The sequence below is a fragment of the Pseudomonas sp. W15Feb9B genome (assembly GCF_000828175.1).
Taxonomy (GTDB): Bacteria; Pseudomonadota; Gammaproteobacteria; order Pseudomonadales; family Pseudomonadaceae; genus Aquipseudomonas; species Aquipseudomonas parakoreensis.
Window position 1 is genome coordinate 1 of the sequence record NZ_JTKF01000037.1, and the last position, 56,473, is coordinate 56,473.

Sequence of the window (56,473 nt, forward strand, 5' to 3'; positions counted from 1 at the left end):
AGCGAAACCAGCACCCTGGCCGACGAGATCGATACCGTTCGTTCGTCGATCAACTGGACACTGGGTGCCAATCTGGAAAACCTGGTGCTGACCGGCACCGACGATCTCAAAGGTATCGGCAACAGCCTGGACAACATTCTCATAGGCAACAGCGGCAATAACTCCCTCGAAGGAGGCGCTGGCAACGACATCCTCGACGGCGGCCTGGGTAGCGACTTGATGAGAGGGGGGGCCGGCTCCGACACATACTATGTCGACGATATCTTCGACTTCGTCTTCGACATGGGCGCCATGCCAAACGACGTCGATCTGGTGATCTCGTCCATCGACTACACCCTCGATGCCTCCATTGAGAACCTTACCCTTGCAGGTGTCGATAATCTCAATGGCACGGGCAGCGAAAAGAACAACGTTCTGGTCGGCAACACCGGCAACAACATCCTCGATGGTGGTGCCGGCATCGACACCATGATCGGTGGCGCCGGTAATGACATCTACATCGTGGACAACTATCAGGATGTGGTGACCGAGCAGGTGGGCGAAGGCCATGATCTGATCAGAACCAGTATCAGCTACACCCTTTCGGCCAACGTCGAAGACTTGACGATGCTCGGCAATGATTCCTCGACACTGACTGGCAATGCCTTGAACAACGTGATCAGGGGCAACTCCGCAACCAACTACATCGACGGCGGACTCGGTGCGGACACTATGATCGGCGGCGATGGCCACGACGCCTACACCGTGGACAACATCAACGATGTGGTGATTGAACTCGCCAACGAAGGTATCGACACCGTCAACACCAGTATTGACTACACACTGGCGGACAACGTCGAAGACGGCCAGATGATTGGCAATGCCGACCTGAACATGACCGGCAACGCCCTGGATAACGTCTTGCACGGCAACGAGGGCAACAACATCCTGGCGGGCGGCCTCGGCGCTGATCGCATGATTGGCGAGGGCGGCGACGATATCTTTATTGTGGATAACGTCAATGACCTCGTCTTCGAGTTCCAGAATGGCGGCCACGACCTGATCCGTACTTCGGTCGACTACAACCTTTCGGATAACGTCGAGGACGGCACCCTGCTCGGCAGCGCAGACCTGACAATGTGGGGCAACAACCTCGACAACATTCTGACGGGTAACGCCGGCAACAACGTACTCGGCGGCAATGGCGGAACCGATAAACTGTTCGGTGGGGACGGTAACGACACACTATACGGTGGATGGGGACACAGCACATTGACGGGTGGCAGCGGGGCTGACACCTTTGCCATCACTAATATGATCAATCTCGGAATTGAATTCGGCAAAGGCTCTTCGCAAAATGTCATTGCCGATTTCAACGCACTGGAAGGAGACAAGATCGATTTCTCCAAATTCGACATTGACCCGATAACCCTCGGCTACCAACACTTGACGTTCATTGGCTCCAATGAATTTACCGGACTGGGGCAACTGCGGTTTGCAGATAACGTCCTGTCGGGCAACCTGAGCGCAGACGCTGGGGGTCACTTCGAAGTGCAAGTGGTGGGTGTCAGCTCGCTCAGTGCGAACGACGTCATCGTCTGATCCCATTGCTGTCTGAAACAAAGCTGAAAAATGAAAACACCCCGCCAAGGCGGGGTGTTTTTTTCCGCTAGGCCAGCAAGCCCAGCTCTTTGGCGCGCGCCACTGCCTGAGTCCGCCGCTCAACCCCCAGTTTGCTGTTGATGTGGCTGGCGTGAGTTTTGACGGTGTGCAGCGAAATGAACAACTGTTCGCTGATTTCCTGGTTCGAACACCCCTGAGCGATCAAGCGCAGTACCGCCAGTTCGCGACTGCTGAGCTGTTCGGTGACGGTGGACTCCAGCATCTGCCGGGCAGCCGGCGGGGGCAAAAGCTCAAGCAACTGCCGGCCTGCCAGTCCGGTCGAAGCCACAAGTTGTGCACGCAACCAGTCCGAGTGCTCCTTGGCCAATCCATCGAATGGCTGCAACACGCCACCAGCCGCGAGCTCCAGCGCCTGACTCAATGTCTTGCGTGCTTCCGGCTCGCGCCCGCCCGCCAGCAGCAATGCAATCTTCTGCGTCAACGCCATCACACTGAGTAACTGCCGGCCGGTTTGCTGGCCGTTTTCGTGCAGCACGTCCAGCCGCGCTTCAGCAAGCATTGGCTGGCATCGCGTCATGTCGAGCAACGCCTGTTGCAGCTCCACATGCAATGGCAACTGTGGATGAAACTCCGGCGGCGCCGCTGCACGCTCGCCGGTGTAGGTCTGACCAAGACGCGCCAGCCAGGCCTCGGCCAGATCGGTTCGGCCCTGCGCCAGCCACAGTTCGCATTTGACCAGGGTGATCATTGCCAGATAGTAGATCGGCGGGACGTCCCAGATGTGCATCAGGCGCTCGGCTTCGGCGAGTTCGGCAAAGGCCTTGGCAAACTCACCTGAGCTGCCGTCCAGACGGGCGATCACGCAATGTCCGATCAACACACTGATATCGCGACAGGCCCGCGCTTCCGCCACACCGCTCAGCAACCGCGCCCGGGCCTGCTGGGGTTGCAAGCGCATGGACAACAGAAAACCTTCGTACAGCGTCAGCCGCGCACGTACCGCATACAGACGTTGCGGGGACAGTCCCCGCAACCGTTCCAGGCCCTGATGCACCTCATCCAGCGCGCGCAATATTTCCCCGCGCGACTGCAGTACCCGTGCCCGGTCGTAATGCGCCAAGGCTTCGAACAACGGATTGCCAACCCGCTGCGCCAGCTCGAGGGATTCGCGGTTCAGGCCCCGGGCGCGCCACAGGTCGCCGTCGGCGATCGCCAGATTGGACAAGGTCGACAGGCACATCAGACGTTGCCCGTAACGTTTTACCGGCAGACTTTCCAGCGCTTCGCTGCAATAGCGGTGAGTCAGTTCACGCTGGCCACGGCCCCGGGCGATGATCCCGCTGAGCGCCAGCCATTGTGCAAGCATCGACTTCTGCGCAGAGGCCGAAGGCGCCGGCAGGAAGCGACTCAAATGACTGGCCAGCTCTTCAGCGGCATCCAACTGACAGGCCAGCCCCAGCGCCCAGCTGTACAGCACGATCAAGCGTGGCGTGCTGATCAGCAGGCTGTCGGGCAAGTCCATCTTCCAGCGCAGCAGCATGCCCACGTTCTGCTCGGCCAGCAGTTGTTCCTCGGACAGGTTCTGCACCAGATTCGCCGCCACATCCAGGTGGCCGGCGCGCAAGGCTTGCTCCACCGCTTCGTCGAGCAGCCCTTGAGCATTGAACCAGCGGCAGGCGCGCAGATGCAGGGTCGCCGCCGGCACCAGCGTCTGGGTCACGGGCCGGCTGCGCAGCAGATCGGAAAACAAATGGTGATAGCGATACCAGTGACCGTGCTCGTCCAGTGGTACCAGGAACACCTGATGCGCCAGCAGAAACCGCAGGATTTCGGCGCTGTCGTGGGCTTCACGCACCGCGTCGCACAGCTCGCTGCAGAAGCGTTCCTGAGGCGCGGTGTCGTAGAGAAATGCCTGTACCTCGGCGGGCAGGCAATCGATGACTTCCTCCAGCAGATAGTCGCGAATCAGCCCCTCCCCGCCGTTCAGCGCTTGCGGTAAGGCGGCCTCGCTGCCGGCTTCAGATGCCGCCAGCAACCAGAAACGCAGCCCGGCCACCCAGCCTTCGCTGCGCTGGATCAGATTTTCCAGGGCTTCACCGCGCAATGAACTGCTGTGTCGATCAAGCAGGGTCAGTGCTTCGTCATGGGTCAGACGCAGATCCTGCTCGTGCAGTTCCAGCAGTTGTCGCGACAGGCGCAGGCGCGCCAGATGCCAGTCCGGACGCTGCCGACTGGTGACCATGACCAGCAAGCCATCGGGCAAGTGATTGAGGAAAAACTGCAGGCAGCGGTCGAGCACCGGGCCTTGGGCGAGATGGTAATCATCGAGCACCAGCAGCAGTGGCGCCGTTGGCTGCAGTTGCAGCGCCAGCTCATCGAGCAAGCCGTCGAGCCATTCTTCGAAGGCAAACGGCTGATGGCGCTGGCGCATCTTCAACAGGCCCAGCGCGCGACTGCCCAGATTCGGAAAGTAGTCCTGCAGTCCTTCCAGCAAGCGCTCGAGAAAACGTCCCGGATCGTTATCCCGCGGGCTCAGGCCCAACCAGAGACTTCGCCAGTGCGCTGGCAGGCTCTGACAGAACTCCACCGCCAGCGAGCTCTTGCCGAAGCCTGCCGGCGCACAGACCAGCAACAGGCGCCCCGCAAGCCCCGCACTCAGGCGCTCACACAGACGCGGTCGCGACACATGGCCGTCGGGCAACGGCGGGCGAAAAAAACGCCCGTCCAGCGTCGCAACGGCAGCGCTTGCAGGATCCGGAAGCGGGGACAGATCAGTCATGGCCGGCTCTTGTTTGAATGGCGGTTGGCGGCGTAGCAGATGTCCGCAGACTAGCGGTAAACGTAGAGGGTTTGAAGGTTATTGCTACAAATGGCTACAAAAAGACTACGAGCCAGCAGACGCTCGTTCACAAAAGCGCGACGCAAAAAAACGCCCCGAACCAGTCGGGGCGTTTTTTCGAGGATGCGGCCTCGGGTCAAAGCTTAGCGGATACCGTCCTGGCCCAGGTTGCCCGGCTGGAATTCGCTCTTGGTGGCAGAGAAGCCGAAGTCATACGCTGATTTCTCTTCGTTCTTCATGCCCAGTGCCAGGTAACGGCCCGATTGCAGGTCGTACAGGGCTTCCAGCGCGTACCACGGCACTTGCTTGTCGTAGTAATCCTCGGCATGCGCCTCGGCCACACGCCACAGCTGACCGCGACCGTCGTAATGGTCGATGACCGCTGCCTGCCAGGTGTCTTCGTCGATGTAGAAGTCACGTTTGGCGTAGATATGGCGCTGCCCCGGTTTCAGGGTCGCCACCACGTGCCAGACCCGACGCAGCTCGTAACGGGTCAGATCCTGATTGATGTGACCGGCCTTGATGATGTCGGCGTACTTGAGGGTCGGCGAGTCGATCTTGTAACTGTTGGAGGCGATGTACATCTCTTTCTTGCCTTCCAGCGCCCAGTCGTAGCGATCCGGCGCACCGTTGTACATGTCGAGGTTGTCGGAAGTGCGCAGGCCATCCGCGGCAGTACCCGGCCCGTCATAGGACACTTGCGGTGCCTGACGCACACGGCGCTGGCCAGTGGCGTAGACCCACGCCTTGCGCGGTTCCTTCACCTGGTCGAGGGTTTCGTGCACCAGCAGCACGGTACCGGCCAGACGTGCCGGCGCGGTCACTTTCTGCTTGAAGTAGAACAGGATGTTGCCCGGGTTGGCCGGATCGTAATCCTTCATCTTGTCGCGGAACACGAACTGGTCCTGGAAATACACCAGGCTGAACGAGCCGTTGGTTTGCGGCGTGGCCTGGGTGACCAGACGGGTCACGCTGCCACCGCGATAGCGGGTGATGTGGTTCCAGATCACCTCCAGACCGCTTTTCGGAATCGGGAACGGCACGGCGGTGTCGAAGTTTTCCAGACCGTTACCGCCGGCAACCAGATTGGTGGTGGTGGCGTTCTTCCTGATCGCGGCAAACACGTCATCCGGCACGGTCGAACCGCGATGGGACGGGTACACCGGCATCTTGAAGGTATCCGGGTAGCGCTTGAACATCGCGTACTGGCCCGGAGCAAGCTTGGCCTTGTACTGCTCGACGTTCTGCGCGGTGATGGTGAACAGCGGTTTTTCACTGCCGAACGGGTCGGACAGGAAACCCTTGCTGTCGACGGTACCGGCATTTTTCGGCAGCGGTTTCCAGGCCGGGATCGAACCGTCGGCGTTACCGGCCATTTCAGCGCCCATCGGCGTCAGGCTCTTGCCAAGTTTGTCGGCTTCGGCGGCGGGAACGGCCGCCATGACGCTGGTCGCCAGCAGCGACAGCCCCAGAACACCGGCTTGGAACAGACTCTTTGTTATTTTCATATGTGTGTTCGTCCTGAAAAAACTGTGCTTAGAAGTTCACGCCAACACTGAGGGCAACGAAGTCACGATCGTCCACGGTCGTGTAGTCGCCGCCAAAGAAGTTGGTGTAGGCCAGGCTCGCCGTGTAGGTGTTCTGGTATTCGGCATCCAGACCAAGACTGATCGCCTTGCGACCTTCCTCGAAGTTGCCGCCAGGGCCTGGCGAGTAGCCTTTCACGTCATGCGACCAGGCCACGTTCGGCTTGAGGTTCACACCGGCGAACACGTCGCTGTAATCCCAGATCGCACGAGCGCGATAGCCCCACGAGGTCGAGGTGGTGAAACCGTCGTTGTTGCAGTTGCTGGACACGTTATCGCGCGACGCCCCCGGACCGGCACCGTTGATGGTCGAGGTGTTGAGGATCTGCGAGCAGGTGTTCAGACCGCCAGTGGCAGGCAACTCACCCGGGCCGAACACCGGGTCGCGGCCGTAACGGGCTTCGGACTTGCTTTCCAGACCACCGACGTGGGTCACGCCGACTTCACCCACCAGGGTCAGACGGTTGGCGCCCATCACCTGATCGAAGAAGTGCGTCAGGGTGGTTTGCAGTTGGGTGATCTCTTTGCGGTTGTAACCGTGCAGATCCTGGCCCGGCACGCCGTTAAGGACCGACGCATTGGTCAACGCGCCACCCAGCGGACGCACACCGGCGAACAGAATGTCGGTGGAGTTCAATTGCACCGGTGCGTTCGGCCGGTAGCTGACCTCACCGCTCCACGCCGTACCGGTAGGCAGGGTGGTGGAGAAGCTCAGACCGTAGAGGCGAATGTCTTCAGGGTATTCGATGAAGTATTCCGAGTTGCCTGCCACGACCAGCGGGCCCAATGCCTGGAACGGCCCTGGCAATGCCTTGACGCCGTTATAGATCGACTGTGGCGCGCCGGTGGCGCTGAAGATCGGCGCGCGGCTGTGATAGTTCATGAAATAGGCACCGAATTCGGTGGCCAGCGGGTCGAACATGTACTTGGCGGAAACGCCCCACTGTCCGCTGTCACGCGCATTGCGGTTAGGCGCACGGCGTACCAGCACGCCTTCTTCGTTGACGTCGACACCGGCGTTGGCCAACGGCCCGAGGGCAATTCCCGGGATGGTCGAGCGCTTGTTCAATACCCGCAGGTTGTCGTCGCAACCGGTGGTGACGATGTCCGGCTGCGAGAAGAACGTGCCGCAGTTGTCGGTGACGGTCTTCTGCCAGTCGATCTGATAGAAACCTTCGGCAGAAAGGTTTTCGGTGAGGCTCTGCGACACGTAGAACATGTTGACCGGGATCAGACCTTCCTTGATCTCGGCACCCGGACGACGGAACGCGGACACGTCGATCGGGTTGATCGAGTTGATGCCACCGCCGATGAAGGTACTTTCGCCCCAGTTCACCACCTGCTTGCCCAGGCGCACCGAACCTGGCTCATCGGCAATCGAGTAGTTGTGGTAAACGAAGGCGTCGAGGATCTGCCCGCCGGAAGAGCGCGCCGCGACGTCGCGGTTGTGGTTGCTGACGTCCTTGTATTCCAGGTCCTGATTCTGCAGCGCGAAGTCGTACCAGTATTTGCCCCGGACGAAGACCCCGGTGTCGCCGTATTTCAGTTCCAGATCATGGATGCCCTTGAAGATCTTCGAGAAGGCTTGCCCGCTCTTGAAGTTCAGGTGGCCGTTGTCGGAGGTCTGGGACAGGCCCTTGCCGCCGTTGTTGACACCAATAAGGTCCTTGTTCGGCTGCTGAGTCGAGATACTCATGCCCAGGGAGAGCGAAGAGTCGAACTGACCTTCGATTTCACCGACGTTGAAACTGACGCCGAATGCGGGCCCGGCGAGCGTAGAGGCAAGACTGACGGCCAGAGGCAGTTTAGCCCGGCGCCAGAACTGGTTTACTGATGTCATCGACGCTACTCCATGTGCATTATTGTTATGGCATTGAGTACTTTTAAAAACGCCTGGAAGACCGGGAGCCAGTAGCCGCCCGACGTCACTCCAAAGTTGCATCGCCCCGTGTCGTGCGTGTGCCCCGTTCTTAAAAATCCTTGAGCGGACTATAGCCAGCAGGCGGGTATCGCTTGATCCCTCTAAAGTGTGATTTGCAGCTGCCGACCACTCTGGAACAGTCCTTTCGCCAGTCCGACAGATGTCGGCTCGGCAAGGATGGCTGATTTTTTCGATTTAACAAGCCAAGCGCTTGCTTGGTGGGTCTGGCGCGCCGTTTTCGGCGCGCCAGCAGACACTCAAAGTGTCGAGAGGAAGGTGCTGTTGTTGGCCTGCCATTCGGTGATGTCGAGGCGGATGCGCTTCTTGTCGAGCTTGCCGACGCTGGTCTTGGGAATTTCCGTAACAAGGGCGATCTGGCTCGGGATCGCCCACTTGCTCAAGTGCCCCAGTTCCACGAACGGCTTGAGGTGTTCCTTGAGCTCGCGCGCACCGATCTCGTGCCCTTCGCGGATCACCAGCAGCGCAAAAGGCCGCTCGCCCCATTGCGGATCGGCGATGCCCACCACTGCTACTTCACGTACCGCCACATGACGGCTGATCAGGTCTTCGAGGTCCAGCGAAGAGATCCACTCGCCGCCAGTCTTGATCACATCCTTGATGCGGTCGCGGATGTCGATCACGCCCATGCTGTCGAGCGTTGCCACATCGCCGGTGTGCAGCCACCCACCGGCCCACAGTTCGGCGCCCTTCTGCGGTTCGTTGAAATAGCCTTCGGTGAGCCACGGCGCACGCAGCACCAGTTCGCCCTGGGTTTCGCCGTCGGCGGGGAGGAAGTTGCCCTCGGCGTCGACGATCGCCGCTTCCACCAACGGCCCCGGCACACCGGCCTTGATCCGGTAAGTGGTGCGCTCATCTTCAGTGCCGGCCATCAATTCATCGTTGAGGTGCGCACACGAGACCAGCGGCCCGGTCTCCGACATGCCGTACGCCGCCGTCAACTGAATGCCCCGGGCCTTGGCGGTTTCATACAGCGTGCGATTGAGCGCACTGCCGCCGATGACGATTTTCCAGCCGCCGAAATCGGTGCCCTGCGCGCCTTTGGCGTTGAGCAGCATTTGCAGGATGGTCGGCACACAGTGGGAGAACGTGACCTTCTCCTTGCGCCACAGCTCGACCAGGAACTCCGGGTCGTAACGTCCCGGATAAACCTGCTTGAGCCCGAGCATCGTCGCCACGTACGGCAGGCCCCAGGCATGCACATGGAACATCGGCGTGATCGGCATGTACACGTCGTTGGTGCCGAGCAGGCGCACGCTGTCGATCGCGCCCATGATCGTCGACACGCCCATGGTGTGCAGCACCAGTTGCCGATGGGTGAAATACACGCCCTTCGGATTGCCGGTGGTGCCGGTGGTGTAGAACGTGGTGGCGACGGAGTTCTCGTCGAAATCCTGAAAGTCGTAGTGCGCACTGGCGGCGGCCAGCAGTTGCTCGTACTCGCCGACCAGGTTCGGCAGCTCGGCGGTTTTGTCCGGCAGGTCGGTCAGCAGCAGGGTTTTGTCGACGGTGGTCAGGTGCGGCGCGATGGCCTGATACAGTCCGACGAACTCGCTGTTGACCAGCACAAAGCGGTCCTCGGCGTGGTTCATGGTGTAGAGGATCTGCTCCGGCGACAGCCGTACGTTGATGGTGTGAATCACCGCGCCGATCATCGGAATGGCGAACATGCATTCCAGGTAGCGATGGCTGTCCCAGTCCATCACCGCCACGGTGTCACCCGCCTTCACCCCGGCCGCCGTCAACACATTGGCCAGCCGCGCAACCCGCTCGATCAGGGTCGGATAGCTGTAGCGCAACTGGTCTCGGTAGATGATCTCGCGGGTTTTCTCGTAACGGGCGCCGGACATCAGCAACCGCTTGATCAGCAATGGATACTGGTAGGCCCCATCGGCCGGGGGAATGACGCGAGTCTGCAACATATGAATCCCTTTTCTGGCTGCACGGTGTTGGCGTAGAGAGCATTACTCTAGAGCCGTTATACCCCAGCCAAATCAGCCGAAGGAATGATTTGCACAGCCGTACAAATGCTAGCTTTGCGCCAGCATTTGCCGGTATTTCAGCGCCGATCAGGCCGTTTGCCCTACAGCAGCTTCGGAAGGCGTCCGTGGGAAAACCAGCGCAGCAAGGAAGGTCAATGCGCCGAAACCCGCCAGAATCAAGTAAAGCCCTACGAAACCATGACGCGGCTCGACATAGGCAATCAGCGGAATCGCTGTCGCACTGGCGCCGAACGACAGGCAGTAACGCAGGGCGAAGACCCGTGACTGCCACTGAGGCGCGACAAAATTGGCGACCATCGAGTCGTTCACCGTGACCTGACCGAACACCACGAACATGAACGCCGCACCGAGCACGATCACCGCCCAGCCATCGACATGGGCCATGCCGTACAGCAACGGCGCCTGAAACAGCGTCAGCACGAGAAACGGCCATTTCAGACTGATCCGGTGCAGCACTTGACCGATGCTCAACTGCGCCACCGCACCGAAGGCATACGCCAGGCTGACCACCACGCCGAGGGTTTGCGGCGAGGCGAACAAGTCATGCAGACGTTCCTCAAACAGCTTCGGGTAAGTCATGGTGGTGGCGTTGAACACCACACCGCCGGTGGCCGTCGCCAGTGCCAGCACACCAAACACCATGAGCATCGAAATCCGCTGCCCGGCAGCGCCCTTCAGTGCGGTGTGTGGACGCTGCGGGATCGGCTCTTCGCGCACCTGCACGGCAAAGCCGATTCCCAGCATGATCGCCACCACGCCCGGTAACACAAAGGCCGAACGCCAGCCGAACTGCGCCACCAGCAACCCGGTGACCAGCGCCGAGAACGCCACGCCGAGGTTGCCCCACATGCCATTGATGCCGATCTCCCGCCCGCGATTCTGCGCGTAGGCCACCAGCATCGCGGTGCCCACCGGGTGGTAGATCGCGGCGAAAATTCCGATCAGGGTCAACCCGATCACCAGCATCGTCGGGCTGGTGCTCAGCCCGGTGAAGATCGCCGAGGCGCCGATGCCGAAGAAAAACACCAGCATCATCTGCCGCCGACTCCAGTGATCGCCCAGCCAGCCGGCGGGTAACGAGCAGGCGCCAAAGGCAATGAACCCACCCAGGGACAGACCGATCAGCGCGGCGTAGTCGAGACCAAAGGCCTGGGTCATGCCGAGCACGGCGGCGGGGAAAATCAGCATGAACATGTGATCGATCACATGGGCAGCATTGACGTAGCGGATCACGTTTCGAGATTGATTCATGGCAGCACGCTTGTGTTTGTTATGGGTGGAGGGTTGTCAGCGGCGTTATGCTAAGTTGGCGAAAAAGCGCATACCTGCCAACCAGGTCATCGAATCCGACATGTTAATCAGCCACTTCGAACACGGCCCGGTGAGTGCCTATCCCCGGGATTATCTGGACGGCGCGCACCAGCCGCTGCACCTGCACCGCGAGGCGCAGTTGCTGTATGCCGTCAGAGGGATCATGCGGGTGGTCACCGCCCTCGGTGCCTGGGTGATTCCGCCAAGCCGCGCGGTATGGATTCCACCGCAAGTCGCGCACGAGATATTCATGTCCGGCGATGTGCAGATGCGCTCGCTGTTCATTGCCCCCGAGCTGTCACCGGCCAGCCTGCAACAGTGCTGCGTGCTGGCGGTGACGCCGTTACTGCGCGAGCTGATCCTGCGCGCCGTACAAGGCCCGCCGCACGCGGACAATCCGCTGATCCAGCAGTTGATGCTGGAAGAGCTCGCCAGCCTGGAAAACCTGCCGCTGCACATTCCAATGCCCACCGACCGACGCCTGCAGAACATCTGTCTGGCGTTGCTGCACACCCCGGATCACCCCAACACCCTGGAAGACTGGGCGCAGCAGGTCGGCGCCAGCTCACGCACTCTGGCGCGGCTGTTCCAGCGACAACTGAAGATGAGTTTCAACGCCTGGCGCCAGCAACTGCGCCTGATGGAAGCGCTGCCGCGCCTGCTCGCCGGGGACAGCGTGCAGCGCGTGGCGCGGGACCTGGGGTACGGCAGCGCGCGGGCGTTCAGCGCGATGTTTCGCCGGTTGCTCGGGGAAAATCCCCGGGAGTATTTGAATAATCTGAGCAAACTCAGCGAGCTTGTGTAAGGCCCTGTGGGAGCGAGCCTGCTCGCGAAAGCGGTCTTTCAGCCACCAGTAATGTCGACTGATCCAACGCATTCGCGAGCAGGCTCGCACAGTTTTAAGTCGCGGTTCTGAGATCAATGCATCTCGGTAAACGCGATTTTCACGCCGAGAGCGATCAGTACCGCGCCCATGGTGCGGTCGAACCAATGGCCCATGCGGGCAAAACCGGCACGTACACGTTGCTGACTGAACAGCATCGCCACCAGACAGAACCAGGTCGCAGTCGCCACCGCCAGGTAAACCCCGTACCCGGCCTGCACCGCCAGTGGCGTGTGCGGGTTGATCACCACGGTAAACAGCGACAGGAAAAACAGCGTGGCTTTCGGGTTCAGGCCATTGGTGACGAAGCCTGAAGTGAAGGCGCCGCGCGCGGTACGCACGCCAGCTTCCTTGTGCAGGTCATCGGTAACGGTTTTCGCCGGCTGCGCGCGCAAGGCTTTGAAGCCGATGTACAGCAGGTAAGCGGCGGCGGCCCATTTCAAGGCGTTGAACAGCACGATCGACTGCGACACGATCAGGCCGATGCCCAGCAGCGAATAACCCACATGCAGGAAAATCGCCGTGCCCACACCCAGCGCGGTCCAGGTGCCGGCGCGACGACCATGGGTCACGCTCTCGCGCACCACCACGGCAAAGTCCGGGCCGGGGCTGGCCACGGCCAGCAGGTGGATCAGGGCAACGGTCAAGAACTCGGTCCAGTACATGGGGGCTCCTCTGGAAGTAATCAGTCAAATCGGACTCATGGCGCAGATGTTTTCCCTGTGGGAGCGAGCTTGCTCGCGAAAGCGGTGTGTCAGACAACAGCAATTCGCTTGATCCGCCCTCTTCGCGAGCAAGCTCGCTCCCACAGGACTTGTGAGTACCTCTGGCTTTGAGTAACCAATTGTTTCATCTGGTAGGCTCGGCAGATTACGCCTTCCGTTCCAAGCACAAAAGGTACAGTTGATGACGAACCCGCGCCGCGCCGTATTCCTCGATCACCCGTCACTGGATCTCGGCGATCTCGACCTCAGCCCATTGCGCGCCTGCTTCAGCGACCTGCAACTGTTCGCCCAGACCGCACCGGAACAAGTCGCCGAACGCCTGCACGGTGCCCGCGTGGCGATCACCAACAAGATCCGCATCGACGCCGCCGCGATGGCCGCCAATCCGGATCTGCAACTGATCCTGATTACCGCCACCGGCACCAACAACGTTGATCTGGACGCGGCTCGCGTCCACGGCATTACCGTGTGCAACTGTCAGGGTTACGGCACGCCGTCGGTGGCGCAGCACACGATCATGTTGCTGCTCAACCTCGCCACCCGCCTGGCCGATTATCAAAAAGCCGTCGGCGATGGTCGCTGGCAGCAAGCCAGACAGTTCTGCCTGTTGGACTACCCGATTGTCGAACTGGAGGGCAAAACCCTTGGCCTGCTCGGTCATGGCGAACTCGGCGGCGCGGTCGCAAGGCTGGCCGAAGCGTTTGGCATGCGTGTGTTGCTCGGGCAGATTCCCGGCCGCCCGGCACGCCCGGATCGTCTGCCTCTGAACGAACTGCTGCCGCAGATCGACGCCCTGACCCTGCACTGCCCGCTTAATGAACACACCCGACACTTCATCGGCGCCCGCGAGCTGGCGGCGATGAAACCCGGCGCCTTTGTGGTCAACACCGCTCGCGGTGGTTTGATCGACGAGCAAGCCTTGGCCGATGCCCTGCGCAACGGTCACCTCGGCGGTGCAGCGACCGATGTGCTCAGTGTCGAACCGCCGGTCAACGGCAATCCGCTGCTGGCGGGCGATATTCCACGGCTGATCGTCACTCCGCACAACGCCTGGGGCAGTCGCGAAGCACGGCAGCGTATCGTTGGCCAATTGACCGAAAACGCCCAGGCGTTCTTCAGCGGTACAGCGCTGCGGGTCGTCAGTTGATAAACTGCGGCACTTTTTTTCCAAGGAGCAGTTATGGATCCGCGCAGTGAAGTACTGCTTCGTCAGGCCGAGTTATTCCAGGGTTCGCTGTTGCTGGCCGGGTTGCCCGCCGACGATTTGCTCGGGCGTTTGCCGAATGCGTTCGGCTGGTGCTGGCACGCCGGCGATCAGGCCGCACTCGATGCACGTTTCGAAGGTCGCAGCCATTTCGGCGTAAACGTGCCGGAGCGCGAGTTCGACAGCGCCGTGGTGTTTTTGCCCAAGTCCAAGGACCTGACCGACTACATCCTCAACGCGGTGGCCGCACGTCTGCCCGGGCGCGAAGTGTTTCTGGTCGGGGAAAAACGCAGCGGAATCGAGGGTGCATCCAAGCAGCTCAACCCGTTCGGCAAGCCGCGCAAACTCGACAGCGCGCGCCATTGCCAACTGTGGCAAGTGACCGTGGTCAATGCGCCGGAAGCCAAATCGCTGGAAAGCCTGGCGCAGACTTACGAGCTGCCGCTGGCCGAAGGCCCGCTTAAAGTCATCAGCCTGCCGGGCGTGTTCAGTCATGGCCGACTGGATCGTGGCAGCGCGCTGCTGCTGGAGCACCTGGACAAACTGCCGAGCGGTCATCTGCTGGATTTCGGTTGTGGCGCCGGGGTTTTGGGCGCGGCGGTCAAACGGCGTTATCCGCACAATCAGGTGACCCTGCTCGACGTCGATGCCTTCGCCGCCGCCAGCAGTCGTCTTACTTTGGCGGCCAACGGTCTGGAAGCCGAAGTGCTGACCGGTGACGGCATCGATGCTGCACCCATGGGTTTGAACGCGATTCTGAGCAACCCGCCGTTCCATGTCGGGGTGCATACGGATTATTTCGCTACCGAGAACTTGCTGCGAAAAGCAGCCAAACATCTGAAAAACGGCGGCGAACTGCGCTTGGTTGCGAACAGCTTCCTGAAGTATCAGCCATTGATCGAAGAGCATCTGGGCGTGTGCGCGATCAAGGCCGAAGGCAATGGTTTCCGGATTTACCGGGCCAAGCGCGGCTGAAAATTAGCACTTGCCGAATGGATTCTGCCTAGGCAGAATCCGCTCCGTCCTAGGGGAGTAGTCTCCCACGAGCGCCACGCTCGTCCGGCATACGTCAACATACTTGATCCTCAGATCATGGCGTATGCGACCCAAGCGTCCGCACCAGACGGATCGCAGGGTTTGACAAGACCTATGACACGCACACCTTACCCGGGGCGGGAAGGCTGTACGTGTCATAGCCGTGTCGACCCGCCCCTTAGGAAATCCTGATGCTGGACTCGTTACTCGTTCCCACCGCAATCGTTGCCTTGGCCGAAATCGGCGACAAGACGCAACTGCTCGCGCTGATTCTCGCCGCTCGCTTTCGCAAACCCTGGCCGATCATTGCCGGCATCGTCGCCGCGACCTTGGCCAACCACGCAGCAGCCGGTGCGGTAGGCGCCTGGTTCGGCAGCTTCTTCTCCGACGCGGTGTTGCACTGGATTCTTGCCGCGAGCTTCGCCGCCACTGCCCTGTGGACGCTGGTCCCGGACAAGATGGATGACGATGAAGCCGGCACCGCGCGCAAGTTCGGGCCCTTCCTGACCACGCTGATCGCGTTCTTCCTGGCGGAAATCGGTGACAAGACCCAGATCGCCACCGTGATGCTGGCGGCGCAATACCCTGAGCTGTGGCTGGTGATTATCGGCACCACGGCAGGCATGCTGATTGCCAACGTGCCGGTGGTATTGGCGGGTAACTTTGCTGCGGAGAAATTGCCACTGACGTTGATCCGTCGCCTGGCGGCTTCGGCGTTCTTCATTCTGGCAATCGTCGCGGTGTACAAGGCAATGCAGAGCAGTGGCTGGGTTTAATTCCAGCCTGAAGTAACACTGAACTGTGGCGAGGGAGCTTGCTCCCGCTGGGCTGCGGAGCGGCCCAACCTCTGCAATTGCGGTTCAACAGTTTCACCGCATTTGCTGCATTTACGACTGTTTCGCAGCCGAGCGGGAGCAAGCTCCCTCGCCACAATGGCCCGGTCTATCTCAGGACTTCGGGGCTTTTTCGTACAACGGCATCACCTTCGGAATTGCCGCCTGCAACGAAGCGATTCGGCTGGACGAGGCCGGGTGAGTGCTCATGAATTCCGGCGGTGCGCCTTCCGAGGCCTTGCTCATCTTGTTCCACAAGGTGATCGCCGCATTCGGGTTGTAGCCGGCGCGGGCGGCCAGTTCGAGGCCAATCAGATCGGCTTCGTTTTCATTGGCGCGGCTGTTGGGCAAGGTCATGCCGTAGTTGGCCACGGTGTCGGCCAGCGCCAGGCTGTCCTGGCCCAGACCGAACAGCGCACCGGCACCCTGCTTGGCCATTTCAATGCCATAAGCCTTGGACATCGCTTCACGACCGTGCTCGCGCAGGGCGTGAGCGATTTCGTGGCCCATGACTGCGGCGATTTCATCGTCGGTCAGCTTCAGGCTGTCGATCAGCCCGGTATAGAAAATGATTTTGCCGCCAGGGCCGCAGTTGGCGTTGAGCTCATCGCTCTTGATCAGGTTGACTTCCCATTGCCACTGCGCGGCATCCGGGCGGAAATTCGGCGCCTGGGCGATCAGCCGGTTGGCAATTGCCTGAACCCGCTTGGCCTCCGGGCTGGTCTTGTCCAGCACGCCTTTGCTCGACGCCTCGCCGACGGTCTTCTGATAGGACTGGGCATACATCTGGTCGACCTCTTGCGAGGACAGCATGCTGAACATGTACTGCTTGCGCTCCACGCCCACGGCTCCGCCGCTGGTGGTGTTGACCGACTGACAACCGGCCAGCAACAGCGCTGCGCTCAGTGCACTTACAACCAATGTCTTGTTCATTCAAAAGCTCCCTGAAAACCTGCCGCGTATCGTAGGGGGTGAATTGTATCGGCGCCAGATACAACAGACGTGTTGCAGCGTCTTTCGGAAATTTCCCACCGCTGTTGTCGTAAAAAATTCACAGCAACCGGCAAGCCTGCTGCCGCTGCGTCGTGCACCGATCCATTTGCGACATCGCCCGCCCTATGTTCCGTTCAACGCTCATGGCGCCATGCCTGCTGCCGATACAACAGCGCAGACGTCTTCTTGCGTGCGGAGCTCCCATGAAATTCAAGTCGATCCAGTTTTCCGTCGCCGCCCTGGCCGGCGCCATCGTCCTCAGCGTGGTTGCCGCGCTGGTGCTGTACGCGCTGTTTTCCGGTGCCCGCACTCAAGACATGGTGCAACAGCGCACTCAGGCGCAGTTCGAACAAGTCATCGAACAACGCCTGACCTCGTTGGCGCAGACCCAGGTCAGCCAGATCCAGCGCGAACTCGAAGCGCCGCTGCTGATTGCCGGCGGACTGGTGCGGGTCAACACGCTACTCGGCACACCGGGCGCCGACGGCCAGCCGCGACTGAGCATCAGCCGCGAGCAATTGATCAGCCTGATCAAGGAAAACGTCGAGCAGAACCCGAAAATTCTCGGCACCTACATCGGCTGGGAAAAGAACGCACTGGATCACAATGACGCGGCCTATGTTGGCAGCGCCGTGATCGGTATCGACCCTGCCAACGGACGCTTCCTGCCGTGGTGGTTCCGCAATACCGACGGCAGTCTGGGCGTGGACAAACTGGCCGATGTCGACGATCAGAAAACCCTGTCCACCGGGGTGCGCGCCAGTGAGTATTACCTCTGTTCCAAGGAAACCAAAAAGCCCTGCGTGATCGATCCGGCGCCTTACAAAGTCGGCGACAAAGTCGTCATGCTCGCCTCGTTCATTGAACCGATCATGCTCAACGGCACTTTTCAAGGCATCGTCGGCGCCGACCTGTCGGTGAACTTCATTCAGGACATGCTCCTCGCCGCCAACCAGAAGCTGTACAGCGGCGCCGGGCAAATGGCCCTGATCGGCGGTAACGGGCGGATCGTGGCCTACACCCAGGACCCGAGCAAATTCGGTGAAAAGGTCAGCGACATTCTCGACGCCGAACAGATTGCCAACATGGCCAATCTCAAACGCGGCGAAGTCACCTACTCCGTCAACAAGGACAAGGGCCGCATCGAGTTGTACCTGCCATTCGGCATCGGCCAGACCGACGCGCGCTGGACCCTGATGCTGCAACTGCCGCTGAACGCGGTAATGGCCGATCTGCAGAAACTTCAGGCCGACCTCGATGCCCAGCGCAAATCCGACACCTTCGGTATGGCCATGGTCGGTCTGATCATCGCCGGCATCGGCCTGCTGGTGATCTGGCTGGTGGGCCACGGCATCGCCCGCCCCCTGAAGCAGATGGTCGCCATGCTCGATGACATTGCCAAAGGTGAAGGTGATCTGACCCGCCGCTTGAGCAGTGATCGCAGCGATGAACTCGGCTCGATTGCCAAAGGCTTCAACACCTTCCTCGCCAAGTTGCAGGCGATGATCACGCAGGTGGTGACGTCGGTGCAGAGCGTCAGCGATTCCTCCGAACACACAGCCGACATCGCCATTCGCACCAACATCGGCATTCAGAAACAAATGGCCGAGATCGATCAGGTCGCCACTGCCGTGCAGGAAATGACCGCCACTGCGCAAGACGTGGCGCGCAACGCCACCCAGGCAGCGCAAGCCGCCAGCCATGCGGATCAGGCCGCTGGCCAGGGCATGCAGATCGTCCGTGATACCTCGAATTCGATTGGTGCGCTGGCGCTGGAAATCGGCAAAGCCGTGGGCGTGGTGCAGACGTTGGCCAAGGACAGTGAAAACATCAACGCGATTCTGACTGCCATTCGCGGGATCGCCGAGCAGACCAACCTGCTAGCGCTGAACGCCGCGATCGAAGCGGCGCGTGCCGGCGAACAAGGGCGCGGCTTTGCCGTGGTGGCGGACGAGGTGCGCAATCTGGCGCAGAAGACCCAGAAGGCCACCGAAGAAATCCAGAGCATGATCCAGCAACTGCAACAGGGCACCCGCGACGTAGTGCGGGTCATGGAGGACAGCCAGAACCGCACCGACGAAAGCGTGCAGCACGCGGCGAAAGCCGCCGAGGCGCTGGAGACGATTACTCAGGCGGTGTCGGTGATCAATGACATGAACACGCAGATCGCCAGTGCCGCTGAAGAGCAAAGCGCCGTGGCGGATGACATCAACCGCAACGTGATCAATATCGGTCAGGTGGCCAATGAAGTGGCGGGCGGTGCGGATGAGTCGAGTTCGGCGAGTGCCGGCCTGACCAAACTGGCGGAGCAGCAGCGGCGGTTGATCAATCAGTTCAAGGTTTAACAGCAAGATCAAAAGATCGCAGCCTGCGGCAGCTCCTACAGAATCGATGCAGGAGCTGCCGCAGGCTGCGATCTTTTCGCTTTCACATCAACCCGGGGTCAGACACTCCGGCCCATTGAGCTTCGGATCATTCACCAGATTCGCCAGCACCCGCTCGCGCAATGCCGCCGGCTCACTGGCGAGCAACCCCTGCAGCACATGCAGCGGCGTCGCGGGATCGAGCCAGGCCGCCTGCCCCGCCTCATCGAGAATCAACGGTCGGCGCTGACTGGCCGCCGGCTGCGTGATGACGGCGGTGCTCAGCCACACCTGCTCCTGCACCGGATACGCCTCCCAGATCGCCGCGAAAAACAGCGATGAACCCTCCCCCGGCGTCAGCCAGTACGGGCGCTTGCGCAGATTGCCGCGCCATTCGTAGAAACCGTTGGCCGGCAGCAGGCAACGACGCAGGCGCAGCGCTTCACGGAACATCGGTTGCTCGGCGACCGTTTCCGCCCGGGCATGCGCCGGAGTTTTCGACAGATCGGTCAGCCACGGCGGCGTCAGCCCCCAACGGGCGCGGGCCAGCGTGCGTTGGCCGTCGGCCTCGGCACGCAGCATCAACACCGAATCATTGGGAGAAATATTCCACTGCGCCTGCTGATCGGCGGGAAATCCGGGCAGGGCCGCGAAGTCGCGGCTCCAGCGAAACAGGGCATAACGTCCACACATGGGGCAACACGACTCAGCAATAAAACGAACGTCAGCCTAACAGACCAGCGTCCCGGGGAAGCTCTCCGGTTCATCGCCGGGCAGCGGCAGCGCGGCATTGTACGCGGTGATCAGCTCGCGGGCGTATTCGGCCTGATCGTTTTCGACCGACAACCCCAGCAGACCAAAAATCGGCAACTCCCCCGTGCCGCCGAGCAGATCCCGGCCCACCAGGTGCGCCTCGATGCCTTCGCTGGCGAGCATGCCCTTGAGCATCTCGCCTTCCATCAGGTTTTCCGGCTCGTAGATTCGCTGCATGGGCGCCCCTCACTCGTTTTCACTGAACACTTCCAGAAACCAGTCCGCGCCATGCACCTGCAGGACAAACGTAATCGGTCGACAACACACCTGACAGTCCTCGATGTAGGTCTGATCGCCGCCGGACAAGTCCACTGTCGTCTCTACCTCTTCACCACAATACGGACATTCATACAGTGCGCTTTCCAGCATCGCGGTCTCCCAGGTGACTTGTGCGTATAATCGCCGGTCTATTTGCAGGGCTATTTTTGTCTGGCTACTTTTTCAGACCGTGCCCCGTTGGTTTTCGATCAAAACCTTTACTTACCCTAGCCGTTTCCAACAAGAGAGCATGATGGGCGAATTCGATGCCATCCGACCTTACGACGACAGCGAAGTACCTGTGGTACTGGCAAGACTGCTCGGCGACAAGGCGTTTCTAGATATCCTCACCCACTTCCGCTTCCCGCGTTTTGCCGGTGCCTTCGGCTGGATGCTCAAACCACTTATAGCCCATCGGCTGCGTCGTGAGTTTGCCAGCGTGACCTCGGTGGCGACGTTGCAGGACAAGATCGAGTCCTACGTCGACCACACCATCGAGCGCGCCACCGACGGCGTGACCTACACGGGTGTCGAGCAATTCAAGTCCGGCAGCGCTTATCTGTTTATCGCCAACCACCGCGACATCGTGATGGACCCGGCTTTCGTCAACTATGCGGTGTACCACGCCGGCCTGCCGACGCCGCGCATCGCAATCGGCGACAACCTGCTGCAAAAGCCTTTTGTCAGCGATCTGATGCGCCTGAACAAGAGCTTCATCGTGCACCGTTCGATCACCGGGCGCCGCGAGAAGATGGCGGCGTATCAATTGCTGTCAGCGTACATCAACCACTCGATCCGCAACGATTGCGCCTCGATCTGGATCGCGCAGGCCGAAGGCCGGGCCAAGGACGGCGACGACCGTACCGAGTCGGCGATCCTCAAGATGTTCCACATGAGCCGCAAGGACGAGCCGTTCGGCGAAGTGATCCAGTCGCTGAACCTGACCCCGGTGTCGATCAGTTACGAATACGACCCGTGCGACCAGGCCAAGGCCCGCGAGCTGTATATCCGCGCCACCACCGGCACCTACGCCAAGGCACCGGGCGAGGATGACGTGAGCATCGCCAGGGGCATTACGGGCTACAAGGGCCGGGTGCACGTGAACTTCGCCGCGCCAATCACCGAGCTGTTCGAAGACACCAAGCAATTGGCGGTCGAGATGGACAAGCAGATTCTCGGCGGTTATCGCCTGTTCCCGGTGCATTACCTGGCATACGCGCAGTGGGCCGATGCCGATCCGCAACTGAACGTGCCGAAGGCTGCCGAGCTGTTCCCCGCCGACGAACTGGCCAAGGCGCAGGAAGAATGGCAGAGCCGTCTGGACGCCTGCCCTGTAGAGCATCGTCCGTATCTGGTGCTGCAATATGCGACGCCGGTGCGCAATCAGTACCGGGTGAAGGCCGGGTTACCGTTGTAAAACAAAAGCAAGATCAAAAGATCGCAGCCTGCGGCAGCTCCTACACCAATCTCCTGTAGGAGCTGCCGAAGGCTGCGATCTTTTGCTTTCAGAAGCGGGTGCTGATCCAGGAGACGATCAGGGCCAGGCCGAGGCAGGCAAAACCGAAGCGGTAGAAAAAGCGGTTCATGCGCAACGTCGCCCAATCCAGAATCGGTTCGGCGTTGGGTTGGGCCTGGCGCTGAGCGGCGATGCTGGCCATGGCGCGTTGTTCACGACGGCGAGTCGCATGCAGCAGCCAACTGCCGGGGAAGGCCAGTGCCAGCGCCAGCAGATTGATCAATTTGGCGGGATGGGCGGTAAACAGCGTCATCAAGTGCAGCGACATCACAGACCTCGGATCTGAATCAGTGTGGCAGGCGCCCGATCGACGACTGCGGCGCGGATTCTACCGAAACACTCCGCCACCACCCTACCCTTTGCGACAAATAACCTGACAATCGACCGATGGCTGTCCTGTGTCACGGCATCGTCATTTACATCGGCCACCATGCGCGCCTCGAAACACACATGGAACGCGACATGCTGCACGCCGAAAACCAGGATCGCCTGTACCTCATCACCCCGACCGACGAACAACAAAGCCTCGTCGGCAGCCTCGCCTTCAATGTTCAGGATCGCCACTGGCTGGTGTATTGCGCCCTCGGCGGGCATCAGCATGCGGATTTGCCGGAGACTGACCTGCTGACCGGTGTGAGCGTTCTCGACTTCTACTCCCAGGCCGCCTGACCCACATCGTCCTCTGTAGGAGCTGCCGCAGGCATGAAAAAGCCCGGCGCCATCACTGGCACCGGGCTTTTTCACATCAGCCGAACAGCTTACTCGGCGAGGATCTGACCCACGGTCGGGTCCTTGAACAGGCGAGTCAAGGCGTCGCTCAACACGTCGCTGACCAGCTTGGTGTTGGTTTCCTGGTTCGGCGCCATGCCGAACCGCTGGTCCAGCGAAGCACCGTAGCGGCCGCTGTAACGACGGTTGCCGCTCTGCACGTCGGAACGGAAGGTCGCGCCGATGGTGGCCTCGGTCACGTACATGCCTTCTTTCGGCGACTGGTACTTGAGCTCGGTCAGGGTCACGGTCAGCTGCGGCGCATTCATCGCGTTGCTGGTCGGGGTGAAGCCGAGCAGCCGCACGGCGGCTTCAGCCTGGGCCTGCAACTTCGGCAGGATCTGCTCGCGCTGTACGGTGATGGCGCTGGTTTCCGGGTACAGGCCGCCACGGGTGCCGAGGGTTGGCGACGGACGACCGTCAACCACGCGCACCACCACTTGCTGGCCATGGCCGACCGGGGCCAACTGCGTGGTCAGCTTCGGTTCCGGGCTCAGTTGTTGCGGGCTGTGGGCGCAGCCAACCAGGGTCAAACTGGTCACAGTGATCAAACCGAACAACAGGCGTTGCAACATGCTCTTTTCTCCAGAATCAGGCACAAACAGGCCGGCAGTATAGCGGTGGGCCACTGCGGGTAACCAGCACTCGACAGTGAATACTCAAATGTCTGACCCAGCCGAGAGAATGCGGTTCCTGTCACAGATTATTCACCGCCCTTACACCTTGGCGTCACGGCTGCCTGGCAAGCTTCAAACCAGTCCCCAACAAGGTACTTGCCATGCGTTATCTGATCTCGTTGTTCGCTCCACGTCCGCTGCACCGCAGCTTCGCCCTGCTGGATCGCAACGGCCACTGCCAGGCCTTCAAACAGTGCAGCCTCAAGCCAATGGGCGACGGCTGGGTGGAAATCGAAGAAATCCGCCTCAACTGGTTGCACCAGCCGCTGCCCGCCAGCGCCCGGGTCATCGAGCAACAACCTCGCGCACGTGCCCAGGCGATGTTGAGCATCTGACCGGATGCCTAATAAAAGTCATTAAACTCGACCAACTGCCCGCATTTCTTCGATACAATCTCCCCCCGATTATAAGGACGTCTCCTGATCGGGCCCCGCAACACCGGCAATGCCCTGCATTCGCCATCAAAATCGCCCACAGAGAGCCGCCCACACAGATCGAGTGAAGTTGGCGCGCTTGCCTGTTCTTCCGGCAAAACCCCCGCTTTTCGCGAATCTGCAGAGCTGTCATACGCTCGGCCACCGCGTTGTTTTGCCTTTGCGGGCACGGTGCCAGGCCTGGACAGCCCTTTTTTGAGGTTCACGTCTTCAAAAGAGCGTGAAAAAAACGGGTTTTCACAACTTCACAAGAGTGTGGCGAGCAAATGAATAGTTTTGCGTCTGAACATGCACCATTAGCGTCTGTAACAGCCCAACGACACAGGACCGGGGATACCTCGAACATCGGAGCCTGAAGCCTGTCCGCTACGGATTTGGTTGCACAAAACGGATGTCTCGACCATAAGTCGAATTGCCAGCCGCGTGCTGAAATGAGTTCATGCAACTCTTGAAGCCAGGCCGCATGCATCCGTCGAAGTTGCGAAAAATTGCGAAGATTCGGACATGACGAACCTGACCATGGGTTATCCGGGGCTTAACTGACCTGCCCCGCCACTCCCTGGCAGCCATGCCGACAATTTGGTGCTGCAGATTTTGGAGACGCGTTAAATGGCGCATAACGAAGCAGTCGACGTAGTTCTGGTTGGGGCCGGCATCATGAGTGCCACCCTGGCAGTACTGCTCAAAGAACTCGACCCGACGATCAAGCTGGAAGTCGTCGAGTTGATGGATTCCGGGGCCGCGGAGAGTTCCAACCCGTGGAACAACGCCGGTACCGGCCACGCCGGCCTGTGCGAGCTGAACTACACGCCGCAGGCCGCCGACGGCAGCGTCGACATCAAGAAAGCCGTGCACATCAATACCCAGTTCGAAGTGTCCAAGCAGTTCTGGTCGTACCTGACCAAAAAAGGCACCTTCGGCTCGTGCAAGTCCTTCATCAGCCCGGTGCCGCACCTGAGCTTCGTCCAGGGTGACAAAGGCGTGTCGTTCCTCAAGGAACGCTTCAACGTGCTGCACAAGCACCACGCCTTCGCCGACATGGAATACACCGAAGACAAGGCCAAGATGGCCGAGTGGATGCCGCTGATGATGCCGGGCCGTTCGCCGGACGAAGTCCTGGCCGCGACCCGCGTGATGAACGGCACCGACGTCAACTTCGGCGCCCTGACCAATCAGTTGCTCAAGCACCTGACCAGCGCACCGGACACCCAGGTCAAATACTGCAAGCGCGTGACCGGCCTCAAGCGTAACGGCGCCGGCTGGACCGTCAGCATCAAGGACGTCAACAGCGGCAACAGCCGTGAAGTCGATGCCAAATTCGTCTTCCTCGGCGCCGGTGGCGCGGCCCTGCCGCTGCTGCAGGCTTCGGGCATCGAGGAAAGCAAAGGCTTCGGCGGCTTCCCGATCAGTGGCCAGTGGCTGCGTTGCGATAACCCGGAAGTGGTCAAGCACCACCAGGCCAAGGTCTACAGCCAGGCCGCGGTGGGTTCGCCACCCATGTCCGTGCCGCACCTGGACACCCGCGTGGTCGACGGCAAGAAGTCCCTGCTGTTTGGGCCATACGCCGGTTTCACCACCAAGTTCCTCAAGCACGGCTCCTTCATGGACCTGCCGCTGTCGGTTCGCGCCGGCAACATCGGGCCGATGCTGGCAGTGGCGAAAAACAACATGGACCTGACCAAGTACCTGGTCAGCGAAGTGATGCAATCGATGGAGCAGCGTCTGGACTCCCTGCGCCGCTTCTACCCGGAGGCGAAAGCCGAAGACTGGCGCCTGGAAGTGGCCGGCCAACGGGTACAGATCATCAAGAAGGACCCGAAAAAGGGCGGCATCCTGCAATTCGGTACCGAGCTGGTCGCAGCGAAAGACGGCTCCCTCGCCGCCCTGCTCGGCGCTTCGCCAGGCGCTTCGGTGACCGTTTCGATCATGCTGGAACTGATCGAGAAATGCTTCCCGGCCAAGGCCAAGGGTGAGTGGGCGGCCAAACTGGCCGAGATCTTCCCGGCCCGAGAGAAGGTTCTGGAAACCGATGCTGCGCTGTATCGCAAGATCAACACGCAGAACAACATCGCCCTGGAACTGGTTGAAGAAAGCAGCGAGACCCCAAGCTTCGCTTGATCTTGCGACATGAAAAACGCCCCGTACTCAGTGAGTGCGGGGCGTTTTTTTTGGCCGAAATTTGAAACTCTGACCTCTGTGGCGAGGGAGCTTGCTCCCGCCGGGCTGCGCAGCGGCCCCAAAATCTCGTGAGCGCTGCGCACTCAAGCGGGAGCAAGCTCCCTCGCCACAGGGATGATCTTAACCGCGCGCCTTGTCGATCAGCTCAATGTACTCGGCCGCGTTACGCTGATCCTTGATCAGATCAACAAACGTCTGGCCCTGTTCATCCTTGCCATCAACGTCGTAACCGGCAGCCACGAAGAACGTCAGGAAGCGCTCGAAATCGTCGATGCGCAAACCACGATAGGCCTTGATCAGTTTGTGCAGCGACGGCGAAGTGGCGTCGACCGGCTCAAAATCGAGGAACAGCTTGATCTGCTCATCGCCGATCTCGTCACCAATCACCTGTTTCTTATCTTTACGCATTGCCGACTCCAGCTCGCAGACATTACACGGGGCGGGCAGTTTACCCCTGCCCAGCCACAAGGCTCAACGCGCACGAACGGCCCCGGTGTGCAGATCGGCCCAGATGTGGCCGTTGGCGTAACTGAGGAACTGTACATACACGGTGTCGTTGCGCAGCAGATCGACCACCACCCGGTATTGGGCCAGCGGGTAGAACAGGGTCAGGGTCTTGCTCTTGTCGTCATAAACCGGTTTTTTCAGGCTTTTGCTTTCGCCATCGAAATTGACCAGCACCTGGGTGATGGTTGCGCCCTTGTTCAGCGACTTGCCCTTGAGGCGGATCATCAGCGGTGAGGTCACCGGAATCGGCTGCTGATTGGACTGGCGTTGCGCACCGACCACCACCGAATAATCGGTGACCTGCAGCAGTTGTTGCTGCTCGGGTTCGGCATCACGCAGGGTCAGGTCGTCCGGCGGTAGAAACTGACTGTGCATCGGCGCCGGGGCGGCGGCCAGAGGCAGGCTGAGGGTCAGCAACAGGGCGGCAAAGCTGCGGATCAAGAGGCTCATGGCAGGCTCCGGGGGCAGGGCCGAGCACTCTAGCATGGGATTAAAAGCAAAAGATCGCAGCCTTCGGCAGCTCCTACAGGGTGTACATCAATCCCCCTGTAGGAGCTGCCGAAGGCTGCGATCTTTTGATCTTGCTTACATGCCTTTAACGGCAAAGATCCCGTTGGCGTTGCGCCAGTAGCCTTTGTAGTCCATGCCGTAACCGAAGATGTAGCGGTCAACGCATGGCAGGCCGACGAAGTCTGCCTTCAGGTCAGGACGTGCCTTGCGGTCGTGGTCCTTGTCGATCAGCACGGCGGTGTGCACTTTGCGCGCGCCGGCGTGTTTGCAGAAGTCGATGATCGCGCCCAGGGTGTGACCTTCGTCGAGGATGTCGTCGATGATCAGCACGTCGCGGTCGATGAACGAGACTTCCGGCTTGGCTTTCCAGAACAGGTCGCCGCCGCTGGTTTCGTTGCGATAACGGGTGGCGTGCAGGTAGGAGGCTTCCAGCGGGAACTGCAGATGAGTCAGCAGTTTGCCGGAGAAGATCAGGCCGCCGTTCATCACGCAGAACACCACCGGGTTGCTGTCGGCCAGTTGTTCGTTGATGTGTGCACCGACGCGGGCGATGGCGGCCTCGACTTCAGCTTCGGTGTACAGGCAGTCAGCCTCTCGCATGATTTGACGGATATGCTCGAGATCAGCGGACATGGCGCTCTCCAGGGGTGGCGGAATTGGAAAAGCGGGCAAAGGTACGCATCCCGCGAGGTCGAATCAAGCGTTAATGGACTAACGTACTCAATGTCCTATAGGACATCACCCTCGGATAGATTAATCTAGGCCGGTTTTTTTGCCCGCCGCCGGAGTTTTTCCATGCCCATCCTCGAGATCCGCCATCCGCTGATCCGCCATAAACTCGGCCTGATGCGCCGCGCTGACATCAGCACCAAGAATTTCCGTGAGCTTGCTCAGGAAGTCGGCGCCCTGTTGACCTATGAAGCTACCAAAGACCTGCCCCTGGAAACCTACGATATTCCAGGTTGGTGCGGCACCGTGTCGGTGGAGAAAATCGCCGGCAAGAAGATCACCGTCGTGCCGATCCTGCGCGCCGGCATCGGCATGCTCGAAGGCGTGCTGAGTCTGATCCCGGGCGCCAAGGTTTCCGCAGTGGGCGTCGCCCGCAACGAAGAAACCCTGCAAGCGCACACCTACCTGGAAAAACTGGTTCCGGAAATCGACGAACGGTTGGCGATGATCATCGACCCGATGCTCGCCACCGGCAGCTCCATGGTCGCGACCATCGACCTGCTGAAGAAAGCCGGCTGCAAGGACATCCGCGCAATGGTGCTGGTCGCCGCGCCGGAAGGCATTGCTGCCGTAGAAAAGGCTCACCCGGACGTGACCATCTACACCGCGTCCATCGATGAGCGCTTGAACGAGCACGGTTACATCATCCCTGGGCTTGGCGACGCCGGTGACAAGATCTTCGGCACCAAGCAGAAGGACGCGTAAACATGCAGCAAGAGTTCAACGATCCGCTCTGGCGCACGGTGCTGTCCGGTGCCCAGATGCTGTTCGTGGCTTTCGGCGCCTTGGTGCTGATGCCGCTGATCACGGGTCTTGACCCGAACGTGGCACTGTTTACCGCGGGTTTAGGGACGATCCTGTTCCAGATCGTCACCGGGCGTCAGGTGCCGGTGTTCCTCGCGTCGAGCTTTGCCTTCATCACTCCGATCATTCTCGCCAAGGGCCAGTTCGGCCTCGCCGCGACCATGGGCGGCGTGATGGCGGCCGGTTTCGTCTATACCTTCCTCGGCCTTGCCGTGAAGATCAAAGGCACCGGTTTCATTGACCGTCTGCTGCCACCGGTAGTGATTGGTCCGGTAATCATCTCCATCGGCCTGGCCATGGCACCGATTGCCGCGAACATGGCAATGGGCAAGGCGGGTGATGGTTCTGAACTGATCCACTACCAGACCGCGATGATGATCTCGATGCCGGCGCTGCTGACCACGTTGATCGTGGCGGTGTTCGGCAAAGGCATTTTCCGCCTGGTGCCGATCATTTCCGGGGTGCTGGTCGGTTTTGCCATGTCGTTTTATTTCGGCGTGGTCGATACCGCGAAGATTGCTGCCGCGCCATGGTTCGCCCTGCCGCACTTCACGGCACCCGAGTTCAACTGGCAGGCGATCCTGTTCATCGTTCCGGTGGCGCTGGCGCCGGCCATCGAGCACATCGGCGGCGTCATTGCCGTGGGCAGCGTGACCGGTCGTGACTATCTGAAGAAGCCGGGCCTGCATCGCACCTTGCTGGGTGACGGCATCGCTACCACGGCCGCCGGCCTGTTTGGCGGTCCGCCGAACACCACCTACGCGGAAGTGACCGGCGCGGTGATGCTGACCAAGAACTACAACCCGAAAATCATGACCTGGGCGGCGATCTTCGCCATCACGCTGGCGTTCATCGGCAAGTTCGGCGCGCTGCTGCAAAGCATTCCGGTGCCGGTGATGGGCGGGATTCTGTGCCTGCTGTTCGGCTCGATTGCCGCGGTGGGGATGAACACCCTGATCCGTCACAAAATCGATCTGGGCGAAGCGCGCAATCTGGTGATCGTCTCGGTGACCCTGGTGTTCGGCATCGGCGGTGTGCTGGTCGGCACCGGCACTGGCCCGGACGACTTCGGCCTCAAAGGCATCGCGTTGTGCGCGGTGGTGGCGATTGCGCTGAACCTGATCCTGCCGGGCAATGACAGCTGGAAGCACAAGAAGGCGGATGAGCCGCTAATCTAAAATCTGCTCATGACCTGTGGCGAGGGAGCTTGCTCCCGCTTGACTGCGAAGCAGTCATAAACTCGGCGGATGCGGTTTCCTGTGAACCGCGTTCGCAGGGTTTGGGGCTGCTTCGCAACCCAGCGGGAGCAAGCTCCCTCGCCACAACAGCTACAGCGCCAACGGCGCTCTCTCGCACAGGGTTGCCAACGCCTTCGCCCATTGCGGGTCGTCATTCAGGCACGGCACCAGCACCAGCTCCTCGCCCCCCGCCTCGCGGAACTGTTCCTGGCCGCGATCCCCGATCTCTTCCAGCGTCTCGATGCAATCGGCGACAAACGCCGGGCACATCACCAGAATCTTTTTCACGCCGCTTTTCGCCAGCTCATCCAGCCGCGCCTCGGTGTAGGGTTCGATCCACTTGGCCCGCCCCAGACGCGACTGAAACGACACCGACCATTTGCCATCGGCAATGCCCGCACGCCTGGCGAACTCGGAGGCGGTGCGTAGGCACTGGGCGCGGTAACAGGTGGCCAGCACAGCCGGCGAGGCATTCTTGCAGCAGTCTTCGTTTTTTAAGCAGTGATTGCCCGTCGGATCGAGCTTGGTCAGGTGCCGCTCCGGCAAACCATGAAAACTCAGCAGCAAGTGATCGTAGTCCTGCTGCAAGTGCGGTTGGGCGCTGGCGACCAGTGCATCGAGGTATTCCGGCTGATCGTAGAACGGTTGCAGCACCGACAGTTTCACGTCGAGCTTGTTCTCGCGAATCACCCGCTTGGCTTCTTCGATCACCGTGGTGGTGGTGCTGTCGGCGAACTGTGGATAAAGCGGTGCCAGCGTAATGCGCTTGTGCCCGGCTGCGACCAGTTGCAGCAATTTCGTTTCAATCGACGGCTCGCCGTAACGCATGGCCAGTTCCACCGGGCCATGGGTCCACCGGGTGGTCATCTGCTGTTGCAGACGACGGCTCAGCACCACCAGCGGCGAACCCTCCTCCCACCAGATCGACGCGTAGGCATGGGCCGATTGTTCGGGGCGCTTGATCAGGATCAGCGACACCAACAGCCGCCGCACCGGCCACGGCAGGTCGATCACGTACGGGTCCATCAGAAATTGATTGAGGTATCTGCGTACATCGGCCACCGAAGTGGAGGCCGGGGAGCCCAGGTTGACCAGAAGCAAGGCGTGATCGGTCATGCATCGTCCTATTTCAAAGGCGGCCGGAGAGATCATCCAGAGCCGCGCGCAAATCCGTGAACTGGAAAGTGAAACCCGCTTCCAGCAAGCGTGCCGGCATGGCGCGTTGGCCACCCAGCAACAGCAAAGACATTTCGCCAAGCCCGACCTTCAGCGCCAGGGCCGGCATCGGCATGAACGCCGGACGATGCAGCACGCTGCCCAGCGTCTTGGCAAACTCGCGATTGCGCACCGGTTTCGGTGCGCAGGCATTATAAGGACCGCTCGCCTGATCGCGGTGCAGAAGAAAATCAATCAGGGCGATTTGATCATCAATATGAATCCATGGCATCCACTGCCGACCATTGCCCAAAGGCCCGCCCAGCCCAAGCTTGAACGGCAGCAACAGCCGCGACAAAAAGCCGCCCTCGGCTGATAGCACCAGCCCGGTTCGTACCAGCACCACGCGCACGCCCAATGCTTCGGCACGCTGCGCGGTTTCCTCCCAGGCGATGCACAACTGGCTGGCAAAATCGTCGATCACCGGCGGTGAGTCCTCGGTCAGCTCGCGCTCACCGCCGTCACCGTACCAACCGACTGCAGAACCGGAAATCAACAACGCCGGTTTCTGTTGTCGTGTTTCCAACCAGGCCAGCAGGGTTTCGGTCAGGGTGATGCGGCTGCTCCACAACAACGCTTTGCGCCGATGGGTCCATGGCCGATCCGCGATCGGTGCTCCAGCCAGATTGACGATTGCGTCCAGTGGCTCGTTGCCGAAGTCTTCGAGACGGGCAATACCACGCACCTGCGCACCGCAGATCTGCGCGACCTTCTCCGGACGCCGACTCCACACCGTCAGTTGATGGCCTTGCTTGGACCAATACTGACAGAGCTGACGTCCGATCAAACCAGTACCGCCGGTCAGCAATATGCGCATGACATCTTCCTCGCGTGGCGTTTTACCCGGATCACTAGTCTATTTTTATAAGCAGGGATCTTTTCTATCGGGCAGGCTCTATTGTTTAACCATAGGCCAAGCTGTCAGAACGAAAACGCTAGAAGTTATACCAAAAAACAAAATTGTACAGGTTTCATTGACGGCGTAGTCTGTACAGAAAGGTAAACGAGGCCCCTATGACTGTACCTATCGCAATCATCGGCACCGGCATCGCCGGACTCTCCGCCGCGCAGGCGCTGACAGAGACCGGACACACCGTCCAGCTCTTCGACAAAAGCCGCGGCAGCGGCGGGCGCATGTCGAGCAAACGCAGCGACGCCGGTTCTCTGGACATGGGCGCGCAATATTTCACCGCCCGCGACCGGCGTTTCGTCACCGAGGTGCAGCGCTGGCAGAGCCAGGGCTGGGTCGCCGAATGGCAACCGCAGCTCTACACCTGTCAGGGCGGGCAATTGAATCTGTCGCCGGACGAGCAGACCCGTTGGGTCGGCACGCCGCGCATGAGCGCCATCACCCGCGGCTTGCTCAATGGCCTGGAAGTGCACTTTGCCTGCCGCATCACCGAGGTGTTTCGCGGCGAAGAACATTGGCATTTGCAGGACGCCGAAGGCTTCACCCATGGCCCCTTCAGCCATGTGGTGATCGCCACCCCGGCGCCGCAAGCCACCGCATTGCTGGCCGCCGCACCGAAACTCGCCGGCGCGGCCGCCGGGGTGAAAATGGACCCGACCTGGGCCGTCGCCCTCGCCTTCGATACGCCACTGGACACACCGATCGAAGGTTGCTTTGTGCAGGACAGCCCGCTCGACTGGCTGGCACGCAACCGCAGCAAACCGGGACGTGACACGACGTGCGACACCTGGGTGCTGCACGCCAGCAGCGCCTGGAGCCGGCAACACATCGACCTGCCCAAGGAAGCGGTGATCGAGCAACTGCACGGTGCCTTCGCCGAACTGCTGCACAGCGCCATGCCCGCGCCGACCTTCAGCCTCGCCCACCGCTGGCTCTACGCGCGCCCTGCGACCGGCCACGAATGGGGCACGCTGGCCGACGCCGATCTGGGCCTGTATGCCTGCGGCGACTGGTGCCTGTCGGGGCGCGTCGAGGGGGCCTGGCTCAGCGGCCAGGAAGCTGCACGCCGTTTGCACGAACACCTGCAATGAACCGCATCAATCCGCAAAAGCTGCTGCTCTCGAAGTGGACAGCAGCCCACCCGCAAAACCGTGAAAAGCATTTTCTGGTCACCGAGCTGTTCCGTGATGAGGAAGGTACGGTGCTGGAGGTTGAATTGCAGGCGGTGCTGACCAAGCGCGCCGAACGCCTCGGTTGGCAGACGCTTAAAGACAACACTCACTGGTTATCCGGCTGGAAATGATTTCCCGGTGGGACGTTAAACCTGGAAAAACTTATACAAATGAGTTGACTTGTACACGCATGAATCTATGCTGAGGAAAAGTTGTACAGAAATAAATACCTGTACAGGAATAGATTCGAGGTGTGCATGTCCGATCTTTCTGCTTTGCGGCCCAAAATCGCCATCAGCGCCTGCCTGATGGGCGCCGAAGTGCGCTACAACGGCGGGCACAAGGAATCGCGGCTGTGCAGCCGCACCCTCGCCGAGCATTTCGAATTCGTCCCGGTTTGTCCTGAAGTCGCGATTGGCCTGGGCATTCCTCGCGAGCCGATCCGCCTGGTCGGGGATCCGGACGCTCCTGAAGCGGTCGGCACCGTCAACCCGCAAATCAATGTCACCGAACCACTGGCAGCCTACGGGCAGAAAATGGCCGGCGAGCTCAATGACATCTGCGGCTATATCTTCATGCAGCAGTCGCCTTCGTGCGGTCTGGAGCGGGTCAAGGTCTATCACGCCAACGGCGCGCCGGTGAACGGCGGCGGCCGTGGCATCTACGCTCAGGCGTTCTGTGCGCAGCACCCGGATCTGCCGGTAGAAGAAGCCGGACGCCTGAACGATCCAGTGCTGCGGGAAAACTTCATCACCCGCGTACTCGCCTACAGCGCCTGGCAACAAGTGCTCAAACAAGGCTTGAGCCGCCGCGCACTGACCGAATTCCACTCGCGCTACAAATACCTGTTGATGGCGCACAACCCTGAACAATACAAAGCCTTGGGCAAATTGCTGGGCAACATGGCCCAGACCGATCCGGTCGAACTCGGCCCGCGCTATTTCAGCGAGTTGATGAGCGCGTTGAAGAAATGCGCCACCCGCCGCACTCACAGCAACGTCCTGCAGCACATCAGCGGCTATCTGAAACAGGCGATCAGCCCTGAAGACAAACAGGAAATGCAACATGTCATCGGCCAGTACCGTCACGGCATCGTGCCGCTGGTGGTGCCGCTGACCTTGCTCAAACATCATTTTCGCCAACACCCGGACCCGTACATCGCACAACAGGTGTACCTGCAGCCGCATCCGGAAAACCTCAGCCTGCGAAACGCCATTTGATGAACGACACACTCGACAGCAGCGCCCGGGAAGACCTCGGTGCGGACTTCAAGAAAGCCCTCGACGAGGGCTGGCTGCCCATCCGCGAAGTGGCGCGGCAGACCGGCGTCAACGCCATTACCCTGCGCGCCTGGGAGCGCCGTTACGGGTTGATCGTGCCGCAGCGCACGCCCAAGGGCCATCGCCTGTATTCCAGCGAACATGTGCAACGCATCCTGACCATTCTGACCTGGCTCAACCGAGGCGTGGCGGTCAGTCAGGTCAAACCGTTGCTCGACGCGCCGCAAGCTTTTACCGAGACGGTGGAGAACGACTGGCAACGACAGCGTCAGTCCTTGCTCGGCGCCGTCATCCAGCTCAATGAGCGCAATCTCGACGACAGCATCAACCAGGCCATGGCCCTGTACCCGCCACGCACGCTGTGCGAGCAATTACTCCTGCCGCTGCTGGCCGAACTCGAACAGCGCTGGCAAGGACAGTTCGGTGCGCAGATGGAGCGTGTGTTCTTTTATTCGTGGTTGCGCAGCAAATTCGGCGCGCGCATCTACCATAACAATCGGCAATTGCACGCTGCACCGCTGCTGCTGATCAATCACTCGGACCTGGCGCTGGAACCACACCTGTGGCTCTGCGCGTGGCTGATCAGCAGTGCCGACTGCCCGGTACAAGTGTTCGACTGGCCTCTTCCGGCCGGAGAACTGGCGCTGGCGGTCGATCATCTGCAAGCGCGAGGAGTGCTGCTGTATTCCAGCAAGGCAATGAACCTGGCGCAGTTGCCGAAACTGCTGAACGGCATCAGCGCGGCAAAAATGCTCGTCGGACCAACGGTATGCATCCACCAGACCGAGTTGTCCGTAAGAACCCTTGAGATCGCTGATTTGATCCTGGCCGAAGATTCGCTCTCGGCCCATCAGGTACTCGTTCAGCGTGGGCTGATTTAATGGAAACCGCGATGCAATTGATCTGGCTGCGCAGCGACTTGCGCCAACATGACAACACCGCCCTCGCGGCTGCCGCTGCGCGCGGCCCGACGGTTGCCGTGTATCTGTTGAGCCCGCAGCAGTGGCTGGAACATGACGACGCGGCGTGCAAGATCGACTTCTGGTTGCGCAACCTGCGTGAATTGAGTGCCAGCCTTGGTGCGCTGAATATCCCGTTGCTGCTGCGCACTGCCGACCATTGGGATCAGGCCCCGGCGGTGTTGCTTGAGCTTTGCCGGCAACTGAACGTGGAAACCGTGCACGCCAATGAAGAATACGGCGTCCACGAAAGCCAGCGCGACGCCGCAGTCGCCGCGACCCTGAAGACCAGAGGCATTGCTTTTCACAGCTACCTCGACCAACTGCTGTTCAGGCCCGGCACGGTACTGACCAAAACCGAAACTTACTTTCAGGTGTTCAGCCAGTTCCGCAAGGTCTGCTACGAGCGCCTGCATCGCTCGGTACCAGCGTTGGTAAAAGCCCCCGGCAAGCAAGCGAAGCTGAATATCGACAGCGATCCGGTGCCGGCCTCAATCAAAGGTTTTGCACCATCGAGCGAGTCATTGCGCGCCCTTTGGCCGGCAGGCGAGCAGGAAGCCCGGCGGCGTCTCGACACCTTCGCCGACGCGCAAATCGACTACTACCAGAGCGAACGCGACTTCCCGGCCAAACCCGGCACCAGTCAACTCTCAGCCTATTTGGCTGCCGGGGTGATTTCGCCGCGCCAATGCCTGCATGCGGCCCTGCAAAACAATCAGGGCGAGTTCGACAGCGGCAAGGTCGGCGCGGTGACGTGGATCAACGAGCTGCTGTGGCGTGAGTTCTACAAGCACATTCTGGTGGGTTATCCACGGGTGTCGCGTCACCGCGCGTTTCGCCCGGAAACCGAGGCCCTGGCCTGGCGTGATGCGCCGGACGATCTGGCCGCGTGGCAAGAAGCGCGCACCGGTTTGCCGATCATCGATGCGGCCATGCGCCAACTGCTGGAAACCGGCTGGATGCACAACCGCCTACGGATGGTGGTGGCGATGTTCCTGACCAAAAACCTGTTGATCGACTGGCGTGAGGGCGAGCGTTTTTTCATGCGTCACCTGATCGACGGCGACCTGGCAGCGAACAACGGCGGCTGGCAATGGAGCGCTTCGACCGGCACTGATTCGGCACCGTACTTCCGTATTTTCAATCCGATCAGCCAATCGGAAAAATTCGACAGCGAAGGTGTGTTCATCAAGCACTGGCTGCCTGAACTGGCCGGCCTGAACAAGAAGGAAATCCACAATCCGGCCAGCGCCGGCGGACTGTTCGGCGTGGCGGATTATCCGGCGCCGATCGTCAATCTGGGGGCCTCGCGCGAACGCGCGCTGGCGGCCTTCAAGAACCTGCCGGCGCGTTCGTCCATGGAAGATGCCCATGAGTGAATTCCTGCGCCGCTTCGCCCGTCAGTTCGCCGAGTTGAACAAAGACAACTTGCAACGCCTGAGCGACCTGTACAGCGAGGACATTCACTTCACCGATCCGCTGCATGAAGTGCAGGGGCTCAAGCAACTGCGCAACTACTTTAGCGAGCTCTACGCCAACGTCAGCGAATTGCGCTTCGACTTTCACGGTTTCGACCAGATCGCTGACGGTGAAGGTTACCTGCGCTGGGTCATGAGTTACCGCCACCCGCGCCTGGCGGGTGGTCAGTTGATTCGCGTCTCCGGGTGTTCACACCTGCTGTGGCGCGACAAGGTTTATCGCCACCGGGATTATTTCGATGCCGGGGCCATGCTGTATGAACATTTACCCGTATTGGGCCGGGTGATCGCCTGGCTGAAAAGGAGAATGGGATGAGTCGTACACCTCCACGGCGGTATTGGCTGACCGGTGCCAGCAGCGGCATCGGCGCAGCGCTGGCCGAAGAGATTCTGAAAAGCGGCGCGCATCTGGCCGTCAGCTCGCGTCAGGTGGCACCGCTCAAAGTGCTGTCGCAACGCTATCCGGGGCAAGTGCTGGTGGTGGCGGGCGATCTGACCAACAGTCAGACCGTGCGCGAAATCGGTCAGCAGATCGAACAGGCCTGGGGTTCACTGGACAGCGTGATTCTTAATGCCGGTACCTGCGAATACGTGGACGCCCGACAGTTCGATGCCTCGATCATCGAACACGTGGTGCGCACCAATCTGCTCGCCAGCAGTTACTGCATCGAAGCCGCCTTGCCGTTGCTGCGCAAAGGCACCACGCCGCACTTGGTCGGGATGGCCAGCTCGGTCACCTATCTGCCGCTGCCCCGGGCCGAAGCCTATGGCGCATCGAAGGCAGGGCTACGTTACCTGTTTGAATCGCTGCGTATCGACCTGGCGGTCGAGGGCATCGACGTCACGATCATCAGCCCGGGCTTTGTCGAAACGCCACTCACCGCAAAGAACGACTTCCCGATGCCGTTGAGCTGGCCTGTGGATAAAGCCGCGCGGCATATCTTCAGCCATCTCGATAACCGGCCTCTGGAAATCGCTTTTCCGGCACTGTTCATGGCGGCACTGTGGCCCCTGTCGAAACTGCCGGCGCGTCTGCAACTGGCGATCGGCAAGCGCATGGTGCGCAGCAACCCACCGCTGCGGGACCCGATATGAAGATTGCCATTGTCGGCAGCGGAATCGCCGGCCTGACCTGCGCCCACCTGCTCAATCGCCGACACGACATCACGGTGTTCGAGGCCAGCGACTGGGTCGGCGGTCACACGCATACCGTGCAGGTGACCGTCGATGGCCGCGAATACGCCGTGGACACTGGGTTCATCGTGTTCAACGACTGGACCTATCCGAACTTCATTCGATTGCTCGGCCAGCTCGGCGTGTCGTTCAAACCGACGGAAATGAGCTTCTCGGTCACCGACCCGGACACCGGTCTGGAATATAACGGCAACAACCTCAACAGCCTCTTCGCCCAGCGCAGCAACCTGCTGTCCCCGGGGTTCTGGGGCATGTTGCGCGACATTCTGCGCTTCAATAAAGAAGCCCAGCGCGACCTCGCCGAACAGCGTATTGCCGCCGATACCACGCTCGACGATTACCTCAAGGCTGGCGGTTATGGCGAACGTTTCATCCTGCATTACATCGTGCCGATGGGCTCGGCGATCTGGTCGATGCCGATGGCCGAGATGCTCAATTTCCCGCTGCAATTCTTTGTGCGCTTCTTCAAGAATCATGGCCTGCTGTCAGTCAGCGATCGCCCGCAATGGCAGGTGATCGAGGGCGGCTCCAGTGCCTATGTCGCGCCACTGACCGCAGCGTTCCAGGACAAGATCCGCCTCAGTTGCCCGGTGACGCGCATCGATCGCGATGAACACGGCGTGGTTATCCACAGCCCGGCCGGCATCGAGCGTTTCGACAAAGTCGTGCTTGCCTGCCACAGCGACCAGGCCCTGCAATTGCTTGGCACGCCAAGCCAGGCGGAACGCTCGATCCTCGGCGCCCTGCCCTATGCCGATAACGAAGTCGTGTTGCATACCGATACCCGTCTGCTGCCGACCCGCAAACTGGCGTGGGCCAGCTGGAACTATCGCTTGAGCGGCGCCGGCCATACCCACGCGGCCGTCACTTACGACATGAACATCCTGCAGGGCATTCAGAGCGACACCACGTTCTGCGTCAGCCTCAACCAGAGCGCCGGGATCAGCCCGTTCAAGGTGCTCGCCAAATACACTTACGCCCACCCGCAATTCAGCCTCGCGGCGGTCGCGGCGCAGAACCGCTGGGCAGAAATCGACGGTCAGCAGCACACCCACTACTGCGGCGCCTACTGGGCCAACGGCTTTCATGAGGACGGCGTGGTCAGCGCGTTGCGCGTGGCCGCCGCGTTCGGGGAAAGCTTATGAACAGCGCTCTGTACAGCGGCTGGATTGGCCATCGGCGCTTTTCGCCCAGACGCCACGAATTCCGTTACCGGATCGGTCTGTTGTACCTCGATCTGGCGGAACAGGACGCCGTGTTCGAACTGTCACCGTTTGCCAGTCGCAGCCGCTTTGCACCGTTTTCGTTTCGCGAAACCGACTACCTGAAAACCTTCACCGGCAGCGGCATGCGCCTGATCGATGCGGTGCGCCAGCAGGTCGCAACCGCCCTTGGCTACCAGCCGCAAGGTTCGGTCTGCCTGCTGACCCAGCCGCGCAGTTGGGGTCTGGCGTTCAATCCGGTGAGTTTCTTTTATTGTCACGAGGCCGACGGGCAACTGGCGGCGATTCTCTGCGAAGTGACCAACACGCCGTGGCGCGAACGTTATCACTACGTATTGCCCGCCCGCACGCCGACCCACTTGCAAGACTTTCATCAGCATTTCGCCGTGGCCAAGGCCTTTCATGTTTCGCCGTTCCTGCCGCGCGATCTGGAGTACCGCATGAGTTTCAGCCCGGCCGCGCAAAACCTCGGCGTGCACATGGCCGACTGGCAGGGCGACCTCAAGCTGTTCGACGCCACGTTGAACTTGCAGCGCGAGCCCCTTGATCGCCGCAGCCTGCACCGCTACTTGCGGCGCTTTCCGTGGATGACCGCGAAAACCTGTCTGGCCATTTATTGGCAAGCCCTGCGCCTGTTGCTCAAACGCGCGCCGATTTTTGCTCATCAGGCTGCCGACGGCAGCTTCCAAATCGCCACTGTGCCTCCCAAGGAGCACCGCCATGAAATCCTCTAGCCTGACTGTCAGTCGCTTCAGCACCAACGGCTTGACCGGCTCGCTGCTGCGGCGCGGCGTATTGCGGCAACTGAGCCGACTCAAACACGGGCAGTTGTTGGTGGTCGAGGACGGCGAGCGCCTGATGTTCGGTACGCCGGGCAGCCACCTGCTCGGTGAAATCCATGTGCAAGACGCGGCGGTGTGGGGCATGGTCGCCGGTAACGGCTCGATTGGTGCCGGCGAAGCATTTATCCACGGTTACTGGAATTCGCCGGACCTGACCGCGGTGGTGCGCGTGTTCGTCAGCAACCTCGACGTACTCGACGCCATGGAACGCGGCCTGGCCCGCCTCAGCCGGCCACTGGTGCAAGGCCTGCACTGGCTCAACCGCAACACGCGCAAGGGCTCGCAGAAAAACATCGCCGCGCACTATGACCTGGGCAACGATCTGTTCGAACAGTTTCTCGACCCGACCATGATGTATTCGGCCGCGCAGTTCCTCACGCCCGAGGACAGCCTGGAACAGGCACAACTGAACAAGCTGGAACGGATCTGCCAGAAGCTCGCGCTCCAACCCGAAGACCACCTGCTGGAGATCGGCACCGGCTGGGGCAGCATGGCGCTCTATGCTGCGCAGCATTACGGTTGCCGCGTCACCACCACGACCCTGTCGAAAGAGCAGTACGCGTTTACCGCCAAGCGCATTGAAGCCCTGGGGTTGCAGGATCGGGTGACGCTGCTGCTCAAGGATTACCGCGACCTCACCGGCGAGTACGACAAACTGGTGTCGATCGAAATGATCGAAGCGGTCGGCCATCGCTTCCTGCCGACCTACTTCAAACAATGCGCGCATCTGCTCAAGAGCAACGGCCTGATGCTGTTGCAGGCAATCACCATCCGCGAGCAGCGCTACGAGCAGGCCAAGCGCGGCGTCGACTTCATCCAGCGCTACATCTTCCCCGGCGGCGCCCTGCCCTGCGTGCAGAAGATGCTCGAAGTGGTCAGCCGCGAGACCGATATGAACCTGCTGCACATGGAAGATTTCGGCCTGCACTACGCCCGCACCCTGCGCCTGTGGCACGAAAACTTTCGCCGCGCCCATGGCCGTTTGAGCGAATTGGGTTACGACGATTACTTCCTGCGGCTGTGGGAGTTTTACCTGTGCTACTGCGAAGGCGGGTTTCTGGAGCGCACCATCGGCACGGCGCAATTGCTGCTGGCGAAACCGGCGGCCATGCCGGCGCCGTTGCTCGGCCGCTTCGATGCTTGAGCGAGTGGCCAATGCTGTGCTGTTTCAGGTCGGCTGGCTGGCCTGTGTCATCGGCGGCAACAGTCTGTGGCTGCTGCTGGCGCTGGCGGTGCTGGTGATTCATCTGGGCTGGATCAGCAGTTGGGCGGCGGAAGGTCGCCTGATCCTCAGCGTGGTGATTGTCGGCACGGCGGTAGACAGCCTGTTGCGGGCTGTCGGGGTGTTCGAATTCCAGGATCTGTCGCCGCTGATTCCGCTGTGGCTGATGCTGCTCTGGGCCTTGCTCGCCACCACGTTGCGTCATTGCCTGCAATGGAGCGCCCGTCCCTGGTGGCTGGCCAGCGCACTCGGTGCAGTGGGCGGCGCCGTATCCTATTACGGCGGCGGACATCTGGCCGGCGTGCGATTCCCCTACGGTGAAGTGCCGACCCTGATCGGCATCGGCCTGCTGTGGGCCCTGCTGTTTCCGTTGTTGCATGCCATGGCGCGGCGCTTGAGCCACTGAGCGTCTGTCAGACCTTTCACACGATACCCGGCGGCTGCCTTACACTGCCCGGCATGAAAACCATTCCCCACCAGCAAATCACCGAGCCAGCGGTCACCTGTTCGACCTGCGCGGCGTGCTGCTGCCAGCTTGAAGTGATGCTGATCACCGACACCGGCGTGCCTGAGCGCTTTATCGATACCGATGAGTGGGGCGGTGAAGTCATGCTGCGTCTGGACGACGGTTGGTGCGCGGCGCTGGATCGCGACAGCATGATGTGCACGATCTACGAACGACGTCCGCTGATCTGTCGCGAGTTCGAGATGGGTGCACCGGAGTGCATTGAAGAACGCAAAGGCATTGCCACGGCCTACCGTTGATTAGATGCAAAAAGATCGCAGCCTGCGGCAGCTCCTACAGGGGATTGGGTTTTCCTTTAGGAGCTGCCGCAGGCTGCGATCTTTTGATCTTGCTTACAGCGGCATCGTGTAATGCAGCGCGTAGCTTTCTACACCGTCGTTACTGCTGGCCAGGCCGGCGTTGGAGTAGTGCGTCGCACGGATCCCGACTTCATGCCCGCCATTGAAGCGCAGGCCAAAACCGATGCGGTCTTCGAACTGGAAAGAGCCGCCGATGTTGTTGCTTTCATATTTGGTGTTGGAGAACGCTGCGACACCAATGCCCGCTTCAACATACGGCTTGACCGACTGACCGGCAAACTCGTAAACGAACACCGGCGAGAACGACAGGCTGTTGTTGCTGGAAGTCTTGTCACCCTCCCAATACGTGTAGGCACCGCTCCAGTAACCGGTCAGGCGACCGACGTCACTTTGCAGCCAGCTCTTGTCCCAATCGAAATTCATGCCCAGGCGATACGTCATTGTCGAATCGCTGGTCGCACCCACTGCAAACTCAACGCCTGCCGCTTGTGCGGTAATACTTTGCCCCATCAGTGCAGCCGCAATCGCGGCCAAGCAGAATAGTCGCTTCACTTTGAAACTTCCTTTTCCGGAACGATCGTTTGGTTTTTTAGTAAACCCAGCGGTATAGAAATCAGCGCTTGAGCAGAAGTTCAGCTGACTTTTTAGATATTTCACATTTTTTTTACAAGGTGAATTTTTCGACGTCGCCGACGGCCTGGCCCAACAGGGGCAGGATTTTGCGAAAGGACGCCGGATCAGCGCTGGTCCAGAATCTGACTGGCTGGTTCGGTCCGTCGGCGAGCAACCCGCGCTCGGCCAGCAGCCGCTGCAACTGGCGGGCGACGGCGGCACCGGTGTCGATCAGGCTGATGCTTTCGGGGAGCATCGACTTGAGCATCGGTTTGAGAAACGGATAGTGGGTGCAGCCGAGGATGATCGTGTCGCAACCATTGGCCAGCAGCGGCTCGACATAGTGCTGGAGCAATGCGCGCAGCTCGGCGCTATGCAGATCGCCGCTTTCAATCAGCTCGACCAGACCGGGGCACGGCTGGGTGATGACGCGAACATCGGTGGCGAAACGATCGAGCAACGCGGCGAACTTGGCGCTCTGCAACGTGCCGGTGGTGGCAAGTACGCCAACCACACCGCTACGGGTCGCGGCAGCAGCAGGTTTGACCGCAGGCTCCATGCCGACAATCGGCCACTCGGGGAAATCCCGGCGCAGATCGGCAACAGCGGCCACCGTCGCGGTGTTGCAGGCAATCACCAGGGCCTTGGCGCCCTGCTCGCGGAAAAAACCGGCCATCACCTTGCAGCGCTGGCGGATGAACTCAGGGGATTTCTCGCCGTAGGGAATGTGCCCGCAATCGGCGAAGTACAGCAGTGACTCATGGGGCAGCAACCGCTGGATCTCGGCCAGTACCGACAAGCCGCCGACACCGGAATCGAACACCGCGATCGGTGCCTCACGCATCGTGCGATCCGCAGACGCTGCAGCCCGGATCGCGCTTGACCCGCAGCTCACGAAAGCGCGAACCCAAGGCATCGATCAGCAGCAAGCGGCCTACCAGTGGTTCGCCGAAACCGACCAGCACTTTCAAGGCCTCGAGCGCCTGAAGACTGCCGACCAGGCCCACCAGTGGCCCGACCACACCCGCCTCGCTGCACGTCAGTTCGGCTTCGCTGCCATGCCCGTACAGGCAGTGGTAGCACGGACTTTCCGGGCGACGCGGGTCGAACACCGCCAACTGCCCTTCCAGACGAATCGCCGCGCCGCTGACCAGCGGCTTGCGCGCGGCCACGCACGCGGCGTTGACCGCTTCGCGGGTGGAGAAATTGTCGGAACAGTCGAGTACCAGATCCACCGCCGACACGGCAGCGGCAAGGGAGTCCTCGTCCAGCGCCTGACGGTGCGGCACCAGTTGAATCTCGGGATTGATCGCGCCGAGGCGCTTGAGCGCCGAGTCGACCTTGGTCATGCCGACGCTGTCGGTGTCATGAATGATCTGACGCTGCAGATTGGTCAGGTCGACCGTGTCGAAATCCGCCAGATGCAACTCACCGACACCGGCCGCCGCCAGATACAGCGCGACCGGCGCACCGAGACCGCCGAGGCCGACGATCAGCACGCGGCTGTCTTTGAGCTTCAGTTGCCCATCGATGTCGATGTGTTGCAGCAGAATCTGCCGGCTGTAGCGCAGCAATTCCTGATCATTCAGCACGGCAGGCGCCCCAGGCTGATCCGTTGATGGCCGCCCAGATCGGTGCGGCTGTGGACTTGTTCAAAACCGCGAGTGAGCAGCAGATCACGCACGGCCTCGGCTTGATCATAGCCGTGTTCGAGCATCAGCCAGCCGCCGGCTTCCAGATGATCCGGGGCCTGGGCGACGATCAGGCGCAGATCGTCGAGCCCGTCGACACCGGCCACCAGCGCACTGGCCGGTTCGAAGCGCACGTCGCCCTCGACCAGATGCGGGTCGGCAGCGGCGATGTAGGGCGGGTTGCTGATGATCAGATCGAAGCGCTGGCCTTGGAGGGCGCTGAACCAGTGGCTGCTCAGCACCGTGGCGTTGTTCAGGCTCAGGCGCTGGCGGTTGCGTTCGGCCAGGGCCACGGCTTCCAGCACGCGATCCACCGCCGTGACTTGCCACGCCGGGCGTTCGCTGGCCAGGGCCAAGGCAATCGCGCCGCTGCCGGTGCCAAGATCGAGCACTTTCGCCGGCGTTGCCGCCAGCAGCTCCAGCGCAGCTTCGACCAGCAATTCGGTGTCCGGGCGCGGAATCAGCGTGTGCGGCGCGACTTCCAGATCGAGTTTCCAGAAACCCTGCTGACCGAGGATGTAGGCCACCGGCTCGCCACTTCGACGCCGTTGCAGGTACTCGGTAAAAATCAGCACCGCTTCGCTGGGTACGATGCGCTCGGGCCAGGTGTGGAGGAAGCTGCGCGACTTGCCCAGTGCCGCCGCCAGGAGCAATTCGGCATCCAGGCGCGCCGTTGGCGAATCCGGCAGTTCGGCGGCACGCAGCAGACTGGCAATGATGGTCATTTATTCACCTATCGCTGCAAGCTGGTCGGCCTGGTATTCGGCCAGCAAAGGCTCGATCACCGCTTCAACGCCACCGGCGAGGATTTCATCCAGGGAGTACAGGGTCAGGTTGACGCGATGGTCGGTGACCCGGCCCTGAGCAAAGTTGTAAGTACGAATACGCTCGGAACGGTCGCCGGAACCGACCAGCAGCTTACGCTCGCTGGCAATCGCATTGGCCGCTGCGGCGGTCTGCTGGTCGTTGAGCTTGGCCGACAGCCAGGCCATCGCCCGCGCACGGTTCTTGTGCTGGGAACGTTCTTCCTGGCACTCGACGACGGTGCCGGTCGGTATGTGCGTGATGCGGATCGCCGAGTCGGTGGTGTTGACGTGCTGACCACCGGCCCCGGAGGAGCGGTAAGTGTCGACACGCAGATCCGCCGGGTTGATCTCGATGGCTTCCCGCTCGTCCGGCTCGGGCAACACCGCCACGGTGCAGGCCGAGGTGTGGATACGGCCCTGGGATTCGGTGGCGGGTACACGCTGTACGCGGTGCGCGCCGGACTCGAATTTCAGCTTGCCGTAAACGTTGTCGCCTTCAATGCGGGCGATGACTTCTTTATAGCCACCATGCTCGCCTTCGTTTTCCGAAAGGATCTCCACGCGCCAGCCACGCCGTTCGGCGTAACGCGAGTACATGCGAAACAGATCGCCGGAGAAGATCGCCGCTTCGTCGCCACCGGTACCGGCGCGGATTTCGAGAAAGACGTTACGCCCGTCATTGGGATCCTTGGGCAGCAACATGCGCTGCAGATCATCTTCCAGTCTGATCAGCAATTCCTTGGCTTCGCGGACTTCTTCCACGGCCATTTCACGCATGTCCGGGTCGCTGTCCTTGAGCAGCGCCTGGGCGCCTTCAAGATCACTTTGTACGCCGAGCAGCTTTTTATAGCCTTGTACCACCGGCTCGAGTTCGGCGTATTCCTTGGAATAAGCGCGGAATTTGGCCTGATCGGCAATGACTTCGCCGTCGCCGAGCAGCGCGGTCAGTTCCTCGAAACGGTCCTGGAGGATGTCCAGCTTGTTGAGCAGTGACGCTTTCATTGCGGTTTTTTATCCGAAAAACTATCCGGTGAGCCCTCGAGGGCGAAGAGTTCCTGGGCCATGGCCAGCGCATCGAGGCGGCCTTCGGCAGAAAGCTTTTTCAACTGCACGCTGGGCGCATGCAGCAGTTTATTGGTCAGGCCACGGGCCAGTTGCCCGAGCACCTCTTCAGCGTTGCCGCCGTTGGCCAGCAGACGCAGGGCCTTTTGCAGCTCCTCGTCGCGCAGGCGCTCGCTTTGTTGCCGATAAGCCTTGAGCACATCGACCGCCGCCAGCTCACGCAGACGCACCATGAAATCGTCGGCGCCGACCGAGACCATCTCTTCCGCCGCCTGGGCTGCGCCCTGCCGACTCTTGAGGTTCTCGGCAACCACTTCGTGCAGATCGTCGACGCTGTACAGGTAAACGTCGTCGAGTTCGCCGACTTCCGGCTCGATGTCGCGGGGTACGGCGATGTCGACCATGAAGATCGGCTTGTGCTTGCGCTGCTTCAGCGCGCTTTCGACGGCGCCTTTACCGAGGATCGGCAACTGACTGGCGGTCGAACTGATCACGATATCGCTGCGCACCAGTTCTGCCGGAATGTCCGATAGCAGCACCGCATGCGCGCCGAACTGCTCGGCCAGCAGGCTGGCACGTTCCAGCGTACGGTTGGCGACCACGATGCGCTTGACCCCCAGCTCGTGCAAATGGCGGGCGACCAGCGTGATGGTCTCGCCGGCGCCGATCAACAGGGCCTGGCTGCGCTGCAAATCACTGAAAATCTGTTTGGCCAGGCTGACGGCGGCAAATGCCACGGACACCGGGTTTTCACCGATGGCGGTGTCGGTACGCACTTGCTTGGCGGCGTTGAACGTCGCTTGAAACAGCCGCCCCAGCAGCGGGCCGATGGTGCCCGCCTCACGCGCCACGGCGTAGGCCGATTTCATCTGGCCGAGGATCTGCGGTTCGCCCAGCACCAGCGAGTCGAGCCCGGAGGCGACGCGCATCATGTGACGAACTGCCGCATCATCTTCGTGCACATAAGCGCTCGCACGCAGCTCATCGAGGCTTAAATGGTGATAATCGGCCAGCCAGCGCAGAACCAGATCAGCGGAAATCTGATCCTGTTCTATATAAAGCTCACTGCGATTGCAGGTGGAGAGGATCGCAGCTTCGCGGCTGTCGGTGAGTCGGCAGAGCTGCTGCAAGGCCTCCACCAGCTGCTCAGGGGTAAAGGCCACGCGCTCGCGGACGTCTACTGAAGCAGTCTTGTGGTTAATACCGAGTGCAAGGAAGGCCATTCAAGGTCGCTGATGGTGACGTGAAGCCGGCAATTGTCCTACTTCGTCAGATTCAGAACAACTACCGCTGACTATTGTCCCAATTGTCGGCCACTATAAAGGCCACATTCGAGACTCGGTTATGTTTGACCGAAGGCTTGTGTCATGATGATCCGACCGCAGGTTAGTCGTCCTTCTCCTATATGAATAGATCTTCCGCGTTGCTCCTTGCTTTTGTCTTCCTCAGCGGCTGCCAGGCCATGGCACCCGTTTCGCCGGACGGTACCCCGCCGGTCGAAGACACCACGCCCGCGCCTGAAAAACCCAAGGTTTACAGCTCGTTCAGCGAGGAAACCGTCTTCAGCCTGTTGAGCGCCGAACTCGCCGGCCAGCGCAATCGTTTCGACATTGCCCTGGACAACTACGTGACCCAGGCGATCAATACCCAGGATCCGGGGGTTTCCGAGCGCGCGTTCCGCATCGCCGAATACCTCGGTGCCGACCAGCCTGCGCTGGATACCGCGCTGATCTGGGCAAAAAACGCCCCGGACGACCTCGAAGCGCAGCGCGCCGCTGCCGTGCAGCTGGCCCGCGCCGGGCGTTACGACGACTCCATGGTCTACATGGAGAAAGTCCTGCAAGGCAAGGGCGACACTCATTTCGACTTCCTCGCACTGTCGGCGGCCGATACCGATCAGGAAACCCGCAACGGTTTGATGAAAAGTTTCGACCGTCTGCTGCAGCGCCACCCGAAGAACAGTCAGCTGATTTTCGGCAAGGCCCTGTTGCTGCAACAGGACGGCGACAATAAAGCCGCCCTGAGCCTGCTCGAAGACAACCCGCCGGAAGAAGGCGAGATTGCTCCGATCCTGTTGCGCGCGCGCCTGCTGCAAACCCTGAATCGTGGCGACGAAGCATTGCCACTGCTGCGCAAAAGCATCAAGAAATACCCGGACGACAAGCGCCTGCGCCTGACGTATGCGCGCACTCTGGTCGAACAGGACCGGATGGACGACGCCAAGGTCGAGTTCTCTACCCTGGTTCAGCAATACCCCGAAGACGATGAACTGCGTTACTCGCTGGCATTGGTCTGCCTGGAAGCCAAGGCTTGGGACGAGGCCAAAGGTTATCTGGAAGACCTGATCGCCCGGGAAAGCCACGTCGATTCGGCACACCTTAACCTCGGCCGCATCGCTGAAGAGCGCAACGATCCACAGGGCGCGCTGATCGAATACGCCCAGGTCGGCCCTGGCAATGACTATCTGCCGGCGCAACTGCGTCAGGCGGACATTCTGATGAACAACGGCAAGACCGCCGAAGCCCAGAGCAAACTGGCGGCCGAGCGCGATGCCCAGCCGGATTACGCGATCCAGCTGTATCTGATCGAATCCGAAACCCTGTCGGCCAACAAACAGGACGACAAGGCCTGGAAAACGCTGGATAAAGCCTTGCAGCAATACCCGGACGATCTGAATCTGCTCTACACCCGGGCCATGCTCGCGGAAAAACGCAATGATCTGGCGCAGATGGAAAAAGACCTGCGCCTGATCATCAAGCGCGATCCGGACAACGCCATGGCACTCAATGCACTGGGCTACACCCTGTCCGATCGCACTACCCGCTATGCCGAAGCCAAAGCCCTGATCGAACAGGCGCACCAGATCAATCCGGAAGACCCGGCGGTACTCGACAGCCTTGGCTGGGTGAATTTCCGCATGGGCAATCTGGACGACGCCGAGAAGTATCTGCGTCAGGCTCTCGAGCGCTTCCCGGACCACGAAGTCGCCGCGCACCTGGGCGAAGTCCTGTGGGTCAAGGGCAATCAGCGCGAAGCCAAACAAGTCTGGGGCAAATTCCTCAAGGATCAGCCCGACAGCACCATCCTGCGCAGCACCATCAAGCGCCTGACCGGATCCGAGACTCTTTAACTCATGTTTTTGCGCCACGTTATTGTTTTCAGTTTCATCGCCCTGCTCGCCGGTTGCGCGGGCTTCGGCGCTCGCGAATCGGTCGAGGGCCACGGCAGTCCGGCTCAGTGGGCCGCAAACAAACAACAGCTGACCGGCCTCGACGGCTGGCAGATCGACGGCAAGATCGGCATCCGCGCACCGAAAGATTCCGGTAGCGGCACGCTGTTCTGGCTGCAACGTCAGGACTACTACGACATTCGTCTGTCCGGCCCGCTGGGTCGTGGCGCGGCGCGTCTGACCGGGCGTCCGGGCAAGGTCTCGCTGGAAGTCGCCAATCAGGGCCGCTATGACGCCGAGTCGCCAGAAGCGCTGCTCGAAGAGCAACTGGGCTGGAAGTTGCCCGTGTCGAATCTGGCCTGGTGGGTCCGTGGCCTGCCGGCACCCAGCAGCAAAAGCCGTCTGACCCTGGATAACGACAGTCGCCTGGCCAATCTGGAACAGGACGGCTGGAAGGTCGAGTACCTCAGCTACGCCGAGCAAAACGGTTACTGGCTGCCCGAGCGAATCAAACTGCATGGCACCGATCTGGACGTGACGCTGGTGATCAAGACCTGGCAACCGCGTAAATTGGGGCAATAACCCATGACCGCTCCACGTCTGACGCTGCCGTCGCCGGCCAAGCTCAATCTGATGCTGCACATTCTCGGGCGCCGTGCAGACGGTTATCACGAACTGCAGACGCTGTTTCAGTTTGTCGATTACGGCGACGAAATCACCTTCGCCGTGCGCGACGACGGCGTGATTCAGCTGCACACCGAATTCGCTGGCGTGCCCCACGACAGCAACCTGATCGTGCGCGCGGCGAAACTGCTCCAGCAACAGTCCGGCTGCACACTGGGCATCGACATCTGGATCGACAAGGTGCTGCCGATGGGTGGCGGCATCGGCGGTGGCAGCTCGAACGCGGCCACTACCCTGCTCGGTCTCAATCACCTGTGGCAACTGGGCTGGGATGAAGATCGCCTCGCGGCACTGGGCCTTTCGCTCGGCGCTGACGTGCCGGTTTTCGTTCGTGGTCACGCGGCATTTGCCGAAGGCGTGGGCGAAAAACTGACCCCGGTCGACCCCGAAGAACCGTGGTATCTGGTGCTCGTGCCGCAAGTCTCTGTAAGTACGGCAGAAATTTTTTCCGATCCTTTGTTGACACGTAACACGCCGCCCATTAAAGTGCGCCCCGTTCCCGAGGGAAACAGTCGAAATGACTGCTTGCCGGTGGTTGCAAGGCGTTATCCAGAGGTACGTAACGCATTGGATTTGTTAGGTAAATTTACCGAAGCAAAACTCACCGGAACTGGAAGTTGTGTGTTTGGGGGCTTCCCAAGCAAAGCTGAAGCTGATAAAGTCTCGGCCCTTCTTACAGAGACCCTTACAGGGTTTGTAGCAAAAGGAAGCAACGTTTCGATGTTGCATCGCAAGCTGCAAAGTCTGCTCTAAAAGGAATCAAGTGCCAGGCACTTGAAGCAACAGATACAGGGGCGTCGCCAAGCGGTAAGGCAGCAGGTTTTGATCCTGCCATGCGTTGGTTCGAATCCAGCCGCCCCTGCCATTTTCTATACTCATCCAGGTTACCCTCAGCCTCTAGGTACTGCGCGTGTCCAAGATGATGGTCTTTACGGGGAACGCTAACCCCGATCTGGCTCGGCGTGTTGTACGTCAGCTGCATATCCCTCTCGGTGACATCTCTGTCGGCAAGTTTTCCGACGGCGAAATTACTGCCGAGATCAATGAAAACGTTCGCGGTAAAGACGTTTTCATTATTCAGCCGACTTGCGCTCCGACCAACGATAACCTGATGGAACTGGTAGTGATGGCTGATGCCTTCCGCCGCTCCTCGGCTACTCGTATCACTGCTGTTATTCCTTATTTTGGTTATGCCCGTCAGGATCGCCGTCCGCGTTCCGCACGTGTGGCTATCAGCGCGAAAGTCGTTGCTGACATGCTTACCGTAGTCGGCATCGACCGTGTGCTCACGGTTGATCTGCATGCTGACCAGATTCAGGGCTTCTTCGATATACCGGTAGATAACATCTACGGCTCCCCGGTTCTGGTGGATGATATTGAAGATCAGCGCTTCGAAAACCTGATGATCGTGTCCCCGGACATTGGTGGCGTCGTGCGTGCACGTGCCGTTGCCAAATCCCTGGGCGTGGATCTCGGGATCATCGACAAACGCCGTGAGAAAGCCAATCACTCTGAAGTGATGCATATCATCGGTGATGTCGAAGGGCGTACCTGCATTCTGGTCGATGACATGGTCGATACCGCCGGCACTCTGTGCCACGCGGCCAAGGCCTTGAAAGAGCATGGCGCAGCCAAGGTCTTTGCCTACTGCACACACCCTGTGCTGTCGGGTCGGGCCATCGAGAATATCGAAAATTCCGTGCTGGACGAGCTGGTGGTGACTAACACCATCCCGCTGTCCGCTGCAGCACAAGCCTGTGCACGTATCCGTCAACTGGATATCGCACCGGTTGTTGCCGAAGCGGTTCGCCGCATCAGCAATGAAGAATCGATCAGCGCGATGTTCCGTTAAGGGCCCTGCCCTTCTCGAAATGTCTCGTTGACGAAAAGCGCCCCGCCCCGGCATACCTGTCGGGGCGGGGCTTTTTTGCCCATACCGTGTTTGGCGCTGGTCGCAAACGCCGCTCGGTCATGGCTATTTTGGAGATACAAAATGAACGATTTTACTCTGAATGCTGAAGTGCGTTCCGACCTGGGGAAAGGTGCGAGCCGCCGCCTGCGTCGTCTCGCCGCTCTGGTTCCAGCTGTTGTTTACGGTGGCGACAAAGCCCCTGAATCGATCAGCATGCTGGCCAAAGAAGTTGCCAAACTGCTCGAAAACGAAGCGGCTTACAGCCACATCATCGAGCTGAACGTTGGTGGCAAGAAACAAAACGTCGTGATCAAGGCACTGCAACGTCACCCGGCCAAAGGCCACGTGATGCACGCTGACTTCGTACGCGTAGTCGCTGGCCAGAAACTGACCGCTATCGTTCCTGTGCACTTCATCAACGAAGCTGCTCCAGTGAAGAAAGGCGGCGAAATCTCGCACGTTGTTGCCGAGATCGAAGTTTCCTGCCTGCCAAAAGACCTGCCTGAGTTCATCGAAGTCGACCTGGCTAACGCTGAAATCGGCACCATCGTTCACCTGTCGGACCTCAAAGCTCCTAAAGGTGTCGAGTTCGTTGCTCTGGCACACGGCGATGACAAGGCAGTAGCCAACGTCCACGCTCCACGTGTTGCTCCAGAAGCTACCGAAGAAGGCGCAGCAGAGTAATTTCACTCTGTTCGTCGGAGTGAGTGAAACATCGCGGACTGGAACGTAGCGAGAAAGCGGGCGGGAACGCGGAGTTTACATTCATGGTAAATGAGCAATTTTCGTCCACTTTCGCCGCCTTCACTGATCGCGGCGATGTCAAACACCACTCCAAGGAAGGGCCCCTATCGTGACTGCCATCAAACTGATCGTTGGCCTGGGAAATCCAGGCGCCGAATACGAACAGACCCGGCATAACGCAGGGGCCCTTTTTGTTGAGCGCATCGCCGCCGCGCAAGGTGTGAACCTTGTGGCCGATCGCAAATATTTCGGCCTGACCGGGCGCTACTCGCATCAGGGTCAGGATGTTCGTCTGCTGATTCCCACCACCTACATGAACCGCAGCGGCCAGGCCGTGGCGGCACTCGCCGGTTTCTTCCGCATCAAGCCTGAAGAAATCCTGGTGGCGCACGACGAACTCGACCTGCCTCCTGGCGTCGCCAAGCTCAAGCAGGGCGGCGGCCATGGCGGTCACAACGGGTTGCGCGACATCATCGCGCAACTGGGCAATCAGAATACGTTCTACCGCCTGCGGCTTGGCATCGGCCACCCGGGCGTCGCCAGTATGGTTTCAAATTTCGTCCTGGGTCGTGCGCCACGCGCCGAACAGGAAAAACTCGATGCCAGCATCGACTTTGCCCTCGGCGTGCTGCCGGATATCCTCGCCGGTGAATGGAACCGCGCGATGAAAAACCTGCACAGCCAGAAGGCCTGACTCTAATCCGAGGGGAAACACCATGGGATTCAATTGCGGCATCGTCGGCCTGCCTAACGTCGGCAAGTCCACCCTGTTCAACGCCCTGACCAAATCCGGTATCGCGGCCGAGAACTTCCCCTTCTGCACCATCGAGCCGAACAGCGGCATCGTGCCGATGCCGGATCCGCGTCTGGACGCTCTGGCGGCCATCGTCAATCCGAAGCGCATCCTGCCGACCACCATGGAATTCGTCGACATCGCAGGCCTGGTAGCCGGCGCCTCGAAAGGTGAAGGTCTGGGCAACAAGTTCCTGGCCAACATCCGTGAAACCGACGCCATCGCTCACGTGGTGCGCTGCTTCGAAGACGACAACGTGATCCACGTGTCCAACAGCGTCAACCCGAAGCGCGACATCGAAATCATCGACCTGGAACTGATCTTCGCCGACCTCGACAGCTGCGAGAAGCAACTGCAGAAAGTCGCGCGCAATGCCAAGGGTGGTGACAAGGACGCAGTGGCTCAGAAAGCCCTGCTGGAGCAATTGATCCCTCACTTCACCGAAGGCAAGCCTGCGCGCAGCCTGATGAAGAACATGAGCGCCGACGAGAAGGCGATCATCAAGGGTTTCCACCTGCTGACCACCAAACCGGTCATGTACATCGCCAACGTCGCTGAAGACGGTTTCGAGAACAACCCGCACCTGGACGTGGTCAAGGCCATCGCCGAAGAAGAAGGCGCCATGGTGGTTCCGGTGTGCAACAAGATCGAAGCGGAAATCGCCGAACTCGAAGACGGCGAAGAGAAGGACATGTTCCTCGAGGCCCTGGGCCTGGAAGAGCCTGGCCTGAACCGCGTAATCCGCGCCGGCTACGAAATGCTGCACCTGCAGACTTACTTCACCGCCGGCGTCGAAGAAGTCCGCGCCTGGACCGTCCGCGTCGGTGCCACCGCCCCCCAAGCTGCCGGCGTGATCCACACCGACTTCGAGAAAGGCTTCATCCGCGCCGAAGTCATCGCCTACAACGACTTCATCCAGTACAAGGGCGAAGCCGGTGCCAAGGAAGCCGGTAAATGGCGCCTGGAAGGCAAGGACTACATCGTCAAGGACGGCGACGTGATGCACTTCCGCTTCAACGTGTAAGCGACACGCCCAAGAAAAAGCCGCGTTTGATACGCGGCTTTTTTGTGCCTGAAATTTACTGCTGAACATATTTCCCCTGTGGGAGCGAGCCTGCTCGCGAAAAGGGAGTGTCAGTCACACCTCTGTGAATACCACACCGCATTCGCGAGCAGGCTCGTTCCCACAGTTGGAAGTGATGTGGAGTCAGGCCTTTTTAGTGCGTGGCAAGAAGATCGCCAGCACGCCAAACAACGGTAAAAACGAGCACAGGAAATACACGTACTCAATCCCGTGCACATCCGCCAGATGCCCGAGCAACGCCGCGCCGATCCCGCCAAAACCGAACATCAAGCCGAAGAACACCCCGGCGATCATCCCGACATTGCCCGGCACCAGTTCCTGCGCGTAAACCACGATCGCCGAGAACGCCGAGGCGAGGATGAAGCCGATCACCACACTGAGGACAGAGGTCCAGAACAGATCGACGTGCGGCATCAGCAAGGTGAACGGTGCCACGCCGAGGATCGAAAACCAGATCACCGCTTTACGCCCGATCTTGTCGCCAATCGGCCCGCCAAAGAACGTCCCCGCCGCCACCGCACCGAGAAACAGGAACAGGTGCAACTGCGAACTGGCCACCGACAGGTCGAACTTCTCGATCAGGTAGAAGGTGAAATAGCTGGTGAGGCTGGCCATGTAGAAATACTTGGAGAACACCAGCAGACCGAGCACCACCAGCGCACTGATCACTCTGCCCTTCGACAACCCGTGAGTCGCCGCCTGCCCGGCCTTGAGCTTGAACAGGTTCAAGTGATGGGCGTACCAGCGGCTGATGCGGTACAGCACGAACAGCGCAAACACCGCGAACAGACCGAACCACGCCACGTTGCCCTGACCGAACGGAATGATGATCGCCGCCGCCAGCAACGGGCCGAATGCAGAGCCAGCGTTACCACCGACCTGAAACGTCGATTGCGCCAGACCAAAGCGTCCACCCGAGGCCAGCCGGGCAATTCGCGAGGCTTCGGGGTGGAAGGTCGAGGAACCGATACCGATCAATGCCGCCGCCAGCAGAATCAATGGAAAACTGCCGACCACCGACATCATCACGATGCCAATCAGCGTGCAAATCGAACCTGCCGGCAACAGCCACGGTTTCGGATGGCGGTCAGTGTGATAACCGACCCACGGCTGCAGCAGCGATGCGGTCAACTGGAAGGTCAGCGTGATCAGCCCGACCTGAGTGAAGCTCAAGCCATAGTTGGCTTTGAGCATCGGATAGATCGACGGCAGCACTGACTGAATCAGGTCGTTGATCAAATGCGCCAGCGCCACCGCGCCGATGATACGCATCACCAACGGGCTGCTTTGGGAAGGAGAGGACGCCGAGGCAGCGGCGGTCTGAGCGTTGCTGATAGCCATGGAAGTTTCCGTACAGCAGATGGGTGCACGCGGGCAGGTGCGTCAATGTGCCATTTTTCGGTGCACCAACGCCATCCCCTTAGCCAGCTAACTAACGTCCAGTTCGATGACTCATCAATCCCTGTAGGAGCTGCCGCAGGCTGCGATCTTTTGATTCTGTTTTTAAAGGGCAAGATCAAAAGATCGCAGCCTGCGGCAGCTCCTACAGGTGGAAAGGGTGATAGCTCAACGCCATGGTCTGAATCTTGCCTTGCTTCTCCCCTCGAACGCGGCGGCCTTACAAAGGTCGCCGAGAATGGGAAGTTTCGCTACAGAGCCGGCCTACCGAGCGGGCGAGAGTGAACTTTCGAGGCCTTTTAGCAGGGCACAACATCGAGGTCGCACGACCGCGATGCACGCCATTGGTGCGTGGTGTCCAGAGGAGTCATGGGGCATGCAGGCTTTCCTTTCACCGGGGATCAAATTGCTGGGGCGGTTTGGCTTCGCGCGTAAATTTCAGCTGTTGTT

General features: G+C 60.3%; 55 protein-coding genes, 1 tRNA gene, 2 pseudogenes and 1 riboswitch (1 of these 59 cut by a window edge). Of the genes and pseudogenes, 34 read left to right on the top strand and 24 right to left on the bottom strand.

What is annotated here, in order from left to right; translation table 11 throughout:
• Positions 1-1,581 (top strand): annotated as a pseudogene (locus OC71_RS27970) (calcium-binding protein); the annotation flags it as partial.
• A 67-nt stretch (positions 1,582-1,648) separates the two neighbouring features.
• Here OC71_RS27970 and OC71_RS19195 read toward each other — a convergent pair.
• From OC71_RS19195 to OC71_RS19215, 5 genes are all read right to left on the bottom strand, one after another.
• On the bottom strand, positions 1,649-4,381 hold the full coding sequence (locus tag OC71_RS19195; RefSeq protein ID WP_041072393.1) for a LuxR C-terminal-related transcriptional regulator: 2,733 nt from the start codon (positions 4,379-4,381) through the stop codon (positions 1,649-1,651).
• Positions 4,382-4,584: 203 nt separating this feature from the next.
• Positions 4,585-5,949: a DUF1329 domain-containing protein gene (locus OC71_RS19200; RefSeq protein WP_041072394.1), complete on the bottom strand. Its 1,365-nt coding sequence runs from the start codon at positions 5,947-5,949 to the stop codon at positions 4,585-4,587.
• Positions 5,950-5,977: 28 nt separating this feature from the next.
• The gene (locus OC71_RS19205) at positions 5,978-7,867 is read right to left on the bottom strand and encodes a DUF1302 domain-containing protein (RefSeq protein ID WP_041072397.1); all 1,890 of its coding nucleotides are present in this window, start codon (positions 7,865-7,867) and stop codon (positions 5,978-5,980) included.
• 338 nt (positions 7,868-8,205) lie between these two features.
• The gene (locus OC71_RS19210; RefSeq protein WP_041072399.1) at positions 8,206-9,888 is read right to left on the bottom strand and encodes a fatty acid--CoA ligase; all 1,683 of its coding nucleotides are present in this window, start codon (positions 9,886-9,888) and stop codon (positions 8,206-8,208) included.
• 147 nt (positions 9,889-10,035) lie between these two features.
• Positions 10,036-11,220, bottom strand: a complete 1,185-nt coding sequence (locus OC71_RS19215; protein WP_041072401.1) for an MFS transporter — start codon at positions 11,218-11,220, stop codon at positions 10,036-10,038.
• Positions 11,221-11,320: 100 nt separating this feature from the next.
• On the opposite strand from OC71_RS19215, the gene OC71_RS19220 reads away from it, so the two are divergent.
• A complete protein-coding gene (locus tag OC71_RS19220) occupies positions 11,321-12,085 on the top strand; it encodes a helix-turn-helix domain-containing protein (protein WP_041072403.1) in 765 nt (254 codons plus the stop codon).
• A 113-nt stretch (positions 12,086-12,198) separates the two neighbouring features.
• On the opposite strand, the gene OC71_RS19225 is transcribed toward OC71_RS19220, so the two are convergent.
• Positions 12,199-12,828: a LysE family translocator gene (locus OC71_RS19225; RefSeq protein ID WP_041072405.1), complete on the bottom strand. Its 630-nt coding sequence runs from the start codon at positions 12,826-12,828 to the stop codon at positions 12,199-12,201.
• 241 nt (positions 12,829-13,069) lie between these two features.
• Between OC71_RS19225 and OC71_RS19230 the strand changes: the two genes are divergently transcribed.
• From OC71_RS19230 to OC71_RS19240, 3 genes are all read left to right on the top strand, one after another.
• Positions 13,070-14,035: a 2-hydroxyacid dehydrogenase gene (locus OC71_RS19230; RefSeq protein ID WP_041072407.1), complete on the top strand. Its 966-nt coding sequence runs from the start codon at positions 13,070-13,072 to the stop codon at positions 14,033-14,035.
• A gap of 33 nt (positions 14,036-14,068) precedes the next feature.
• A complete protein-coding gene (locus tag OC71_RS19235; protein ID WP_041072409.1) occupies positions 14,069-15,067 on the top strand; it encodes a class I SAM-dependent methyltransferase in 999 nt (332 codons plus the stop codon).
• A 40-nt stretch (positions 15,068-15,107) separates the two neighbouring features.
• Positions 15,108-15,230: riboswitch (yybP-ykoY riboswitch) on the top strand.
• Positions 15,231-15,318: 88 nt separating this feature from the next.
• Positions 15,319-15,903 (top strand): TMEM165/GDT1 family protein, encoded by a 585-nt coding sequence (locus OC71_RS19240; protein WP_041072411.1) that lies wholly within the window; start codon positions 15,319-15,321, stop codon positions 15,901-15,903.
• Positions 15,904-16,074: 171 nt separating this feature from the next.
• Here OC71_RS19240 and OC71_RS19245 read toward each other — a convergent pair whose 3' ends face one another.
• On the bottom strand, positions 16,075-16,893 hold the full coding sequence (locus OC71_RS19245; protein ID WP_025109318.1) for a M48 family metallopeptidase: 819 nt from the start codon (positions 16,891-16,893) through the stop codon (positions 16,075-16,077).
• A 1,352-nt stretch (positions 16,894-18,245) separates the two neighbouring features.
• Between OC71_RS19245 and OC71_RS28800 the strand changes: the two are divergent.
• Together OC71_RS28800 and OC71_RS28805 are read left to right on the top strand one after the other, a co-directional pair.
• Positions 18,246-18,443, top strand: a pseudogene (locus OC71_RS28800) (HAMP domain-containing protein); the annotation flags it as partial.
• A gap of 111 nt (positions 18,444-18,554) precedes the next feature.
• Positions 18,555-19,298, top strand: a complete 744-nt coding sequence (locus OC71_RS28805; protein ID WP_371260437.1) for a methyl-accepting chemotaxis protein — start codon at positions 18,555-18,557, stop codon at positions 19,296-19,298.
• Positions 19,299-19,385: 87 nt separating this feature from the next.
• Here the strand turns inward: OC71_RS28805 and OC71_RS19255 are convergent, their stop codons facing one another.
• The 3 genes from OC71_RS19255 to OC71_RS19265 are packed head-to-tail and all read right to left on the bottom strand — an operon-like array spanning position 19,386 to position 20,498.
• A complete protein-coding gene (locus OC71_RS19255) occupies positions 19,386-20,009 on the bottom strand; it encodes an SOS response-associated peptidase (RefSeq protein WP_041072416.1) in 624 nt (207 codons plus the stop codon).
• Between the two features lie 36 nt (positions 20,010-20,045).
• On the bottom strand, positions 20,046-20,306 hold the full coding sequence (locus OC71_RS19260; protein WP_003228093.1) for a putative signal transducing protein: 261 nt from the start codon (positions 20,304-20,306) through the stop codon (positions 20,046-20,048).
• Between the two features lie 9 nt (positions 20,307-20,315).
• Entirely contained in the window at positions 20,316-20,498 is a 183-nt protein-coding gene (locus OC71_RS19265) for a CPXCG motif-containing cysteine-rich protein (protein WP_041072418.1), read from the bottom strand.
• Between the two features lie 142 nt (positions 20,499-20,640).
• Here OC71_RS19265 and OC71_RS19270 point away from each other — a divergent pair, with 142 nt between their 5' ends.
• Positions 20,641-21,804 carry a 1-acyl-sn-glycerol-3-phosphate acyltransferase gene (locus OC71_RS19270; protein ID WP_177327923.1) on the top strand — a complete coding sequence of 388 codons (1,164 nt, stop codon included), beginning with the start codon at positions 20,641-20,643 and terminating at the stop codon, positions 21,802-21,804.
• A gap of 88 nt (positions 21,805-21,892) precedes the next feature.
• Here the strand turns inward: OC71_RS19270 and OC71_RS19275 are convergent, their stop codons facing one another.
• Positions 21,893-22,171, bottom strand: a complete 279-nt coding sequence (locus OC71_RS19275) for a hypothetical protein (RefSeq protein WP_007967709.1) — start codon at positions 22,169-22,171, stop codon at positions 21,893-21,895.
• A gap of 194 nt (positions 22,172-22,365) precedes the next feature.
• On the opposite strand from OC71_RS19275, the gene OC71_RS19280 reads away from it, so the two are divergent.
• Positions 22,366-22,572 carry a hypothetical protein gene (locus tag OC71_RS19280; RefSeq protein ID WP_027612213.1) on the top strand — a complete coding sequence of 69 codons (207 nt, stop codon included), beginning with the start codon at positions 22,366-22,368 and terminating at the stop codon, positions 22,570-22,572.
• Between the two features lie 89 nt (positions 22,573-22,661).
• On the opposite strand, the gene OC71_RS19285 is transcribed toward OC71_RS19280, so the two are convergent.
• Complete coding sequence (locus tag OC71_RS19285; RefSeq protein WP_025109324.1) at positions 22,662-23,246, bottom strand: YajG family lipoprotein; 585 nt, start codon at positions 23,244-23,246, stop codon at positions 22,662-22,664.
• Positions 23,247-23,449: 203 nt separating this feature from the next.
• On the opposite strand from OC71_RS19285, the gene OC71_RS19290 reads away from it, so the two are divergent.
• Positions 23,450-23,683, top strand: coding sequence for a hypothetical protein (locus OC71_RS19290; protein ID WP_041072422.1), 234 nt, complete (start codon positions 23,450-23,452; stop codon positions 23,681-23,683).
• A gap of 708 nt (positions 23,684-24,391) precedes the next feature.
• A complete protein-coding gene (gene mqo, locus OC71_RS19295) occupies positions 24,392-25,900 on the top strand; it encodes a malate dehydrogenase (quinone) (RefSeq protein WP_041072424.1) in 1,509 nt (502 codons plus the stop codon).
• A 180-nt stretch (positions 25,901-26,080) separates the two neighbouring features.
• On the opposite strand, the gene OC71_RS19300 is transcribed toward mqo, so the two are convergent.
• The 3 genes from OC71_RS19300 to OC71_RS19310 form a co-directional block, all read right to left on the bottom strand.
• Positions 26,081-26,368 (bottom strand): PA4642 family protein, encoded by a 288-nt coding sequence (locus tag OC71_RS19300; RefSeq protein ID WP_041072426.1) that lies wholly within the window; start codon positions 26,366-26,368, stop codon positions 26,081-26,083.
• Between the two features lie 63 nt (positions 26,369-26,431).
• A complete protein-coding gene (locus tag OC71_RS19305) occupies positions 26,432-26,917 on the bottom strand; it encodes a hypothetical protein (protein WP_041072428.1) in 486 nt (161 codons plus the stop codon).
• A gap of 135 nt (positions 26,918-27,052) precedes the next feature.
• A complete protein-coding gene (locus OC71_RS19310) occupies positions 27,053-27,610 on the bottom strand; it encodes a hypoxanthine-guanine phosphoribosyltransferase (RefSeq protein WP_041072430.1) in 558 nt (185 codons plus the stop codon).
• A gap of 162 nt (positions 27,611-27,772) precedes the next feature.
• Here OC71_RS19310 and upp point away from each other — a divergent pair, with 162 nt between their 5' ends.
• On the top strand, positions 27,773-28,411 hold the full coding sequence (gene upp, locus OC71_RS19315; RefSeq protein WP_041072432.1) for a uracil phosphoribosyltransferase: 639 nt from the start codon (positions 27,773-27,775) through the stop codon (positions 28,409-28,411).
• Positions 28,412-28,413: 2 nt separating this feature from the next.
• A complete protein-coding gene (locus tag OC71_RS19320) occupies positions 28,414-29,688 on the top strand; it encodes a uracil-xanthine permease family protein (RefSeq protein ID WP_007951684.1) in 1,275 nt (424 codons plus the stop codon).
• Positions 29,689-29,838: 150 nt separating this feature from the next.
• Here the strand turns inward: OC71_RS19320 and hemH are convergent, their stop codons facing one another.
• Both hemH and OC71_RS19330 read right to left on the bottom strand, forming a co-directional pair.
• Positions 29,839-30,864 carry a ferrochelatase gene (hemH, locus tag OC71_RS19325; protein ID WP_041072436.1) on the bottom strand — a complete coding sequence of 342 codons (1,026 nt, stop codon included), beginning with the start codon at positions 30,862-30,864 and terminating at the stop codon, positions 29,839-29,841.
• Between the two features lie 13 nt (positions 30,865-30,877).
• Positions 30,878-31,780, bottom strand: coding sequence for a TIGR01777 family oxidoreductase (locus tag OC71_RS19330; RefSeq protein ID WP_041072438.1), 903 nt, complete (start codon positions 31,778-31,780; stop codon positions 30,878-30,880).
• Between the two features lie 197 nt (positions 31,781-31,977).
• Between OC71_RS19330 and OC71_RS19335 the strand changes: the two genes are divergently transcribed.
• From OC71_RS19335 to OC71_RS19390, 12 genes are all read left to right on the top strand, one after another.
• A complete protein-coding gene (locus OC71_RS19335) occupies positions 31,978-32,964 on the top strand; it encodes an NAD(P)/FAD-dependent oxidoreductase (RefSeq protein WP_041072440.1) in 987 nt (328 codons plus the stop codon).
• Complete coding sequence (locus OC71_RS19340; protein WP_041072442.1) at positions 32,961-33,176, top strand: TIGR02450 family Trp-rich protein; 216 nt, start codon at positions 32,961-32,963, stop codon at positions 33,174-33,176. The genes OC71_RS19335 and OC71_RS19340 overlap by 4 nt, the downstream gene beginning before the upstream one ends.
• 126 nt (positions 33,177-33,302) lie before the next feature.
• Positions 33,303-34,265, top strand: a complete 963-nt coding sequence (locus OC71_RS19345; protein WP_041072444.1) for a DUF523 and DUF1722 domain-containing protein — start codon at positions 33,303-33,305, stop codon at positions 34,263-34,265.
• The gene (locus tag OC71_RS19350) at positions 34,265-35,206 is read left to right on the top strand and encodes a MerR family transcriptional regulator (RefSeq protein ID WP_041072446.1); all 942 of its coding nucleotides are present in this window, start codon (positions 34,265-34,267) and stop codon (positions 35,204-35,206) included. The genes OC71_RS19345 and OC71_RS19350 overlap by 1 nt, the downstream gene beginning before the upstream one ends.
• Positions 35,207-35,217: 11 nt before the next feature.
• Entirely contained in the window at positions 35,218-36,663 is a 1,446-nt protein-coding gene (gene phrB / locus OC71_RS19355; protein WP_041072448.1) for a deoxyribodipyrimidine photo-lyase, read from the top strand.
• Positions 36,656-37,078: a nuclear transport factor 2 family protein gene (locus OC71_RS19360; protein ID WP_041072450.1), complete on the top strand. Its 423-nt coding sequence runs from the start codon at positions 36,656-36,658 to the stop codon at positions 37,076-37,078. Before phrB ends, OC71_RS19360 begins: the two co-directional genes overlap by 8 nt.
• Complete coding sequence (locus tag OC71_RS19365) at positions 37,075-37,857, top strand: SDR family oxidoreductase (RefSeq protein ID WP_041072452.1); 783 nt, start codon at positions 37,075-37,077, stop codon at positions 37,855-37,857. The genes OC71_RS19360 and OC71_RS19365 overlap by 4 nt, the downstream gene beginning before the upstream one ends.
• A complete protein-coding gene (locus OC71_RS19370) occupies positions 37,854-39,101 on the top strand; it encodes an NAD(P)/FAD-dependent oxidoreductase (RefSeq protein WP_041072454.1) in 1,248 nt (415 codons plus the stop codon). The genes OC71_RS19365 and OC71_RS19370 overlap by 4 nt, the downstream gene beginning before the upstream one ends.
• Positions 39,098-39,913: a DUF1365 domain-containing protein gene (locus OC71_RS19375; RefSeq protein ID WP_041072456.1), complete on the top strand. Its 816-nt coding sequence runs from the start codon at positions 39,098-39,100 to the stop codon at positions 39,911-39,913. Before OC71_RS19370 ends, OC71_RS19375 begins: the two co-directional genes overlap by 4 nt.
• Positions 39,900-41,165: a cyclopropane-fatty-acyl-phospholipid synthase family protein gene (locus tag OC71_RS19380; protein ID WP_041072458.1), complete on the top strand. Its 1,266-nt coding sequence runs from the start codon at positions 39,900-39,902 to the stop codon at positions 41,163-41,165. The genes OC71_RS19375 and OC71_RS19380 overlap by 14 nt, the downstream gene beginning before the upstream one ends.
• Positions 41,158-41,649, top strand: coding sequence for a DUF2878 domain-containing protein (locus OC71_RS19385; RefSeq protein WP_041072460.1), 492 nt, complete (start codon positions 41,158-41,160; stop codon positions 41,647-41,649). Before OC71_RS19380 ends, OC71_RS19385 begins: the two co-directional genes overlap by 8 nt.
• Before the next feature lie 53 nt (positions 41,650-41,702).
• Complete coding sequence (locus OC71_RS19390) at positions 41,703-42,008, top strand: YkgJ family cysteine cluster protein (RefSeq protein WP_041072462.1); 306 nt, start codon at positions 41,703-41,705, stop codon at positions 42,006-42,008.
• 93 nt (positions 42,009-42,101) lie between these two features.
• Here OC71_RS19390 and OC71_RS19395 read toward each other — a convergent pair whose 3' ends face one another.
• The 6 genes from OC71_RS19395 to hemA form a co-directional block, all read right to left on the bottom strand.
• Positions 42,102-42,620 (bottom strand): acyloxyacyl hydrolase, encoded by a 519-nt coding sequence (locus OC71_RS19395; protein WP_027612230.1) that lies wholly within the window; start codon positions 42,618-42,620, stop codon positions 42,102-42,104.
• Between the two features lie 112 nt (positions 42,621-42,732).
• Positions 42,733-43,524, bottom strand: coding sequence for a glutamate racemase (murI, locus tag OC71_RS19400; protein ID WP_041072464.1), 792 nt, complete (start codon positions 43,522-43,524; stop codon positions 42,733-42,735).
• Positions 43,517-44,272, bottom strand: a complete 756-nt coding sequence (locus OC71_RS19405; RefSeq protein WP_041072466.1) for a molybdopterin-synthase adenylyltransferase MoeB — start codon at positions 44,270-44,272, stop codon at positions 43,517-43,519. The genes murI and OC71_RS19405 overlap by 8 nt, the downstream gene beginning before the upstream one ends.
• Positions 44,266-45,096: a peptide chain release factor N(5)-glutamine methyltransferase gene (gene prmC, locus OC71_RS19410; protein ID WP_041072468.1), complete on the bottom strand. Its 831-nt coding sequence runs from the start codon at positions 45,094-45,096 to the stop codon at positions 44,266-44,268. The genes OC71_RS19405 and prmC overlap by 7 nt, the downstream gene beginning before the upstream one ends.
• Complete coding sequence (gene prfA, locus OC71_RS19415) at positions 45,097-46,179, bottom strand: peptide chain release factor 1 (RefSeq protein ID WP_041072470.1); 1,083 nt, start codon at positions 46,177-46,179, stop codon at positions 45,097-45,099. It abuts the gene before it with no gap.
• Complete coding sequence (gene hemA / locus OC71_RS19420) at positions 46,176-47,462, bottom strand: glutamyl-tRNA reductase (protein WP_041072472.1); 1,287 nt, start codon at positions 47,460-47,462, stop codon at positions 46,176-46,178. Before hemA ends, prfA begins: the two co-directional genes overlap by 4 nt.
• Positions 47,463-47,644: 182 nt before the next feature.
• Here hemA and OC71_RS19425 point away from each other — a divergent pair, with 182 nt between their 5' ends.
• The 8 genes from OC71_RS19425 (at position 47,645) to ychF (ending at position 54,565) form a co-directional block, all read left to right on the top strand.
• Entirely contained in the window at positions 47,645-49,369 is a 1,725-nt protein-coding gene (locus OC71_RS19425) for a tetratricopeptide repeat protein (RefSeq protein WP_041072474.1), read from the top strand.
• Between the two features lie 3 nt (positions 49,370-49,372).
• Positions 49,373-49,990 (top strand): lipoprotein insertase outer membrane protein LolB, encoded by a 618-nt coding sequence (gene lolB, locus OC71_RS19430; protein ID WP_041072477.1) that lies wholly within the window; start codon positions 49,373-49,375, stop codon positions 49,988-49,990.
• 3 nt (positions 49,991-49,993) lie between these two features.
• Complete coding sequence (ispE, locus tag OC71_RS19435; protein ID WP_041072479.1) at positions 49,994-50,845, top strand: 4-(cytidine 5'-diphospho)-2-C-methyl-D-erythritol kinase; 852 nt, start codon at positions 49,994-49,996, stop codon at positions 50,843-50,845.
• Positions 50,846-50,882: 37 nt separating this feature from the next.
• Positions 50,883-50,957, top strand: a tRNA-Gln gene (locus OC71_RS19440).
• A gap of 45 nt (positions 50,958-51,002) precedes the next feature.
• Positions 51,003-51,944: a ribose-phosphate pyrophosphokinase gene (locus OC71_RS19445; RefSeq protein WP_003171603.1), complete on the top strand. Its 942-nt coding sequence runs from the start codon at positions 51,003-51,005 to the stop codon at positions 51,942-51,944.
• A gap of 141 nt (positions 51,945-52,085) precedes the next feature.
• Positions 52,086-52,688: a 50S ribosomal protein L25/general stress protein Ctc gene (locus OC71_RS19450; RefSeq protein WP_007967646.1), complete on the top strand. Its 603-nt coding sequence runs from the start codon at positions 52,086-52,088 to the stop codon at positions 52,686-52,688.
• 169 nt (positions 52,689-52,857) lie between these two features.
• The gene (gene pth / locus OC71_RS19455) at positions 52,858-53,442 is read left to right on the top strand and encodes an aminoacyl-tRNA hydrolase (RefSeq protein ID WP_003228164.1); all 585 of its coding nucleotides are present in this window, start codon (positions 52,858-52,860) and stop codon (positions 53,440-53,442) included.
• Between the two features lie 22 nt (positions 53,443-53,464).
• Entirely contained in the window at positions 53,465-54,565 is a 1,101-nt protein-coding gene (gene ychF, locus OC71_RS19460; RefSeq protein ID WP_041072487.1) for a redox-regulated ATPase YchF, read from the top strand.
• A gap of 183 nt (positions 54,566-54,748) precedes the next feature.
• Here the strand turns inward: ychF and OC71_RS19465 are convergent, their stop codons facing one another.
• Positions 54,749-55,966 carry an MFS transporter gene (locus OC71_RS19465; protein WP_041072489.1) on the bottom strand — a complete coding sequence of 406 codons (1,218 nt, stop codon included), beginning with the start codon at positions 55,964-55,966 and terminating at the stop codon, positions 54,749-54,751.
• Between the two features lie 433 nt (positions 55,967-56,399).
• Here OC71_RS19465 and OC71_RS19470 point away from each other — a divergent pair, with 433 nt between their 5' ends.
• Positions 56,400-56,473: the start of a methyl-accepting chemotaxis protein gene (locus OC71_RS19470; RefSeq protein ID WP_041072491.1), read on the top strand. The gene runs 1,984 nt beyond the window's last position; 74 of the gene's 2,058 nt are visible here — the first part of the coding sequence; the start codon lies at positions 56,400-56,402; its stop codon lies off the right edge, out of view.

Coding starts and splice junctions, on each gene's coding strand:
- OC71_RS19290 (WP_041072422.1), top strand. CDS start 23,450: ATGCGTTATCTGATCTCGTTGTTCGCTCCACGTCCGCTGCACCGCAGC.
- OC71_RS19195 (WP_041072393.1), bottom strand. CDS start 4,381: ATGACTGATCTGTCCCCGCTTCCGGATCCTGCAAGCGCTGCCGTTGCG.
- OC71_RS19330 (WP_041072438.1), bottom strand. CDS start 31,780: ATGCGCATATTGCTGACCGGCGGTACTGGTTTGATCGGACGTCAGCTC.
- OC71_RS19275 (WP_007967709.1), bottom strand. CDS start 22,171: ATGTCGCTGCACTTGATGACGCTGTTTACCGCCCATCCCGCCAAATTG.
- OC71_RS19200 (WP_041072394.1), bottom strand. CDS start 5,949: ATGAAAATAACAAAGAGTCTGTTCCAAGCCGGTGTTCTGGGGCTGTCG.
- OC71_RS19380 (WP_041072458.1), top strand. CDS start 39,900: ATGAAATCCTCTAGCCTGACTGTCAGTCGCTTCAGCACCAACGGCTTG.
- OC71_RS19240 (WP_041072411.1), top strand. CDS start 15,319: ATGCTGGACTCGTTACTCGTTCCCACCGCAATCGTTGCCTTGGCCGAA.
- lolB (WP_041072477.1), top strand. CDS start 49,373: ATGTTTTTGCGCCACGTTATTGTTTTCAGTTTCATCGCCCTGCTCGCC.
- OC71_RS19205 (WP_041072397.1), bottom strand. CDS start 7,867: ATGACATCAGTAAACCAGTTCTGGCGCCGGGCTAAACTGCCTCTGGCC.
- OC71_RS19210 (WP_041072399.1), bottom strand. CDS start 9,888: ATGTTGCAGACTCGCGTCATTCCCCCGGCCGATGGGGCCTACCAGTAT.
- OC71_RS19365 (WP_041072452.1), top strand. CDS start 37,075: ATGAGTCGTACACCTCCACGGCGGTATTGGCTGACCGGTGCCAGCAGC.
- prmC (WP_041072468.1), bottom strand. CDS start 45,096: ATGACCATCATTGCCAGTCTGCTGCGTGCCGCCGAACTGCCGGATTCG.
- OC71_RS19270 (WP_177327923.1), top strand. CDS start 20,641: ATGGGCGAATTCGATGCCATCCGACCTTACGACGACAGCGAAGTACCT.
- OC71_RS19285 (WP_025109324.1), bottom strand. CDS start 23,246: ATGTTGCAACGCCTGTTGTTCGGTTTGATCACTGTGACCAGTTTGACC.
- prfA (WP_041072470.1), bottom strand. CDS start 46,179: ATGAAAGCGTCACTGCTCAACAAGCTGGACATCCTCCAGGACCGTTTC.
- OC71_RS19280 (WP_027612213.1), top strand. CDS start 22,366: ATGCTGCACGCCGAAAACCAGGATCGCCTGTACCTCATCACCCCGACC.
- OC71_RS19370 (WP_041072454.1), top strand. CDS start 37,854: ATGAAGATTGCCATTGTCGGCAGCGGAATCGCCGGCCTGACCTGCGCC.
- OC71_RS19260 (WP_003228093.1), bottom strand. CDS start 20,306: ATGCAGCGAATCTACGAGCCGGAAAACCTGATGGAAGGCGAGATGCTC.
- OC71_RS19215 (WP_041072401.1), bottom strand. CDS start 11,220: ATGAATCAATCTCGAAACGTGATCCGCTACGTCAATGCTGCCCATGTG.
- OC71_RS19300 (WP_041072426.1), bottom strand. CDS start 26,368: ATGCGTAAAGATAAGAAACAGGTGATTGGTGACGAGATCGGCGATGAG.
- OC71_RS19375 (WP_041072456.1), top strand. CDS start 39,098: ATGAACAGCGCTCTGTACAGCGGCTGGATTGGCCATCGGCGCTTTTCG.
- mqo (WP_041072424.1), top strand. CDS start 24,392: ATGGCGCATAACGAAGCAGTCGACGTAGTTCTGGTTGGGGCCGGCATC.
- OC71_RS19310 (WP_041072430.1), bottom strand. CDS start 27,610: ATGTCCGCTGATCTCGAGCATATCCGTCAAATCATGCGAGAGGCTGAC.
- ispE (WP_041072479.1), top strand. CDS start 49,994: ATGACCGCTCCACGTCTGACGCTGCCGTCGCCGGCCAAGCTCAATCTG.
- OC71_RS19450 (WP_007967646.1), top strand. CDS start 52,086: ATGAACGATTTTACTCTGAATGCTGAAGTGCGTTCCGACCTGGGGAAA.
- hemA (WP_041072472.1), bottom strand. CDS start 47,462: ATGGCCTTCCTTGCACTCGGTATTAACCACAAGACTGCTTCAGTAGAC.
- OC71_RS19230 (WP_041072407.1), top strand. CDS start 13,070: ATGACGAACCCGCGCCGCGCCGTATTCCTCGATCACCCGTCACTGGAT.
- OC71_RS19360 (WP_041072450.1), top strand. CDS start 36,656: ATGAGTGAATTCCTGCGCCGCTTCGCCCGTCAGTTCGCCGAGTTGAAC.
- murI (WP_041072464.1), bottom strand. CDS start 43,524: ATGCGTGAGGCACCGATCGCGGTGTTCGATTCCGGTGTCGGCGGCTTG.
- OC71_RS19305 (WP_041072428.1), bottom strand. CDS start 26,917: ATGAGCCTCTTGATCCGCAGCTTTGCCGCCCTGTTGCTGACCCTCAGC.
- OC71_RS19225 (WP_041072405.1), bottom strand. CDS start 12,828: ATGTACTGGACCGAGTTCTTGACCGTTGCCCTGATCCACCTGCTGGCC.
- OC71_RS19220 (WP_041072403.1), top strand. CDS start 11,321: ATGTTAATCAGCCACTTCGAACACGGCCCGGTGAGTGCCTATCCCCGG.
- hemH (WP_041072436.1), bottom strand. CDS start 30,864: ATGACCGATCACGCCTTGCTTCTGGTCAACCTGGGCTCCCCGGCCTCC.
- OC71_RS19255 (WP_041072416.1), bottom strand. CDS start 20,009: ATGTGTGGACGTTATGCCCTGTTTCGCTGGAGCCGCGACTTCGCGGCC.
- OC71_RS19265 (WP_041072418.1), bottom strand. CDS start 20,498: ATGCTGGAAAGCGCACTGTATGAATGTCCGTATTGTGGTGAAGAGGTA.
- OC71_RS19465 (WP_041072489.1), bottom strand. CDS start 55,966: ATGGCTATCAGCAACGCTCAGACCGCCGCTGCCTCGGCGTCCTCTCCT.
- OC71_RS19345 (WP_041072444.1), top strand. CDS start 33,303: ATGTCCGATCTTTCTGCTTTGCGGCCCAAAATCGCCATCAGCGCCTGC.
- ychF (WP_041072487.1), top strand. CDS start 53,465: ATGGGATTCAATTGCGGCATCGTCGGCCTGCCTAACGTCGGCAAGTCC.
- OC71_RS19340 (WP_041072442.1), top strand. CDS start 32,961: ATGAACCGCATCAATCCGCAAAAGCTGCTGCTCTCGAAGTGGACAGCA.
- phrB (WP_041072448.1), top strand. CDS start 35,218: ATGCAATTGATCTGGCTGCGCAGCGACTTGCGCCAACATGACAACACC.
- OC71_RS19320 (WP_007951684.1), top strand. CDS start 28,414: ATGCAGCAAGAGTTCAACGATCCGCTCTGGCGCACGGTGCTGTCCGGT.
- OC71_RS19335 (WP_041072440.1), top strand. CDS start 31,978: ATGACTGTACCTATCGCAATCATCGGCACCGGCATCGCCGGACTCTCC.
- OC71_RS28805 (WP_371260437.1), top strand. CDS start 18,555: ATGGCCGAGATCGATCAGGTCGCCACTGCCGTGCAGGAAATGACCGCC.
- OC71_RS19350 (WP_041072446.1), top strand. CDS start 34,265: ATGAACGACACACTCGACAGCAGCGCCCGGGAAGACCTCGGTGCGGAC.
- OC71_RS19390 (WP_041072462.1), top strand. CDS start 41,703: ATGAAAACCATTCCCCACCAGCAAATCACCGAGCCAGCGGTCACCTGT.
- OC71_RS19235 (WP_041072409.1), top strand. CDS start 14,069: ATGGATCCGCGCAGTGAAGTACTGCTTCGTCAGGCCGAGTTATTCCAG.
- upp (WP_041072432.1), top strand. CDS start 27,773: ATGCCCATCCTCGAGATCCGCCATCCGCTGATCCGCCATAAACTCGGC.
- OC71_RS19385 (WP_041072460.1), top strand. CDS start 41,158: ATGCTTGAGCGAGTGGCCAATGCTGTGCTGTTTCAGGTCGGCTGGCTG.
- OC71_RS19425 (WP_041072474.1), top strand. CDS start 47,645: ATGAATAGATCTTCCGCGTTGCTCCTTGCTTTTGTCTTCCTCAGCGGC.
- OC71_RS19245 (WP_025109318.1), bottom strand. CDS start 16,893: ATGAACAAGACATTGGTTGTAAGTGCACTGAGCGCAGCGCTGTTGCTG.